Origin of the sequence: Devosia sp. Root436 (genome assembly GCF_001426345.1) — a bacterium.
Taxonomy (GTDB): domain Bacteria; phylum Pseudomonadota; class Alphaproteobacteria; order Rhizobiales; family Devosiaceae; genus Devosia.
In genome coordinates this window covers 223628-264612 of the sequence record NZ_LMEM01000014.1, presented here as the reverse complement: position 1 = coordinate 264612, position 40985 = coordinate 223628, and the positions used below count along the sequence as shown (strand labels likewise).

Here is a 40985-nt window from a genome sequence, read left to right as displayed (position 1 = left end):
AAACACGGTCCTGCAAAGAGACAAGCCATGGACCGCATCACTTAATGGTTGCTCATGGTGAGGCGGGAGCGCAGCGACCCTCGAACCACGAGGGCGTGCCCCTATTTCCCCACCCCAGCCACATCCTCCAGCAGCCGCACGAACGCCATTCCCGCCACCTCAAGCGCACCGGAATTGTCGACCCGCACCGTGCTCACCGGCAGCCCATCGCCCACCTGGCGATCCAGTCGCTGCCGGATGGATTCCTCGGTTTCCCGCCCGCGATTGGCCAGCCGTTCCGCGATCACCTCGCGGTCGGCTGTCACCGCGACCACCAGCGCATCGGGGTAGCGCGCCATCAGCGCCGGGATCATGCCGCGCGACAGGTTCGCCACCACGGCGCGCCCGGCCCGGAGATCGTCTTCGAGACTCACCGGCAGGCCATAGCGCAAGCCATGCGCGTCCCAGCTCAGGGCGAATTTTCCTGCCGCCTCGGCTTCGGCGAAGGCTGTTTCATCCAGGCTGTCGTGGTCCTCGCTGCCGCCATCGGCGGGCCGGGTCACCACGCGGCGCACGAAGGTCACGCGCCCGCCGGCTTCCAGCCGGGCGCGGGCAAAGCCGATCAGGCTGTCCTTGCCAACTCCGCTCGGGCCCACGACGGCGACGAAGGTGCCGCTCATATCACCCGCCGGCCCTGCCGCCACACCGTCAGTACGATGGGAATGCCGTCCTCGACGCGCACATGCACGAAGTCGGCGCGCTTGCCCACGGCGATCTCGCCGCGATCATGGAAGCCGGCCGCCTCGGCGGGACGCTTGGTCACCAGTTGGATGGCCTTGGATAAACTTATCCCCTCCACATTATCGGCGAGCGAAAATGCCGATTGCAGCATCGAGAAGGGGATGTAGTCCGAGGACAGGATATCGAGCAGGTCGGCCTCGGCCAGCGCCCGCGCCGACACATTGCCGGAATGCGAACTGCCGCGCACCACATTGGGCCCGCCCATGAGAATGGCCAGGCCCGCCTGACGCGAGGCTTTGGCGGCTTCGAGCGTGGTGGGGAATTCGGCGATATGCAGCCCCAGTTCCACCGCCTCTTCCACATGGTCGCGGGTGGCATCGTCATGGCTGGCCAGCACGATGCCCTGGTCGTGGCACATCTGCGAAATGGCGCGGCGATGCTTGCCGGAATGGGCCATCGACTGCGCGTTGCGCCGGGCCGTGAAGGCGTCCAGCTCGGCGTCGGTCATCTTGGTCTTGCCCTGGTAATAGACCTTGTAGGCGTCGAGGCTGGCAAACTGGCGCTGGCCCGGCGCGTGATCCATCAGCGAGGCCAGCCGTACCAGCGGATCGTCCTTGATGGCGAGGAAGCTATCGAGGCAATCGGGCGCCGAAACCTCGCAGCGCAGGTGGATATGATGCTCGGCCCGCAGCCGTCCGGCAGCCATGCCGGCGCCGATCGCCCCGGCCAGGATCCTCATTTCAGCGGCGCTGACATCGGTATCCTCGTCGAGCCCGATGCGGATGGCGTCGAGCACCGTGGTTATCCCCGAGGCCGCGATCTGTGCATCATGCGCCTGCACCGCCGCCACCGGGTTCCAGCGCACCCGCGGACGTGGCGCGTAATGGGTTTCGAGATGGTCGGTATGGAGCTCCACCAGCCCCGGAATCAGGTAGTCGCCATCGAGATCGATCCCGCTGCGGCTCGGCGCGCCGATATCGGTGATGATGCCGCCATCGACCCGCACCGAGCCGTCCAGAACCTCGTTGGCCAGCACGATCCGGGCATTGGTAAGCACCAGCTCTCCGAGGGCGACAGTGTTCATTTCAGGCCGATCCTGCATGGGTGAGACCGATGCTCCGCTAGTCCAGTTCTATGACGATTCAACGACATGGCGACAGCTATCTCAGGCGTTTTCCGGTGGCGCGGCTGAACGGGTGCAGCGCCGCGACGGGAAGGCTGAAATCCAGCCGGCCGGTTTCGGACAGCACCGAGCGGCCCTGGGCGACGATGACCATGGCCTGGTCCAGCCCGGCCACCCGCACATAAAGGTGGCTTTCCCCGCCCACCGGCTCGATCAGTTCCACGACGCCGCTGATGGAAATATCCCCGCCCCCGGCCGGCCCCATCATAATGGCGTCCGGGCGGATGCCGACAATGTCGGTTCCGACCGGCAGCGACGGGGGAAAGGCCGCGCCGGTCAAGGCGCGCAGCGTCTCGATATCGATCAGGTTCATCGGCGGCGAACCGATGAAGCCGGCGACGAACAACGAGGCCGGGCGGTCATAGAGTTCGGTCGGCTTGCCGACCTGCTCGATATGGCCGCCATTCATCACCACCAGCCGGTCGGCCAGCGTCATGGCTTCGAGCTGGTCGTGAGTCACATAGACGCTGGTGGTGCCCAGCGCGCGCTGCAGGCGGCGGATTTCGATGCGCATCTGGCCACGCAGCTTGGCGTCGAGATTGCTCAGCGGCTCATCGAACAGGAACGCCTTGGGCTGGCGCACGATGGCCCGGCCCATCGCCACGCGCTGGCGCTGCCCGCCCGAAAGCTGGCGCGGCTTGCGGTCGAGGAATGGCGCGATTTCCAGCGTCCGCGCCGCGGCTTCGACGCGGGCATCGATCTCGGCTCGTGGCGTACCGCGGTTCCTGAGGCCGTATTCGAGGTTCCCGCGCACCGTCATATGCGGATAGAGCGCGTAGTTCTGGAATACCATGGCGACGTCGCGCTCGGCCGGCTCGCGCCGGTTCACCACCGCCCCGCCGATGGAAATCGTGCCGTCCGTGATGGTTTCGAGCCCGGCGATCATGCGCAGCAGCGTAGACTTGCCGCAGCCCGAGGGCCCGACCAGCACCACCATCTCGCCATCGGCTATGGCCAGGTCGAGTCCGTGGATCACCTCTATACCGCCGGGATAGGTCTTCTTGACGCCGGACAGTTCGATGGCGGCCATGTTATTTCTCCGTTTCGACCAGGCCCTTGACGAACAGGCGCTGCATGAAGACGACGATGAGGACGGGGGGCAGCATGGCCAGCACCACGGCGGCCATGACCAGGTTCCATTGCGGATCGGCATCGGCAACGGCGGCCATGCGCTTGATGCCCATGACGACCGTGTAGAACTTGGTGTCGGTGGTCACCAGCAGCGGCCAGAGATACTGCATCCAGCCATAGATAAAGAGGATGACGAAGAGCGCGGCCATGTTGGTCCGGCTCAGCGGCAAGAGGATATCTCGGAAGAATTTCATCGGCCCGGCCCCATCGACGCGCGCCGCTTCCATCAGCTCATCCGGCACGGTGAGGAAGAACTGGCGGAACAGGAAGGTCGCCGTCGCCGAGGCGATGAGCGGGATAGTTAGGCCCGCATAGGAATTGAGCAGGCCGAGATCGGCGACCACCTTGAAGGTCGGGATGATGCGCACTTCGACCGGCAGCATCAGGGTGATGAAGATCGTCCAGAAGGCCAGCGTGCGCAGCGGGAAGCGGAAGTAGACGATGGCATAGGCCGAGATGATGGAGATGGCGATCTTGGCCACGGCGATGGCGATGGCCATGACCAGCGAATTGGCCAGCATCAGCGTCAGCGGCGGCGCGCCCGAGGTGGACATGCCCTGGCTCAGCATCTGCCCGTAATTGTCGAGCAGATGCGGGCCGGGCAGCAGCGGCACCACGCCGCGCAGGAACGCGCCCTCGTCATGGGTCGAGGCGATGACGGCCAGGTAGACCGGGAAGGCGATGACGATCACGCCGACGACCAGCACGAGGTGGGTCAGGACATTCAGCCAGGGGCGGTTTTCGACCATGGTGCCGCTCCTAATACTGCACGCGCCGCTCGACGAAGCGGAACTGCACGACGATCAGGATGATGACGATGAGCATGAGCAGCACCGATTGGGCTGCGGACGAGCCGATGTTGAGGCCGAGGAAACCGTCGGCATAGACTTTGTAGACCAGGATATTGGTCGACTGCGCCGGGCCGCCCGAGGTGGTGGCGTCGATGACGCCGAAGGTGTCGAACATGGCGTAGTTGATGTTGACGATCAGCAGGAAGAATGTGGTCGGTGACAGCAGCGGCACGACGATGGTCCAGAAGCGCTTGAACGGCCCTGCCCCATCGATGGCGGCCGCTTCCGACAGCGAGGCGGGCACCGATTGGAGCCCGGCGACGAAGAACAGGAAATTGTAGGAAATCTGCTTCCAGCTGGCGGCCAGCACGATGAGGATCATGGCCTGGTCGGCATTGACGCGGTGGTTCCAGGTCACGCCCAGCTGGCCCAGCAGGTAGCTGAGGATGCCGATGGAGGGGTTGAACATGAACCACCAGAGAATGCCGGCCACCACGGGCGCCACGGCATAGGGCCAGACCAGCAAAGTCGTATACACCCGGCCCGAGCGCAGCAGGCGGTTGACCGCTACGGCGAGGATCAGCGACACGCCCATGGCGATGGCAGTCACCAGCACGGCAAAGATCAGCGTGCGCCAGAGCGAATTGAGATAGAGCGGGTCGGCCAGCAGCTTGGCGTAATTGCCGAACCAGATGAACGTGGTCTTGAAGCCGAACGGGTCTTCGCGCTCGAACGAGGATTTGACGGCCTGCAAGGCCGGCCAGATGAAAAAGACCAGCGTGATGGCCAGTTGCGGGGCCAGCAAGCCATAGGGCAGCCAACGGTTCGGAAAGATCGTGCGCTTGGTCTGCATGGTTTCCTCAATCGCGGCTGCTGTTCCAGGGGTACCACTGGGCGTGGGCTCCCTCTCCCCTGAGGGGAGAGGGTGGGGTGAGGGGTTCAGTGCTAATGAACACAGCATTGGTCTAGGCGGCGCTGAACCCCTCACCCGACCCTTCGGGTCGACCTCTCCCCTCAGGGGAGAGGTGACTTCCGCAGAGGGTTCCGGAATACTCGTCCGAGCCCCATTGTTTGCTACTGATTGGCGGCTTCGAATTCGCGCAGGATTTCGTTGCCGCGGGCAACGGCTGCGTCGAGGCCTTCCTGGCCGGTCTTGGCGCCGGCCAGCACGGCTTCGAATTCCTGGTCGATGGCGTCGCGCGCCTGGGTCAGGTTGCCGAAGCGGATGCCCTTGGAATTGTCCGAAGGCGTGCCGCGGGTGATCTGGCCGATGGCGATGTCCGAACCCGGATTGGCCGCGTAATAGCCCTGGCTCTGGCCCAGTTCGTAGGCGGCATTGGTGATCGGCAGGTAGCCGGTGAACTGGTGCCAGTCGGCCTGCACTTCAGGCTGGCTGAGATAGGTAAAGAACGCAGCGGCGCCGGCATATTCTTCCGGCGACTTGCCGTTGAGCACCCACAGGGTCGCGCCGCCGATGATCGAGTTCTTCGGCTCGGCGATCACGTCGTCATAATAGGGCAGCGGGGCAAAGCCGACTTCAAAGCCAGTGGAGTTGGCGATGACACCGGCACGCGAGGCCGACGAGTTCATGTAGATGGCGCATTCGCCGGTATAGAACAGCGGCGCTGCATCGGCCCCACCGGCCGGGCCGCCATAGCGGAACAGGCCTTCCTTGCTCCATTTGGCCAGGTTGTCCCAATGACGGGCCTGGGTTTCGCCGTTGAAGGTGAATTCGGTGGCCAGGCCACCGAAGCCGTTCTGCAGCGTGCCATAGGGCAGGTCGTGGATGGCCGAGAGGTTTTCGGTCTGGATCCAGCTTACCCAGCCGCTGGTGAAGCCGCAGGTTGCAGCGCCGGACTCGACGATCTTCCTGGAGAATTCCTCGACTTCGGCCCACGTCTTGGGGGCGACATCGCGGTCAAGGCCGGCTTTTTCGAACACGTCCTTGTTGTAGTACATGATCGGGGTCGACGAATTGAACGGCATGGACAGGATGTTGCCGTCGGTGTCCGAATAATAGCCGGTCACCGGGGCGAGAAAGCCGGCCGGATCCCAGGGCTGATTGTTGTCGGCCATGAGCTGGTAGACTGGGTAGACGGCGCCCTTGGCGGCCATCATGGTGCCGGTGCCCACTTCGAAGACCTGCACGATGGCGGGCTGCTCGTTGGCGCGGAATGCGGCGATGGCGGCGGTCAGGGTCTCGGCATAGGAGCCCTTGAACACCGGCGTCACGACATAGTCGGATTGGCTGGCATTGAAGCCGGCGGCGATTTCTTCGAGCTTGGTGCCCAATTCGCCGCCCATGGCATGCCACCAGGTGACTTCGGTCTGGGCCAGCGCGATGCTGGACGAAAGGGCTAGTGTCAGGGCGGCAAGGCCGGCTGCGAATGAATGGCGAACCATCGGGTCTCTCCTGGCTGTCGGAATATCAGCAGGAGCGTCCTGCCGGCCCGTCTGATCGCGAGCCCGGCGTGCCTAACAATGGCGATTGACAGTTGGGTGACGCGGACAAGACGGTTCGGTGACAGTGCACAGCAGCGGCGGGCTACCGCCGTTCCTACCCCGCCAGATAGCCGAACTGCGCCTTGTGCAGCACGGCATAGGCGCCGTCGCGGGCCAGCAGCGCTTCGTGGCTGCCTTCCTCGGCGATGCCCGTCTCGCGGCAGCCGCGAGCAGAGCGTCGTCTTGCCTGCCCCCGAGGGTCCGACAATGGCCAGCGTTTCGGCTGCCGCCATACATTCGAGGGCTTCGAGCGGCGACATGCGGGTGGAGCTCAGCGTACCGGCATAGGAGGCCATCAACGCTGCGCGGACCGCGGCAAAGGTGACGCTGCGATCACTGGAGCGATATTGGCTCAGTAAGTCGTCCTGCCGCCTGACAGGTCGAACACGCTGGCCGTGGTGAAACTGTTCTCCCTGCTCACCAGCCAGGCCACCATCGCCGCCGCCTCGTCGACTTCGAGGAAGCGCCCACGTGGAATACGCACCAGCATATAGTCGATGAATTCGGGGGTCAGCGTATCGAGAATGCGCGTCTTGGCCGTGGCTGGCGTAATGGCATTGACCGCGATATCGAACTTGGCCAATTCCTTGCCCAGCGACTTGGTCAGCCCGATGACGCCGGCCTTGGCCGCCGAATAGGCAGACAGGTTCGGATTGCCCTCCTTGCCGGCCACCGACGAGATATTGACGATGCGCCCGTAATTGGCCGCCTTCATCGAGGGGATCACCACCTTGTTGACGTAGAAGGTGCCGTTGAGATTGATCTCGACCACCCGCCGCCACTCGTCCGGGTCATAGTCTTCCAGCGTTGCATTCTGCCCGGCCACGCCGGCCGAATTGACCAGGATCGAGACCGGCCCCAGCTCGGCCTCTACCTCGGCATGAACCCGCTGCAGGCCCGCGAGGTCGGTGATGTCAACCAGCTTGCTCGATGCCGCGGGTCCCAGATTGTCCAGCGCCAGCGCCAACGCTTCGGCATTGCTGTCCCATAGGCTCACCCGTGCGCCGGAAGCGATCAGCCGCCGGGCAATGGCAAAGCCGATGCCCTGCGCTCCGCCGGTGATCACGGCAATCTCGTTGCTGAGGTCGATATGGTTCATCACCTGGCACTCTTTCGGGCTCGTTCCGCCGACCATACCGACGTCGTCCACGGCTTGTCCATTTGGCCGGCTAAGTCGTGGATTTCGGCGGCGACTGATCGTGCAGCTTGCGGATATGGCGGGCCATGAGCCAGACGGCCCCGACAACGAACGGGGCCGACAGCGACAGCGCCATGGCCTTGTCCCAGTGCAATTCGCCCAGGGGACCGGCCATCACATAGCTGAGAATCCCGAGCATGTAGTAGCTGATAGCGATCACCGAGAGGCCTTCGACCGTGCGCTGCAGCAGAAACTGGCTGCGGGCGGTCCTGGCGATATTGTCGAGCAGCGCCGCATTCTGCAGCTGCGTATCGACGCCGATGCGCACATTGAGCAATTCGATGGCCCGTTCGATCTTGGTCGAGGACTTTGCGAGGCGCTTCTCCACCGCGGCGCAGGTCGCCAGCCCCGGATCGACGCGATTGCCGAGAAAGTGGGTGAGCGTCGAGCCGCGCGTCGTCGATCTTTCACGCAGCCCCGCCAGCCGGACACCCAGAATATCGCCATAGGCCCGGCCCGCCGCGAAGCGATAGTCGAGGCGCTCGGAAAGCTGACCGTTGCGCACCGACAGGTCCTGCAGAGCGTTGAGGCTGGCCTGCCGGCTTTCCGGCGTGGCGGCGTCTGACAAAGCGGCCATCAGGTCGGTCAGCTCAAGCTCGATCGCCCGAAGATCGGGTGCTGCGCTGCGGGCAAGCGGCAGGCCCAGCAGCGCCATGGTGCGGTAGGTGTCGATTTCGAGCAGCCGCCGGGCAATGATCGAGCGTCGCAGGGGCGTGAGACCGCCCGCGGCCAGCTCGAACCGCGTGAAACTGTCGGCGTCGGGCACGAAATCCGTCGCGACCTGGCCGCGCCCGTTTTCGATGTCGGCGAGGCACAGGCTGGGCAGCTCAAAGCCGGGGAGCAGCCGGTCCGGCACGGTTTCATCGGCGATAACGTCGATCCGCGTCGCGCCGATGAGCAGGCCTTCGCCGATCGCCTCCAGGCCGAGCTCCGTGGGAAAACTCTCCGCGTCATCGAGCGGCCCGCGCCAGGTTACCGTGACGAATTCGGTATGGAACTCCCACGTCACCTGCCGACGCCCGGGGGCGAAACTATAGAGGCGGCTGGCCGGCATCGGCATTTTGTAGCCGCGTGCCTGGCAGAACAGCACGAAGCGGTCGAAGGCTTCCGACATGGCGCCGGGCCGGGAAGGCATGACGAAAACCAGCCGGCGCAGCCGACAGCTTGCTTCGATGAGCTCGACCGGGCGCGCATGGACTTCGTCCATCAATGCCTGTCGGTCTGGGTGTTCGGCAATCATGTTTCACCAGGTCCGTGTGGCGGTATCAGGTCCATGCAACGCCCGGTTCGGCAATTGGACCTTTGGCGCTGGCGCAAAGCGTCAGTCCGCCAGAATGGGTTTGCTGGGCAGGTTGACCGGCGGCATGTCGGAAAAGGTCAGGCTGTTCATGGCCGTGGTGTCGTCGAAGCGCCCGCCCTGCCCGGTCGAGGAGCCGATATCGGACCCTTGCGAGAAATCGCCGGTATCGGTGCCTTCGCGCGGCGCGTCCTGACGCTCGCCACCAGTCGACTCAGTGGCGGCGAACTGCCCCATGATGTTGCTGCCGCCATTGAGCTCGCTCTGGGCCTCGGCGACCTGGACGGACAGATCGACCTCGTAGGGCACCTCATAGGCGCGGGGCGGCGATACGATGACCTGGTTGTCGTCTATTTCCTCGATCCACAGATAGATATGCCCCGGCGTGCCGCGCAGCATGTCCGGCTCGATGATCCGCGTGGCCACCAGGTTGAACCGTTCCGGCAGGCTGCCCGGCGCGGCCCAGCCCAACAGGCCCGAGATCGAAAAATAGCTGCCGACGCAGGCCGCGACGGTGAGCAGTATGGCGGCCAGCTTCACCCACCAGCGCCAGAGCGAGACAAAGTTCAGGCTCAGCAGGAGCACCCCGAGAACCGCATAGGACAGCACCGTCAAGCCGATGGAGGCCTCGATCATTTGCGCACCGCCTGGATCAGCGAGAGCTGCCGCGTGTTGACATCAGAGACATTGCCTGCGGCATCGAGCGTGAAGCGCACCGCTGTTTGCTCATCGCCCTTTTTCTTCAGTATGACGGTGTCGTAGTAGACCACGCTGAGCGTCGGGTTGATCTTCTCGACCTTGACCGTCACCGGAACCGGCCCCGCGCTCGGATTGAGGTAGTGGTAGAGATTGACCACATATTCACCCGGCACGATGCCGCGAACCGTGACCGTCTCCTGATTGAGCGGAAACTGGATTGTCTGCCCGTTGACGGTGACCTCGTCGAGATAGTTGCCGCGGTCGTCGCGGTCGAGCGTGACGAGGCCCTTCTGCATGGAGTGGTACCAGACCACGTTGCCGCTGGGCTCCTGAACGTAGGTGTCGATATCGTCCTCGTTGTTGTCCGGCCAGGTGACGGTGATGATCATCTCCGCCTTGGTGTCGATGACCCCGGTTTTCGCCTCCGGGCGGATCAGCGCGAAGGCGATGAACAGCATCACCGCAAAGCCAAGCAGGGCGTTGAACAGGATGTCGGTGAACGGCACGAATGTACCGTCGTCGCTGGCGCCGGAGAACAGACTAGGCTCTTGCATCCGGCCCCGACTCCAGCGCCGAAACGACATATATTTCGGTGGTTTCGACGATGGTGTCGAACAGATCGGCGATGGCCGCGTCGAGCATGTAATATTCCAGCTTGAGCAGCAGCGCCCCGGCAATCCCGGCGACGGTCACGTTGAGCGCGATGGCCATGCCGCTGGTCATGCCGCCCAGGGCGCCGCGCAGGGTATCGGCTTCGAAGGAGGTCAGCGCCGAGATCGGGATGAGCATGAGAATGAAGCCGATGGCCGTTCCCAGCAGCGCCAACCGCAACAGGGCTTCGGAGACGAACAGGCCCAGCCTTTCCCTGCTGCGGAGACGATCGGCCAGCAGGCGCAGCAACAGGCTCTGGTCCACCGGTCCTCCGGCCTGCAACTGCGCTTTGCGGACCAGTCCCTCGATATGCCGCCCAAGCACGCCCGAGGGCAAAGCCGTTCCGGCCGCCGTCACCACGCCTTGCGGGCCGATGGAGAGGCGGGTTCCCCGCTCGGCGTCGAGGATGGCGCGGGCCTGCCTGGCGGCAACGAGCTCGCGTGAGATGACGATGGTCTGGTAGAAGCAATGCAGTGTCGTGCCGACCAGGATGGCGAAGATGATCAGCGACACTCTGGTATGGTCGGTTTCGATCACCAAATCGAGCAGGCCCATTCGCCACAATATGACCAGCCCGGTCACAGCGATGACATTGACCAATACTAGGCGCAATAGCGGTCCATAGTCGGCGCGCGCCTCCGGCGGCCCGATGAGGACGCCCCCGTCACTTGTCATATTTCCTCCGCACAGTTGACCCATTCGGGCTTACCCAAAGCCCGCGCGCCCACCTGCCTGCAAGTTGCAGCGGAGCCGTCAGACTTTCGCACTAGAGCGTGATCTGACAGTGGATTTCCTGATGAGATACATTATCTTAGCCATCAGGAGGCCACCCTGCAGGATATCACCCTCAAGCAGCTCGAAATTTTCAACGCCGTTGTTATCGCCGGTTCGATAACCAAGGCGTCGCGGCGGATCGATCTGTCACAACCCTCCATTTCCCAACAGCTTGCCAAGTTGGAAGAACGCCTGGGCTGCCAGCTCATCGTTCGCAACCGTACAGGCGCCGTGGTGCTGACGCCGGCCGGCGATTATTGGTTCGCCGCCAGCACGGAAATGCTGGGCCGGCTCAAGACGGTGTTTTCCGAGCACGACCAGCGCTTTGTCCGCAACAACCTGACAGTTCGCATGGGCCTGACGCCCACCATGCGGGGGCGGTTCGTCTCCGAGGCGGCAAAGATTGCCTCGAGCCAGGAAGGCTTCGTGAAGTTCGAGGTCAAATACGCCATCACCTCGTCCGAGCTTGTGGAAATGCTGCGCCTCCACCAGCTCAATTGCGCCATCGTGTCGGACGAGGCGGTCGTGCATGATCGTAATGCCTTCGCAATCACGCCACTGTTTGAAGATCACATTGCCTGGGTCGTGCCCGCCAGTGTGCAACCATCCGAAATTCGGGCGGCGCTGAGCGCCAACAAATCCGTGCAGCTGGCCGCCCCATTGCAGCATTTTGTCGATATGGACCCCCAGATCAGCCTGCGCGACCGGTCGCTGGAATGGTACAGGCACAGCCTACCCAATGCGGCTGCGACCTATTCGGCCAGCACCTATCCCCTGGCAGTCGACATTGTCGCTGCTGGCCTGGCGACTGCGCACTGCCCGATATCGTTGCTGCCGAATCTCCCCCATTCGATCCGACAGAAAATCCACCTCCTGCGGATCAAGGACATGACGCGGCAGGTGGTGCTGGCAATGCCGAAGCACCTGCTGTCACTGCGCTCCTATGCGCAGACCTATAATGGGATCGTCGATTTCTGCCGCAACGAATATGCCGCGGAAATGACCCCGAACGACCAGGAATTCATGCAGGTCGCATAGCCTCAAGGCAGGGCTCTTCGGTTCTACCAATACTTTAGATAGGCAAAATCCGGCGCGTGAGAGTGTCAACCTACCCATCCCACTAAGATGCACCAAAGCGTTGGGGGGAGAGGTAAAATCATGATCCGCAATAAACTTTTGATCGGCGTCGCTGCCGCCACACTCATGTCGGCCATGCCGGTTTTCGCCGACGATGCCACGCCGGAGCGTCTATCGGCTGCCGGCACCGAAGCCGAGGCCGGAAACTGGCTGATGGTCCACCGGACCTATGACGCCAACCGCTTTTCACCGCTCGATGACATCACCACCGAGAACGTCTCCGGGCTGAAGCTCGCCTATGCCGTCCCCCTGGGCGGCACCGAGCCCGCCGGCTTCGGCGTAGGCGGCTTCGAAGCCACGCCCCTTGCCAAGGATGGCTTCCTCTACATCGTCGACCCCTGGGGCACCCCGTACAAGATCGACGTATCCAGCGGTAAGCGCGGCGACGTCGTCTGGATCGGCGAGACCGGCGTCGACAAGGACCCCAACCGCCCGATCCTGTTGGCCAGCCGCGGCCTGGCGCTATGGAACAATCTCGTGGTCGTGGCGCTCAACGACGGCCGCGTAATGGCCTTCGATGACGAGACCGGCGATGTGGTCTGGGACCAACAGATCGCGACCGAGCCGGGCGAAGGCTTTACCAATGCCCCGCTCGCTCTCAAGGACAAGATCCTGGTCGGCCAGAGCTATGGCGACTGGGCAACGCGCGGCTGGATTGCAGCACTCGATGCGGCCACCGGCGAAGAAGTCTGGCGTTTCTATACGGTTCCGGAGCCGGGCCAGCCGGGCAGCGAGACCTGGCTATGCGACGAAACCGGCAATCCCGATTGCTGGAAGACCGGCGGCGCCGCTGCCTGGGTCACCGGTTCCTACGACGAAGCCACCAACACGACATATTGGGGCACGGGCAATCCGGTGCCGATGTATGATCCGGAATACCGCCCCGGCGACAACCTCTATTCCAACTCCTCGGTGGCGCTCGACGCCGACACGGGCGAGCTGAAATGGCACTTCCAGTACACGCCTGGCGACTACATGGACTATGACGAGGTGGGCGTGCAGTTGCTGCTCGACACCGAAGTCGATGGTGAGGCCCGCAAGGTTCTGGCTCACTTCGGACGAAACGGCATTTTCTACACGCTCGACCGGTCCAACGGGTCGTTCATCAATGCCAGCCCCTATGTGAACAAGCTCAACTGGACCGCTGGCATTGACCCCAAGACCGGCAAGCCGATGGAATATGACAGCAGCAAGTCGCTGCAGGAATACGCCGCCGGTGCCTCCCGTCGTGGCGGCGAAAGCGTCGAGACCTGCCCGAACATCCAGGGCGGCGTGAACTTCTGGCCGACCGCCTACGATCCGACCACGGGCATGGCCTATGGCGCCGGTATCGAAGGCTGTTCCGACCTGACGGTCGACGCCGTTGCTCCCGAAGACGTGGTGGCCGGCGCGAGCTTCTCGGGCGGTTCTTCGGCCGCTTCGGGCCTGCAAACCGGTTCCATCTTCTCCTACAACGTCGCCACCGGCGAACAGACCGCCAAGGTCGAACGTCCGTATCCGAACTATGCCGGCGTCATGCTGACCCCCGGCCTGCTGTGGACCGGCGAGCTCGATGGAACGTTCGGCGCCTATGACAGCAAGACGCTGGAGCAGAAGTGGAGCATGAACCTGGGCACGCCGTTCCAGGCGCCGCCGATTGCCTTCAGCGTCGGCGACAAGGAATATATCGCCATCGCTGGCGGTGGCATCTCGATCGCCGCCTTCGGCTATCCCGAGCTTGAGAGCAAGGCGGCCGCCAACATGCTGTACGTCTTCGAACTCTAGTCACACCGCAATTTGGACGCTGCCGGGTCGTACGCGACCCGGCAGCAATTTTGATGAATGGATATCCGATGTCTTTGTTCTCCCGAATTCTGACAGCCGCAGCGGCGCTCGCCATCGTGGCCCCGCTGGCGCTCACCGCCATGCCAAGCAATGCCCAATCCGATACCCCGGCGGGCGACTTCATGGGCTACCCGGTTACCGAGTATATGGATGTGAGCCTGCTCGAGGGGGCCGATATCGAAAAAGGGCACGACGTCTACAATCGCGTCGGCATCTGCCTCAGTTGCCATGGCTGGAATGGCGACGGCATGGGCAAGAACCCGCGCTCGGAGGGCGACGCCGCCAAGCTACGCGAAAGCCTGCTCGACACCCAGGGCTTCATCGATATCATTTCCTGCGGCATCCCCGGCACGCCGATGCCCTATCACAACAACCAGGCCTATAAGGATGGCGATGTCTGCTATGGCATGACCGCCGCCGATTTCGATGCCGCCGACATGCCGCGCAAGGGCAAGTCGATCCGGCCGGCCGACATCATCAACCTCGTGGCCTATCTCCAGACCCACGTTCAGGGCGCAGGCGAGACGACCCTGGCGCAGTGCCAGGACTATTACGGCGACAGCGCCAGCAAGGTCTGCGCCGGTCTGGAGTAGATCCAGTGCCGCGTTTGAGGCCTTTGACGATTGCCTTGTGCATGGGGCTGGCCGGAATGGCCAGCCCTGCAAATGCGCAGTTCGATCCCGCGCTGGTTCCGGTGTACTCGATCTGGAACGTCACGCTGGGCCGGCCCGTCTCCCAGATTCCGGCAATGGAAGTGGTCGAGATTTCCTGCGGCACCAATGGCGGACCGCCCTCGGTCAAGCTGGCCGCAGGATTTTCCGACTTTGCCCGGTGCCCGGCAGAACCATCGGGCCTGCACGAAGTCTATTTCGAAAACGACGACGAGATCGACTATCTCGCACGCGCCCAGGAGGCGGAATACAAGGTGCTGCAGGGCGGCACCTCGATCTATGCCCATCCGGTCATGGTGTCAGTACTCGTCGACGACGACGCCATCGTGCGCGGCATTCGCATCGTGACCGACGAGAGGGCCAGCACCCGCGAGCGGCGCGTTGCGGTGACGCTGGCGCGCAACCTCAAGGGACGCTACGGCAGTTGGAAGCAGACATGCGACGACCTGCCGCCGCGCGCTGGCGAAAACCCTGTCGGCAACCAGTTCATCCATGAAATCTGCACGGCGGAAAGCCCTGACGGGACCGAACGCATGCGGCTCGAATCGAGCTTCCTGCGCAAGAAGGGGCAGGACGCTTTCAATACCGACACCCAGCAGCTCAACGTTGGGTATTTTCAAAGCCAGACGCGGCTGGAGGTTGTTCAGACACCCTACGAGCCGAGCCTGCCGCCGAGTTGAACTAGTTCTGCTGATGCCCGTCCTGCATGAAATTGTGCAGCATCTTGGTCTGGGCGAAGGCGCTGTCGGATATGCGTGCGCGGGTAAAGCGCGACCCGGCGACAGTGGCGCCCACGAAGCTGACGCCATCCATGTCCGCCCCGTAAAAATCGGTCAGCGTAATCACCGCATCGTCGAAGATGGCCCGCGCCATCTTGGCATTGGAGAAGCTACCATTGTCGATCCGGACCGCGGTAAAGTTCGACCGGCCAATGCTGGAATCGTTGAGATTGGTGCGCAGCATCGATGCCCCGCTGAGGTCCGCATTGTTGAGGCGTACCTCCTTCATCACGGCGCCGTCGAGATTGGCGCCCACCAGGGTCGCGCCGGTCATGCGCGCATGCTGCATCCGGGTATTGGACAGGTCCGCGTCGGTGAAGTCGGCACCGGACAGCTGCGCCTCATAGAAATAGGCACCCGTGGCCGTGGCGCCCACGAAGCTGGCGCCGCCGAGGTTGGCCAGGTTGAAGTTGGTGCCGGTGACATCGGCATCATCGAAAATGGCGCCGCTGAGCACAGCCCGGTGAAATGTCGCGCCGCTCAGATTGGCGCCGCTGAAATCAACACCGCTGAGATCCGCCGATTTGAAACGGGCATCGCTGAGATCACAGCCAACGCATTCCTTCCGTGCACCGCTCAGCAGGTCTTCCACCGGGCCCGCCATTGCCGGCGCAGCGCTCCAGACCATGGCTGTCAATGCCGCAAACGCAATCATCTTCATCGGTTGCCTGCTTCCTGTTGTGCGGCATCCTAGCCGAGGGTGCCGCACATGTGTAACGAACAAGAATATTGGAGAATTCGATGAGACCAGTCCTGGCCGCCCTGTTGGCCTCCCTCGCGCTCGGCTGCGTCCCCGCAATGGCTGCGGAGGGCGATACGGTCACCGGACCGGGGCGGACCATCGACGCCGATATCATCATGGTCGACAACCAGCGCGTCATCCTCTGGGGCGTGGATGCACCCGAGCGCGATCAGATCTGCACCGTCGGCAGCCAGAAATGGGCCTGCTGGGATGCGGCCAAGCAGGCGCTTGACGGGATTCTGGCGCGGGGAGACGCAACATGCGTCCTGACGGGCGTTGCCGACCCCTTCGGTCGCAGTCACGGAACCTGCACCATCGATGGAATGGACGTGGGCGAAGCCTTTGTCGGCACCGGCATGGCGCGGGCCTATCTCGACCAGACCGACGCCTATCTGGCGGCCGAGGAGGCAGCCAAGGCAGCCGGACTGGGCGTGTGGCAGGCGGGCGCCAAGGTCGACGATCCCTGGGCCTGGCGTAAGCGCAATCCCGGCGGTTTTCGCTAGAGCCGGCGGTGCGGTTCCGTCATCGGGCGGCTGCCGCCCGTCAGGGCGACATAGGCTTCGGCCAGGGTTCGGGTCCCGGCCGCGGCGATGACGTCGGCCGGCGTGCCGGCAAGGACCACGCGTCCCTTGTCGATCAGCACGATCCAGTCGGCCGCCTCCACCTCGTCGACCAGATGGGTCGACCACAGGATCGAGGTGCCATGCGCATCCCGTTCGCGCCGCAAATGCTCGACCAGCGCGAGGCGAGCGGTAGTGTCCAACCCTACGCTCGGCTCGTCCATCAGCAGCAATTTCGGCTGATTGATCAGGGCCCGCGCGATTTCCACCCGCCGCTGATTGCCGCCCGAGAGCGTGCGAACCAGCCGATCGAGCAGATCGCCGATATCGAGAAAGCGCGCCACCGCGTCGATCCGCTCGGCGAGGAGCTTGCCGGACAGGCCGAAGAGTTGCCCGTGAAATCTCAGATTGGCGCGCGTGCTCATATCGAGATCGACCGACCTGGCCTGAAACACCACGCCGAGCTGCCGCAGAATATCGGAGCTCGCATCGCCATAGCTTTTCCCCAGCACCGAGACCGACCCGCCATCGGGCGCAAACAGTCCCGCCGCAACCTGGAACAGCGTCGACTTGCCGGCACCATTGGGGCCCAGCAGGCCGACAATGGCGCCCTCCCCGACCGAGAAGCTGACCGCGTCGAGGGCTTTCAGCGCGCCATAGGATTTGCTGACGGCGTCGAACGAAATGACGGGGGTGGTTGCCTGCATTCTAGTCTCCGTCGCTTTCCAGGGCGCCGTCCAGCATGGCCCGGTAGCGTTCAAGGGTCGCCTGGTCGCGTTCCGCGCCGGCAATGGGCAGCGACATATCGGCCACTATGCACGCCGGGCGATGGCCGAGCAGGACGGCCCGATCCGCCAGCGCCGCGGCATCCTCGGTGAGATGGGAAACGAAAACCACGGTGGGCCGGCTTTCCGCTACCAGCCGCGCGAAGAGTGCGTGAATTTCACCCACCAGCGTCCGGTCGAGCGATACGAAAGGTTCGTCGAGCAGCAAAAGCCGCGCATTGACCACCAGCGCCCGCGCCAGCGCAACGCGACGCTGCATGCCGCCCGACAACTGGTAGGGGTAAAGCGCGCCGGCGCCGGCCAGCCCCACCCGCCCCAGAACCTCCATCGCTTGTTCGTGGGTGCAATCGGGATCGGCGGCGCGAATGTTGTCGATGGCCGTCAACCAGGGCAGCAGGCGGGGGTCCTGGAAGACAAAACCGGGCGTGGGCGCGGCCCTGGCGGCCTGGCCACCGATCTCGACGCTGCCGGAAAAATCGGTATCGATGCCGGCAATCATGCGCAGTAATGTCGATTTGCCGATGCCCGAAGGGCCGACAAGCGCCACCACGCTCGACGGCGCAATGTCCAGTCGCAGTCCGGCAAAAAGCGCGTCCGGCGCGCCCGGAAAACGCTTTTCGGCGATGTCGATCTTCAATTCCGGACCGGTCGCCATCTCAATATCCGTCGCTCGAGCGGCCGCATGATGCCGTATTCAAAGGCCAGGACAACCAGGATGAAGGCGGTCGTATAGGCCAGGATGCCCGAAATGTTGAAAAACTGGAACATGATGCTGATGCGGTAGCCGATGCCGCCATCGCTGCCCAGCACCTCGAAAACCAGCACGATCTTCCAGATGAGGGAGAGCCCGGTGCGCGCCGCCGCCAGCACGAACGGGGTCAGTTGCGGGATGAAGATCAGCCGCAATCGCCGCAGCGCCGACATGCGGAAAACGGTCCCCAGCTCGTCCAGATCGTCGGAGAAGCTGCGGACGCCCTCGCGTACCGTCGCGATGACCAGCGGCACCTTGTTCAGGATGACGGCAAGAATGAGCGACAACTCGTTCAGCCCCAGCCAGATATAGAGCACGATGGCGATGACGATGGCCGGCAGGTTCAGCCCCACCAGCAGCCAGCCCGAGAACAGCCGATCGACCCAGCGGACCCGGCCGAAGGCGATGCCGATCGCCGTGCCCAATGCCATGGCAATGACAAAGGACATGGCTGCGCGCCACAGCGTTTTGCCCAGGTCGCCCAGGAGGCGCCCCTCGGTCGCGGCGTCCCACATCACCTGCGCCACCATGATCGGCGACGGGAACAGGCGATTGACGATGATCATGGACAGCACCTGCCAGATGGTCAGCAGCAAAGGCAGGGACAACACTTCCAGCGCGCCGGCACGAGGCCGCCACGCGCTTGAAATGCGATGTTCTGAACCGTCGTTCGAGGCTATTTGCGGTATCCCCGCCAGAAGGTGCCCGGATCCAGCTTGGAGTCTTCGCCAACCAGTTCGGAACCACCATATTCGGCCATCAGGGCGAATGCCTCCTTGGCCGCGCCCATCTTGGTGGGATTGTAGCCCGTGACGATGCCGGCGCGATAGTCGTCGCGCAATTGGGCAAACAGCGCGTCGTCGCCCTCGGCCCCCATCAGGCTTTGGAGCGGGGGCCAGGCGCTGTCGTCATTGAGCAGCAGGTCCTTGGCCTCGAACGAGGCATCAAGGAAGGCCACGATGGCTGCCTTCTTGTTCTTGGCGGTTTCGTCGGTGAAGGTCCAGCCCAGCAATGGCGGCTGCTCGGAGACGCCCAGCGCCGACAGCATGTCGGCCACCGACAGCAGTTCGATGGCGCCGGCCACCTTTGCCCGCGCATTCCACTGCCAGAAGTTCAGCGCCGCATCGGTGCCGCCATTGGCCAGCAATTCGTTGACCAGCGGGGGGGCGCCATAATTGGCTGAAACGTCGTCCACCAGCTTGGCGCCGGTGACGCTGTTATAATAGGCCTGAAGGGTTACCCAGCTCTTGTCCACCGGGCCGCCCGCCACCGCGATTCGCTTGCCCTTGAGGTCTTCGACCTTGGTAATGCCGCTGTCGGGGGCGACCATCAGGCCACCCACGGCAAGCGAGTGCGGCACCATGGTCACCTTGTTGCCCTGGCTGCGCTGAATGGTCACCCAAACGAAGTCGGACAGGATGACATCCACTTCGCCCGCCTGCAGGGCGATCTGCCCGGCGCGGCTGTCGGCCAAAGGCCGTATTTCCAGCTCCAACCCATGCTTGCTGGCCAGCCCATTGGCCACGATGGTTTCGATTTCCCACTGCACGGTGCCCGATTCCTGCACACCGACGACAAGCGTATTGGCCCCGCCATGCTGGGCCCAGGCCGGCGCCGCCACAAGTGTCGCCAAAGCCGCGAGCCACAATTTTGCAAAAAGGCGCATTTGGCCTCCCCTCCATTCGATTGAACCGTACCGCTATCACCCAAGCTCATCGGCGAACGCAATGTAAGATATTGAGGCTCAACGATTGCGGGGCGCCAAACCAGCCAACACAGTACCGCAGTTTATTTGAGCGTAAACCGGAACGCCGGTACAGGAGATTGCATGTTGGGTCTGAAGCGCATTTGGGCGGGGGCAATGATTTTGGCGGCGCTGGCCACGCCGGCCATGGCGGAGGGCAATCTGGCAGCGAATGCAACGCGCCTGCCCGACCTTACGATCGACAGTGCCAATCTGACATTCTCGGAAACCAGCTTCGAACTCGAAACCGGCAAATACTACCGTTTGCGCATCGTGCATGATGGCGGCGAGGAACTCGCCGTGGTCGCGCCCGAGCTGTTCCGCAACTCCTGGATCAACCAGGTGATCGTTAATGACCTCGAAATTACGCCCTATGGCCTCTACAGCGTCGAGTTCGACGACGAGGGCACGATCGACATCTGGTTCGTGCCTATTCGTCCCGGCGAATACAAGTTCTGGGCCGATGGCTATGAAACCCGTGGCCTGGCCGGCACGTTTATCGTGAAATGACCATGAAACGGATATTCGCAGGCGCCTTGGCGCTGGCCTCCCTATGCCTGTCCGTTACGGTAGCCGCGGCTGCCGGGACGGGCCTGATCTTCGTGTCCAATGAAAAGAGCCACGAGGTCGTGGTGCTCGATGCCGACTACAGCATCGTCAAGCGGATCGAGACGTCGCGCCGGCCGCGCGACATGCACTTCAATGCAGACAAGACCCTGCTCTATGTCGCCTGTGGCGATGACGACGTCATCGACGTGATCGATGTGGCGACATTGGAAGTGGTGGACAGCATCCCCACCGGGCCAAGCCCGGAAGTGTTCGCCTTTTCACCGGACGAAACGCAGATCTTCGTCTCCAACGAAGAAGACTCCCGCCTCGAAGTGATCGACATGGCGAGCCGTCTATCGGTGATGGATATCCCCACCGGGGCAGAGCCGGAGGGTGTTTTGGTGATGCCCGATGGCAAGACGGCCTATGTCACTTCCGAGGTGGCCGACATGGTCCATGTGGTGGATGTGGCAAGCGGAGCCGTGACCAAGAATATCCTGGTCGGCACCCGCCCGAGGCGATTTATGCTGACTCCCGATGGCAGCGAGCTCTGGGTCAGTTGCGAACTGTCGAGCGAAATATACGTGATCGACACGGCGACCAACGAAATCAAGCGCGACAGCCTCATCTTCGTGCCGCCTGGCTTCCGCGAGGAAGATGTCACCCCGGTCGGCATGGCGATCACCAAGGATGGCAGCAAGGTGCTGCTGAGCCTGGGGCGCGCCAATCACATCGCGATCATCGATGCCGCCACCCACGAGGTGCTGAAATATGTACTCGTCGGCAAGCGCGCCTGGTCGGTCGATCTCTCAAGCGACGAGACGCGGGCCTATGTGGCCAATGGCCTGTCTGACGACATCACGGTGGTCGATATGGCCAGCATGTCGGCCATCCAGTCCATTCCTGTCGGGCGCGTGCCGCATTCGGTGGTGATCGATGACTAGGTTCCTGGGTACAGCGGCACTGACCCTGGGATTGCTGACCGGCACCGCCGCGGCGGCCGAGGTGACCATCGGCTATCTCGGCCTCACCGACGACGCCCGCTATCATCCCGATATCGTCTATACGCGCATCGAGATTGCGCCGGGGGGCAATCCCATCGACGGCGCAATCATGGGCGTGGACGATCTGGCGGTCGTCTCCGACGCAGTGGGGCAGACCGTCTCGCTCGATCACGTCGAGGCTGCCGATGCGCCTGGGCTGATCGCCACGCTCAATGACATGGTGGCCAAGGGCGAGCATTTCGTCATCCTCGACCTGCCGGCGGACCTCGTGGACCAGGTGGCGGCGGCCGCGACCGAGCTGCCGGTCACCCTGGTCAATGCAACGGCGCCGCAGGACTATCTGCGGACCCGCTGCTATCCAAACCTGCTGCACACCGCCGCCTCGGACCGCATGAATGCGGATGCCCTGGTGCAACTGCTGCGCACGCGAAACTGGACCCGCATCCTCATGCTGGTGGGCCCGCACGAGCGCGACGCCGAAATAGCGGCGTCCTTTCGCGCTTCTGCCGAACGGCTGCGGCTCGACATCGTCGACGAGCGTCAGTTCACCCTCTCCACCGACCCCGCCAACCGCGAGGCCAATAACACGCAGCTGATTACCGGCGGCGCCGACTATGACATCATCTACATCGCCGACAGCGAAGGCGAATATGCCCGCTACCTGCCCTATGACACCCAGCTGCCACGTCCGGTGGTGGGATCGACCGGGCTGGTCGCCAGCGAGTGGCAATGGTCGTGGGACCGGGACGGCTCGACCCAGGTCACGGTGCGCTTCGAGGAATTGACCGATGGGCGCCGCATGACGGGGCAGGACTGGTCGACCTGGATGGCGGCCAAGTCCATCGTCACCGCCTATGCCAAGGCGCGTTCGGACGACCCGGCCGACATTGCCGCCTATCTGCGCGGCAGCCGCCTGCGCATGGATGGCGCCAAGGGCGTCCAGCTCAATTTCCGCGAGTGGGACGGGCAAATGCGCATGCCCATCGTGCTGGCCACCCATAACGCCGTCATTGCCGAGGCGCCTCTCGAAGGGTTCCTGCATCAGACGACGACCCTCGACACGCTGGGCACCGACCAGCCCGAACATCAATGCCAATAACGCTCGCCCATATGTGGCTGGGGCTTTACGCCATCGCCTGGCGCGAGGTGGCAAAGTTCATGCGCCAGACCGAGCGACTGCTTTCCGCGCTGGTGCGGCCTGCACTCTGGCTGGTGGTCTTTGCGACCGGGCTGCACGATCTGCTGGGGGTGTCGATCGTCGAGCCCTACCGGACCTATACGCCGTATCAGGAGTATATCCTTCCGGGCCTCGCGGGCATTGTGGTGCTGTTCCAGTGCATGCAGTCGGCACTGTCCATGGTCTATGACCGGGAAGCCGGCGTCATGCGGGTCATGCTGGTGTCACCGCTCCCGCGGGGCTTCCTGCTGTTCGCCAAGATCATGGGCGCCACCATCCTGTCGGTGCTGCAGGTCTATGCCTTCCTGATCCTCGCGCGCCTGTTCGGCTATCATTTTCCGCCCTGGGGCGAACTTGCCGTGCTGCCGGCCGTCGTCCTGTCTGGCCTCATGCTCGGCGCCATCGGACTGCTGGTGTCGGTCTATACGCCCAAGATCGAGAATTTCGCGGGTATGATGAACTTCGTGGTGTTTCCGATGTTCTTCCTGTCCTCGGCCCTCTATCCGCTATGGAAACTGCGCGAGGCGGGGGCGGAGCCTATCTACTACCTGTCGCTGGCCAACCCCTTCACCCATGCCGTCGAGTTGATGCGCTATGCCGCCTATGGGCAGGTCAACTGGGTGTCTCTTGCCGTGGTCGTTGGTTTTGCAACCGTTGCATTCCTGCTGGCAGCCCATGGCTACAACCCCCAGGCCGGCGCCATCCGCCACGTCAAGCGTGACTAAAGCGCGTCGCGATCCTTTAGATACGCTCGGCTCCAGGCAAAACAAAACCGGCAGTGCCAGGCACTGCCGGTTCAAACCCGAGCGGCGAGCGCTACTGGATCTGGCTGTAGAATTCTTCGAATTTGTCGGCCACCTTGGGCGGCACCCGCGCGGCCTTGAGAGCGTCAAGATTGGCTGGGGCCTCGCCCACCACGATCATGCCCACCATGCCCATGGCGAAATGCGGCAGGCACTTATAGGCGTAGGCGCCCTCGACATCGAAGGTCACGCTGAACTCTTCGTTGATCTTGCCCTTGAAAGGCTCGGCCCCTTCGGGGATCATGTCCTTGATGGTTTCGGCATTGTGTCCCTTGTCGACGGGAACAAACTTCACGGTATCGCCGGGCGCGATCTGCAGAAACGCCGGTTCGAAAACCATGTTCCCCGCTTCGCCCTTGTTGAGCATATGAACTTCGAACTCAGCGGCGCCAACCGAAAAGCTGACAAGACTGAAAGCCGCGACAGCCGCCACGGTAAAGATGGACTTCAACATACGTCTCCTTGCTACGTGATCAGCCGATCGGGATTTTCACACAGCGGTTTACAGGTCGGGTCGCATTCGGCGCGCCCGCGTGCCACCAAACTACAAGCGGCACGGGGAAAGAGGGCTTATTTAGCTTATTGGCAAACCCAAGACTGTGTCAAAACGCACAGGGAAACCGGCAGTTCCATGAGATCGCGCAAGGGGATGGACTGAATTGAGGCGGCGCAGGCTTGTTCTGATCCTTGCAAATACGGTGTGGCTGCTGGCCGTGCTTGGCCTGGCGGGCTGGGCGCTGTCGAGTGACGCAAGGCGTACCGCTCGCGTGAATGGATTATGGGCAGAAATGTCCAGCATTCAGGATGTCGATGCCGCCATTGCCGACTATGCCGCCCAGCTTGCCCGGTTTTTTCTGCTGGGCCGGGATCAGCAGGCCGATCTGCGCAGCGCCAGATTGTCGGTCGAGCGGGCCTTTGTCGGCTTCGCCCAGGCGGCCCGGACCCAGGTCGCGATAGCGGCGGACGGGGATGAAACCCAGGATGGCTTGCGCGACGTCGAGAACGCCCGCCGCATGCTCGAGCTTTACCATGCCATCGACCAGGCCGCCGCACGCGCCATCGTGCTCGATCGGGACCAGCAGGCGGCACAGGCCATGGCGGTCTATGAGGGCGAGGTAAACTTTCGCCTCACCACCGAGTTTGCCGCCCTGCTCGACGACGCCCGCAGTGGCGGCCAGGCGCGGATCGACGCCGCCGGACGGACCGCTGCCATGGCCCGCCAGCAGTCGTTGATCGCCTGGAGCCTTGTCGCTGCAAGCGGCGCGATCCTGCTCGCGCTCACCGCTCTTGTGCTGTGGCGAAGGCCCTCGCCCGCCGCCGACACCCTGGCACAGGCCTATGAAGCCCGGGCCGAGGAGCTGCGGGACAGCAATCGGCGCTTGCGCGAAACCGACGCCAGGCGGGGGCAATTCCTCGCCGATGTCAGCCACGAGCTGCGCACGCCCCTGACCATCCTGCGCGGCGAGGCCGATGTGGCGCTGCTGCCCAAAGCGGGACCGGACGAGCAGCGCCGGTCGCTCGAACGCATCCAGGACCAGGCTGCCGAGCTTGGGCAACTCTTGGATGACCTGATCGCCTTTGCGCGTTTCGAGGGCGAAGCGCTCCCCCTGCGCCTGGCATCGGTCCTGCTCGGGGATCTGCTGGCCGCCGCCGTGGACGATGCCGAGGCGCTTGCCGAGCCACGCGAGGTGGTGCTCGAACTTTCCATGCCCGACAAAGGGGTCTGGGTTTCGGCGGAGGCGCGGCGGCTGAAACAGGCGCTGATCATCGGCATCGACAATGCCATCAACCATTCGCCGCCGGGCAGCACGGTGAAAGCGTCGCTCTCGGCCTCCGAAGCGGGCGCGGAAATCAGGATATCGGACCAGGGTTCCGGCCTGTCCGAAGAGGACGAGGCGCATGTGTTCGACAGGTTCTACCGTGGCAGCGGCAGCACCGGCGCCGGGCTGGGCATCGGTCTTGCCATCGCCAAGGGCATTGTCGATCAACATTCCGGAACAATCACATTGACCAATGACGATAGAGGCGGGGCCACATTGACCATCGTGTTGCCACTCCATGCCGGGCCATTGCCGTGAAGATACTTGTGATCGAAGACGACCGGCGCATTGCCGCCTTCCTCGAGCGCGGCCTGTCGGCCGAGGGTTACCATGTCAGCGTGGAGCGCGACGGGCGGGACGGGCTCGAGCGCGTTCGTGCCGACCAGTTCGATCTGGTTATCCTCGACCGCATGCTGCCTTATGTGGATGGTCTCGAAGTGTGCCGGGTGATCCGCGAGGAGCAGGTGCCGGTCACGGTCCTGATGCTCACCGCCAAGGACAGCTTGCAGGACAAGATCGAAGGCCTCAAGGGCGGTGCGGACGATTACCTGACCAAGCCATTCGCCTTCGACGAGCTGCTGGCGCGCATCGTCGCCCTGCGCCGCCGCAATCTCGGCCACGATCACGCCCGGCAGATCCGTGTCGGCGATCTGGTGCTCGATACCGCCGCCCATCGCGTCACCAAGGCGGGCGAGCCGCTGCACTTGACCCTCCGCGAATTCGAGCTGCTGGCCTATCTCATGGCCAATGCCGACAAGGTGGTGAGCCGCCAGCGGCTGCTGAACAGTGTCTGGGACTATGGCTACGATCCCGGCACCAAGATCGTCGATGTCTATATTCGCTACCTGCGCAGGAAGATCGACCTGCTGGACCAGCCATCGCTGATCCAGACCGTGCGGGGCGTTGGCTACATGATGTCCTCGCGGCCGGACGAGACTCTCTCTCCAAATTCTAACCAGAGCCTCAATAGGCCCTAACCTGACGCAGGTAGCATCGCACCCCATCGGCAGGCCGGTTGCCTGCGGCGATGGAGTGACGCTATGGACGAATGGCCCCCAGTTCGCTGCCCCCGCTTCGATGGCGAGCGCATGGAAAGCTATCGCCGGCGTTATGAAAGGGTCTCGGAGATCGTGACCAAGTTCCGCCGCGGCCTCTATCCCGCCGAGGTCGCCGACGAAATGGAAGCCCTCCTCGATCGCCTTCGCTCTCCCGAACTGGCAGAAGAACAGGTCTAGACATCCGGATTCCGGCCGTCAGCTTCTGACCTGAGCCCAGCCGCCGCTCCGCTCGCTCTCCAGGATCGCGTCGAGTACGCACATGGACCGGATTGCGTCTTCAACGCCGTAGGGCAAGTCTTGCTGCCCCAGCACCGCCAAAGCGAACGCTTCCGCCATGTCCGAATACTGATCGCTGGGCGGGATAATTTCGCGGCGCGACAGATGCCCATCGACACTGTGGCCGGGGTCGATGAGGATAGAAGTGGCGTCACCCTGCCGCGGCGTGAACGGAACGCAGATTTCCGCACGCGCCCTGGTGCCGAGTATGTGTATCGACTGGGTGCGGCTCAGCTGGGTGGACACCATGAAGACCATCTGCCGGCCGCCGCCGAAATCGGCGATGACGCTGGCCTGCCTGTCGGTGCCGAAGGCAGGATCGCGATCGACAAGCGCCACGACACGCAACGGTTCGGCCTCGAAGAAGAAACGGCCGCTGGTGACGGCGTAGCCGCCGATATCCAGCAGTCCCCCGCCGCCGGTCTCGCCTCGGTTGCGGATATTGGCGGGATTGACGTTGTGGTAGTTGAAGGTCGCGTTGAGCCCGCGAACCGTGCCCAGTTCGCCCGAGCGCACGATCTCCCGCATGCGCAGCCACTGGCCATGAAAGCGCACCATGAAGCCTTCCATGATCAACCGGTCCGTCCTGGCGCCCCGCAGCTTTCTGGCCTCTTCCGCATTGACGGCGATAGGTTTCTCGCACAGCACATGCTTGCCGGCGGCATTGGCGGCCAGGGTCAGCTCGACATGCAGGTGGTTGGGCAGCGGGTTGTAGACGGCGTCGATTTCCGGATCGGCCAGCAGGTCCTCATAGGATCCGTAGGCCCTGTCTATCCCCAGCGCCTGGGCGGCGGTGCGCGATGTGTCCAGCGTGCGCGAGGCAATGGCGACGACTTCCGAATGGGGAGATTTCTGGATAGCGGGAATGACCTTGGTCAATCCGATATTGGCAGTCGACAGAATCCCCCACCGCACCTTGCCGGACATGTGTCTCTCCGTCCGCTCAGGGCGCCAGCGTCTTGATCAACGCGGAATGGTCCTGGTCACCCAGCCCTTCGGCCAGTGCCTTGTTCATCAACTGCTGCAGGCTGGCCGAATGCGGCAGATAGAGGTCGAGCGCCTTGGCAGCCTCCATGGCGAGGCCGATATCCTTGCGATGCAGGCGAATGCGGAAGCCGGGATCGAAAGTCTGCTTGACCATGCGGTCACCATGCACTTCGAGAATGCGCGACGCGGCAAAGCCCCCCATCAGCGCTTCACGCACCTTGGCGGGATCGGCGCCGGCCGCCTTGGCCAGCAGCAGGCCCTCGGCCACCGCCTCGATAGTGAGACCGACGATGACCTGGTTGACCACCTTGGCCGTCTGCCCTGCCCCGACTCCGCCGATGCGGGTGATGTTCTTGCCCATCAGGTCCAGGAGCGGGCGCGCGCGGTCGAAATCGGCTTCCGATGCGCCGACCATGATGGTGAGCGATGCCGCCTTGGCGCCGACCTCTCCGCCGGAGACCGGGGCATCGACATAGCCGGCGCCCAGCCCGGCGATGCGGGCCGCAAAATCCTTGGTAGACACGGGGGAAATCGAACTCATGTCGATCACCAGCTTGCCGTCCGAGAGACCCTCGGCAACGCCCTCGGCGCCAAACAGCACCGCTTCCACATCCGGCGTATCGGGCACCATGAGGATGATGACATCGGCCGCCGCGGCGACCGCGCGGGCGCTGTCGTGAGCCTTGCCGCCTGCCTCGACGAGATGCCGGGACACGTCCTTGACCCGATGCAGATGGACCTCATGCCCGGCAGCAATCAGATGCCCCGCCATGGGCCGCCCCATGACGCCCAGGCCGATGAAACCGATCTTCATGCGTGTATGCTCCAATCCTTGAACCAGCCCAGCCCGGCGCTGGTGCCGGCCAGCGGCTTATATTCGGCGCCGACCCAGCCGGTGTAACCAGCCGCGTCCAGCGTCTTGAAGATATTGGCGTAATTGATCTCGCCGGTGCCCGGCTCGTTGCGGCCGGGATTGTCGGCGATCTGCACATGGGCGATGCGCGATTGCAGCCGCCTGAAGGTCGCCAGCAGTTCACCCTGCACCACCTGCATGTGGTAGAAATCGTATTGCAGGTAGAGATTGTCGTGGCCGACGGCGGCGGCGATACGTTCGTAGTCGTCGGTGGAATTGACGAGGAAGCCCGGAATATCGCGGGTATTGATCGGCTCCAGCAGCAGCTTGATGCCGGCCGCCGCCAGGCGCGGCGCGGCGTAGCGCAGATTGTCGATCAGCACCGCCTCCAATGCCGCGCGATCGTGTCCCGTCGGGGCGATGCCGGCGAGGCAATTGACCTGCCCGCAATCGGTGGCGGTCGCATAGGCGATGGCCGTGTCTATGCCCTGGCGAAACGCCTCGACCCGATTGGGATGACAACCGATGCCGCGCTCGCCCGCCGCCCAGTCGCCCGCCGGCAGGTTGAACAGCGCCTGGGTCAGCCCGTTATCGGCCAGGATGGTCTTGAGATGGGCCGGGGTCTGGTCATAGGCGCCGACATATTCCACCGCCGCGAACCCGTCCGCCGCCGCTGCCGCGAAACGGTCGAGAAACGGCAGGTCGGGATAGAGCATGGAAATATTGGCGGAAAAGCGCGGCATGGTCAGGCTCCCTTGAGCGGGCCGGGATAGCGGGTAAAGTCACCGCCCCGGCAGGCCTTGAGATAGTTGAGCGCATGGACCTGGCCGACCATTTCCAACTCCTCGCGATAGACCGGATCGTGCCAGCCCTCGATATCGATGGAGCCCGACCAGCCGGCCAGCCGCAATTCGGAGATGACGTCCGTCCAGTTGGTGTCGCCGAAGCCGGGCGTGCGCATCCACACGGCTTTTTCCTTGCCACCATAGCCCTGCGACCTGATCACGTCCCAGCGAATGGTCGCGTCCTTGCCATGCACGTGGAAGAATTTATGCGCCCATTTGCGGATTTGTGGGATGGGATCGATGAGATAGACCATCTGGTGGCATGGCTCCCATTCGAGCCCCAGATTGTCCTCCGGCACCGCGTTGAACATCAGTTCCCAGGCGTCGGGATTGTGGGCGATGTTCCAGTCGCCGCTTTCCCAGTTGCCGCGCATGGCGCAGTTCTCGAAGGCGATCTTGACGCCCTTGTCGGCGGCGCGCCTGGACAGCTCGGACCAGACCTTCTTGAATTGCGGCAGGCTTTCCTCGATGGGCCGGTTGCGGATGCGGCCGGTAAAGCCGGCGACGCAGGTGGCGCCGAAATGGTGGGCATTGTCGATCAGGGCTTCCCAGCCGCGCAGGGTGTCGATGTCCTTGGGCTGTTCTTCTAGGGGATTGCCGAACATGCCCAGCGTCGAGATGGTGACGTCGCGGTCTCCGATCACGTCCTTGAGGCGCTTGGCCAGTTCGGGCAGGTCCTTGTTCACGGTCTGCCAGAAATAGGGCTCGATGCTTTCGAAGCCATGCGGCAGGATCTTTTCGAGATACCCCACCGGATCGGGCTCGTGCCCGCGGATCATGGTGCCGATGCGAATGGCTTTGGGGTCTATGGCCATGAAATATCTCCTAGATGACGATTTCGACGCGCCCGCCCTGCCCGACGCTGTCGATGGCGCCGAGAACCATGGCGAGGCTCTTGATGTTTTCGTGTCCGACGGTTTCGGGCAGCGGCCCGCCGCGCGTGGCGGCGATGAAGTCGGTGATGACGCCCAGATGCCCGCCGATGCGGTCGGCGGGATCGAGCGCGGGAATGGCGACAGGCTCGATGGCGGGGAGTAATTGGCCGCCGCCCGGAACACTGCGCTCGGCACGAATGTCGTCGGCGCCGTCCCAGACTACGCTGCCCGTCGTGCCGACGATGCGCCAGGCGCTCTCCCAGCTCGTGCGCAGGCCGGGCGCACACCATGAGCCGCGATAGGTGAAGACGGCGCCGCCGGCGAAACGGAAGCTGGCAAGCGCCGAGGAACCCTCCCGGTACCAACTGCCGGCCGGGTTCCACTCCTCGGCATAGACCGAGGCCGCCGCGTCATCGGCGACGAAGCGCGCCGCGTCGAAAGTGTGGATGGCCATATCGAGCAACAGCACGTGCGCCATCTGCTCGCGGAAGCCGCCGAAATGGGGATCGAGGAAGAAATCGCAGTGAATGGCGGTGAGCTCGCCGATGGCGCCGGAGGCGACCAGCCGCCGGATGCGCCGGAGCTGGGCCAGATAGCGCCGGTTCTGCACGACGACATGGAGACGGCCGGCCGCCCTGGCGCGCGCGACCAGGTCGCGGGCCTGTTCCATGGTTTCGGCCATGGGCTTTTCCGACAGCACATGCGCGCCGGCCGAGAGGGCCGTCGAGACGATCTCGTGCCTTGCAGCCGGAATGGCGACGTCGAGCACGATGTCCGGCGTCAGCCGCGACAGCATCGCCTTGAGATCGGTGCCGATTTCGGGCGCGATGCCCTGCTCTTCGGCGCGCTTTTCGGCATTGGCCGGGTTGATATCGACGATGCCGACAATGTCGACGCCGCCAATGGTCTTGATGGCTTCGAGCCATTTGCGGCTCATGGCGCCGGCACCGGCGAGTACGGCTTTCTGATGGATGGTCATGGTCTCAGGCGCTGGGTTGCAGATCGGGGTTGAAACGGGTGCGGTGCAGCATGCGCTTGTGGCGCGGATCGGGATTGGGCACGGCCGAAATGAGGGCGCGGGTATAGTCGGCCTCGGGTGCGGTGCAGATTTTTTCGGCCGATCCCACCTCCACCACCTTGCCGCGATGCATCACCGCCACGCGGTCGCAGAAATACCGGACCACCGAAATGTCGTGCGAGATGAAGATGAAGGACAGGTCGAGCCGCTGCTGGATATCCAGCAGCAGGTCGAGAATCTGGCTGCGGATCGACACGTCGAGCGCCGAAGTCGCCTCGTCGGCGATGATCACCCTGGGATCGAGCGCCAGAGCGCGGGCAATGCCGATGCGCTGGCGCTGGCCACCGGAAAAGGCATGCGGATAGCGCTCCATCACCGCCGGATCGAGCCCGACCAGTCCCAGCAGCTCGGCCACCTTCTCCTCGATCTGCCTGGCCGTATGGCCACCGGCGACGACCAGCGGATCGCCGATGATCTGGCCGATGGTCATGCGCGGATTGAGCGAGGCGAAAGGGTCCTGGAAGATCAACCGAACATCGGCATGGAATTTCCGCAAGCCGGACTTGGAGAGAGCCGTGACATCGACATCCCGCCCCTGGCGATCCCTGTAGAGCACCTGGCCCGAACTCGGCTCGACCGTACGCAGGATCAGCCGGCCCAGCGTGGTCTTGCCCGATCCGCTTTCCCCGACAATGCCGAGATTTTCGCCGGCATTGAGGGTGAGGCTGACACCGTCCACCGCCTTGACGGCGAATTTGCTGGTGCCGAGGAACCCGCTGGCGCCCCCATAGACCTTGGTGAGGTTGTGCATCGTGAGGATCGGGCCCGGTTCGCCCCCTTGCCCGGCGCGAACTTCGGCCGCCTGTTCCAGCTTGAGAGTCGAGGCCAGCAGGCGCTTGGTATAGGGGTGCCTGGGGGCGTGAAAAATGTCGTCGACCGAACCCTGCTCGACGATCTTGCCGAAGCGCATGACGGCGACATCGTCGGCCACTTCAGCAACGACGCCCATATCGTGGGTGATGAGCAGCATGGCCATGCCGCGCTCGACCTGCAGGCGCTTGATGAGATCGAGGATTTCGGCCTGGGTGGTCACGTCGAGCGCGGTGGTGGGCTCGTCGGCGATCAGCACGTCGGGATTGCAGGCCAAAGCCATGGCGATCATGGCGCGCTGGCGCATGCCGCCGGAAAATTCGAATGTGTAGCGGTCCGCCATTTCGGCTGGATTGGGGATTTCCACCTGCCCCAATAGCGCGATAGTCGCGGTGCGGGCGGCGCGCTTGTCGAGCCCCGCATGCAGGCGCAGCATTTCGTCGATCTGGCTGCCAATGGTGTGGACCGGCGATAGCGACGCCATCGGCTCCTGGAAGATGAGGCCGATGTGGGCGCCGCGCACGGCACGCACAGCCTTGCTGTCGGCCGCCAGCGGGGCGAGATCGAGCTCGACACCATCCTTGCGCAGCAGGATGCGGCCGCCGGCCATGCGGCCGGGTCTGTCGACAATGCGCAGCAGCGCTCGGGCGGTTACCGACTTGCCGGAGCCGCTTTCGCCAACCAGCGCCAGGGTGCGGCCGCGATGGAGGTCGAAGCTGACATTGCGCACGGCATGCAGGATATGGGTGCGCAGGTGGAAATCGAGCGACAGGTCTTCCACGCTCAGGACGGGACTATCCATGTTCGCCTCCTCAGCTTTCATAGGGATCGGCGGCATCGCGCAGGCCATCGCCGAAGAAGTTGAAGGAGAGCACCGCGATGACCACCGCCAGACTCGGCCAGATCAGCAGCCAAGGCGCGGTGGAAATGGAGCGGATATTCTGGGCATCCTGCAGCAGCACGCCCCAGCTCACCACCGGCGCCTTGAGGCCGACGCCGAGGAAGGACAGCGAGGTTTCCGCGATGATCATGGAGGGCACGGCCAGGGTCACCACCGCCAGGATATGGCTGGTAAGCGAGGGCAGGATATGCCGGAAGATCACCCGCCGCTCGCTCGAGCCATCGAGCTTGGCCGCGGTGACGAAATCCTCGTTGCGCAGGGCGAAGAAGCGGCCCCGAACTTCACGGGCGAGCCCGGTCCAGCCCAGCAGCGACACGATGACGGTGATGACGAAATAGACCTGCACCGGCGACCAGGTCAGCGGAATGGCCGCGGCCAGCCCGAGCCAGAGCGGGATGGTGGGCATGGCGCTCACCACCTCGATGATGCGCTGCACTACCGTATCCACCCAGCCGCCGAAATAGCCCGAAATACTGCCGAGCACGACGCCAAGCATGAGCGACAGGCAGACGCCGATCAGCCCGATCGACATGGAAATGCGGGTGCCGTAGATCAGCCGGCTCAGCAGGTCCCGCCCCAGGCGGTCGGCGCCAAGCAGATACATGGGCTGGGTTGGGTCGAGCGGCCCGACCAGGTGGCGGTTGCTCTCGAAAAGCCCCCAGAACTTGTAAGCCGGACCTTCGACGAAAAAGCCTATCGGCACGATGATCGAGTCATCGACCACGAAGGTTCGGCGCAAGGCTTCCTGGTCGATCTCGACCTTGTAGCCCTTGATATGGGGCTGGAACGCGCCGTCGGGCGTGAACAGGCCGATGCTCTGCGGCGGCGCATAGGTGAACTGGGCCCGGCTGGTATCGGGCAGGCCCGGCGCCAGGAACTCGGCGAGGGCGCCGATGAGATAGAGTGCCAGGATCAGCCCACCGCAGAATACGGCCAGCTTCTGGGCCAGAAACTTGCGGGCGATGAGCGTCCATTGGCCGGCTGCGGCATCCGATGTCGGGGCGAGGCCAGGCTTGAGGCCGCTGATGGCGGGGCCGTCTTCAAGCGCGGCATCGTCGAGGCTGGGGGTCATGGTCATGGCCGATACCTCAATTGTAGCGGATGCGCGGATCGAGCAGCGCAAGCAGGATGTCGGAGACCAGCATGCCCACCAGGGTCAGCACGCTGAGCAGCAGGATGAAGCTGCCAGCCAGGTACATGTCCTGGGCCACCAGCGCCCGCAGCAGCAGCGGGCCGGCCGTGGGCAGGTTGAGCACGATGGCGGTGATGGTGACGCCGGACACCAGTTCGGGCAGCACCCAGCCGATGGCGGAAACGAAGGGATTGAGCGCGATGCGCACCGGGTATTTCACGATCACCTTGTATTCGGGCAGGCCCTTGGCCCGCGCCGTGGTCACATAGGGCTTGGACAATTCATCGGTGAGATTGGCGCGCAGGATGCGGATCATCGCGGCGGTGCCGGAGGTGCCGATGACGATGATGGGAATCCACAGATGCATCATCAGGTCCCAGAGCTTGGCCCAGCTCCAGGGCGCATCGACATATTCGGGCGAGTAGAGGCCGCCAACCGACTGGCCGAACACGCGGAACGAGACATACATCAGCGTCAGCGCGAAGATGAAATTGGGCACGGCCAGGCCGATGAAGCCGAGGAACGTGAAGACATAGTCGCCCACCGAATGGCGCCGCACGGCCGAATAGATGCCGATGGGCAGCGAGACCGCCCAGACGAACAGCAAAGCGGCAAAGGAGAGCGCCAGCGTCGTGCCCATGCGCGACCAGATCACCTCGGCGACCGGCTGGTTCCATTCGAAGGAAAAGCCGAAATCGCCGCGGAACAGAATGCCGGCCATCCACTTGCCGTATTGCAGCCAGATGGGCTGGTCGAGCCCGTATTGCGAGCGCAGGCGCTCGACGGTGGCGGCATCGATCGGCGCGCCGCCATCGGCCAAAGTCGACATCAGCGAGGTCAGGTAATCACCCGGCGGCAGTTGGATGATGGCGAACGAGATGATCGACATGCCGAACAGCGTCGGGATCATGTAGACCAGCCGCTTCAGGATATAGTTCAGCATTGCCATTCCTCCAGGCTTGGCACAGTCAGGTCCAGCTCAACTGGACCACTTCCATGGTTTCCAGCCCCGGCACATCCACCACGGCGCGGCCATCCACAAGTTCGAAAGGAACATCGCGCCCGGCCACCAGCAGCCTCGCCTTGCCGACCTGACGCCCCCCTGGCACCTCAATCGTGACTTTTAGCGGACCAACCGGCCAGGTTTCGCGCAGCGGGCCCTTCATCATCATCGGATTGGTGAGGTTGAGCAGGCACAGGGCCCTGCCCTCTTCACCCTCATGCAGGGCGACATCGAAGACGCCACGTCCCTCGATCTCGATTTGCGGCGCCTTGCCCAAGGCCCATTTGACGGCATTGGCGATCAGCCGGCCCTGGTCGGGCGCCAGATAGGTCCAGAACACCTCGCCGATATTCCACGGCACATAGACGACGCGCCCGCCCGCCGCGGTGGTGCGCGCCACCACGCCCGCGCCCTGCGGCGGCAGGCGCGGATAGACTTCCTCCATCGGCAGGTCGGGGAAATCAGGGACGGTGAGGAACGGCAGATCGACATCGCCGGTGGCTTCGACGGCGATGAGCTTGGTGCCCCCGATGATGCGCTGCGCCGTGCCGAAACCCTCATTGATCGGGTGCAGGCCGTTGAGCGCGACATAGCTGTTGCGCACCCCGCTGCGCGGCGGACTGGTCATGGTGACGCCGAACACGTCGGCGAGACCGAAATCGGCGCGGGCCGCGCCCTTTTCGTCGTAGAGCGAAGTTTCATGCGCTGCGACGACACTGCCGCCGGCGGCCACATAGTCGCGAATGGCCTGGCACTGCGCGTCGGAGAGATAGGTGGCATTGGCCAGGATCACCAGTTTGAAACGTCCCAGCGCTTCGGCAGTCATCACCTGGTCGGACAGAAATTCGAAGGGCAGGCGCGCCTCGACCAGTGCCTGGTAGACGCCAAGGTCGTTGAGCTCGGCCAGGTGCCGCTTCTCCGGTGCCCAATGGCGCAGGGTGGTGGCCGGGTCGATGACGGCAATCTCGGCCGTCGGCTGCATCGTGCCGAGCACCGGTTCGAGATCGGCATGCAGGCTAAAGGAATCCACCACCGGCTCGACCCAGCGGTCGTCGGGAATGCAGGCATTGAACTTGGTGAACCAGGGGAACAGCCCCTGGGTGATGCCGGCATGCACCCATTGCTCGATCTCGGGACCGGTCTGCACCGAATCCTTCCAGCGCGGCTCCTCTTCGGGGCCGATGGAGGTGATGAGGCCGACCGGACGGTCGCGGAAGGTGGCGCGGATGCGCTTGCCGTTGCGGCCGGCCGACCAGCCCAGTTCCACATTGCGCCGGCCTTGGTGATCGACGAACAGGATGGGGCAATGCTTCTGGATAACCGACAGGTCGAATTCCATGAGCGAGGAGCCGCTCATATTGGGAATGAAGCTGGCATGGGGGCGCACGGCTTTGACGGCATCGTCCCAATGGGCCACGAGGCGGGTGAGCACGGTGCGGCGCCAGGCCGCCCAGGCTTGCCATACGGGGTCGTCCGCATTGCTGCCTTCTGGCAATTCATAGCCGCTGGCGCTGCGGAAATTGCCCTCGCAGGCCTTGCAATAGCAGACGCCATGGCCCTGCCAGCGGTTTCCGAACAGGGCGTCGATGTCGTATTTTTCGGCGATCTCGACGATCACCTGGGTCATGAAGTCGAAATTATAGCTCGAATATGCGCAGGTGACGTAGATGCCCGGCAAAGCCCAGTGTTCGCGCGGCTTGCGATCCTTGGTCAGCGACACCCATTCGGGATGCGCCTTGGCGGCGTCGGCATGGATGGCGTGCGGATCGACGCGGGCCATGACATGCATGTCGAGCTTGCGCGCTTCCTCGACCAGCGTGCCGAACGGGTCGGTATCGCCGAGATATTTCGAGACATAGTGCAGCGGGATTTCGCTCGGATAGTAGGCGATATAGCCACCGGCCGAGAGGCAGAGGGCGTTGGAGCGCGTGCGCTTGAACACATCGACCCAGAAGGCCGGATCGTAGCGCTGCGGATCGTCTTCGACGAAGGTGAGCTGGGTCCAGCGTGTCGCAGTCTTGTACCAGTCTTGTGTCCGCAATTCGGCTGCTGGTCGGTCTTCGAGCTTGAGCATCGGGGCGTCCGGGTCTTGGCGTGAGAAAATCACGCCGGCGACGACTGGCGTCGCCGGCGCGCAGTGCTGACGTTGGGAGGGGTCAGCTGATGAAATACTGTTCCGGGTTGGTCGGCGCCGGCGTCGGATAGCCCCAGGAATTGGGCATGGACTTGGCCATGTTATGGATGTGGTTGGCGACGATGCCATAGCCGTTGAGCGGCAGGGTCACGCCGAAAACGTAGAACTGATCGGCGGCGATCTGCAGGATCTGCGCCATCAGTTCCTGCTGACGGGCCTGGTCCCCGGTCTGACGCAGTTCGTCATAGAGCGCGAACTGCTGCTGGGTGGCTTCTGGCGGCTCGACCGCGTCGGGCGAGGTGGGATCATTGTACCAGATCTGCCAGCCCTTGGCGTACATGGCCTCGGTGGTGTTGGGGAAGAAGTAGCGCGGATCCAGAATGGCCGCGATGCCGCCATTGCCGCCGAACTTGTGCACCGTGGCGTCGTATTCCCCGCCCTGGCGCACCCGCACTTCCCATAGCGAACGGTCCATGGTGCGCATCTGTGTGTCGATGCCCGCGGCACGCAGCATGGGCAGCACGAGCTGGAAGGAATCCACGAACGTCGTGCGCACCTGGTCGATCTCGAAGATGATGGTGAGGCGCTTGCCATCCTCCATCAGCCGGTAGCCCTCGCCATCCTTGTTGGGCAGGATGGTGTCGAGCAGCTCATTGGCCTTGGCCAGGTCGAACTCGGTGTATTGAGTGGCCAATTGCTCGTTATAGAGCGGGTCCTCGGGGCGAATGGCCGGCTGGGCCGGCGCGCCCTGGCCGATGAACACCGTATCGATCACCGCCTGCCGGTCGATGGCGTGGGACAGGGCGATGCGGAAATCCTTGTTCTGGAACAAAGCCCGCTTGACCGGATCGACATGGGTCAGGTTGAGCTGGAACACCATCTCGTTGGGTTCGGTGGAGGTGGTTGTATAGAAATCGTAGCCGCCGGCCTGCTTGCCATCGAACAGCACCGCGCGGTTGGCCGGCGTGCAGATCCACTGGTCGATCACGTCGATCTCACCCTGCAGGGCCTTCAGCAGCAGCACCTCGTTATCGGCCGCCACGGCATAGGTGAGCCGGTCGATATAGGGGAGCTGGTTGCCCGCTGTATCGACCTTGAAATAGTAGGGATTGCGTTCGGCAATCGAATATTCCGCCGATTCCCCGATGGGCTGGGTGATCATCCAGCCGTAAAGGGTCGGCATGTCCTTGTTCTTGAAGATTTCGCCGTCCACGGCGATGCCGCTCTTGATCTGGAACAGTTGCACCCAGCCGGTCAGGCCCTGGTCGGTCGCCAGCTTGTCGGCATCGGGATTGTACTTGATGTGGAACTGTTCGAGGTAATGGCGCGGCGCCCGCGTCGAGCGGTCGTCATTGGCCCAGGCCAGGCGCAGCGGCAAGAGGCCATTGGATTCGGGGAAGACGATGCGGAACGTGGTCTCATCCACCTTCTCGAACTTGGCGGTGCCGCCATCGAGCGTACGCAAAGGCGTCGGCGGGCTGACCGTCAGCTCCTCGTTGAGCAGCACATCCTCATAGAAGAACATGATGTCGTCGGTGGTGAAGGGCTGGCCGTCGGACCATTTGTGGCCCTCGCGCAGCTTGAACGTATAGACGGACGCATCCTCATTGGCCTCGAAGCTCTCGGCGACATTGGGGATGACGCCGGTCCAGTCGGGCGTGTAGCGCACCAGCGGCTCGTAGCCCTGGTAGCGATGCATCATGTTGAGCGAGCCGCCACCCACCAGGGCCGTGCGCAGATCGCCGCCATAGGTGCCGACGCTCTCGAGCGGCTGGACCACCATGGGATTGACCGGCAGACGCTCGGCGACCGGCGGCAGGGTACCGGCCGCCACTGCTTCGGCCAAAGCCGGAGCCTCCTTGAGCTGGGATTGGGCGAAAGCCGGAATGGCCGGCAGGATCATGGCCGCACCGGTGGCGGCCAGAAATGCTCTGCGACTGATAAGGGTCATGAATTCCTCCTGCACCCGGGCACCTAACGCAGCGCTCTTCGGGCTAACGCAAGCCTTTCAAGCGACGATTGTTAGGTCAACATATTTTACAAAAACGTTTACGGTGTGGATTTCTAATAGCTAACATATTGATTATTCGATACTTAATCGAATTTCACTACAAAACATTGCGCAAACCAATTGATGTGATAGAACCTAACAAAATCATGGTGGACCGATGAAAAAAGTCACGCTGCAGGACATTGCGGACAATCTGGGCGTCTCCAAGTTCGCCGTATCCCGGGCGCTCGCCGGCAAGGGTGGCGTCAGCGCCGAGACGCGCGACAGGATCAACGGCAAGGCGGTGGAACTGGGTTATCTGCGCGCCGTGGACGGCGCCGCCAAGCGACCCGCCATCCACATCGTCTTCAATGACCACGATCCGGTAAACAGCGAATTGTGGATGCAGATGCAGAACGGCATCCAGACCGAAGCGTCCCGATCGGGCTACGAGGTGCAGATCCACTGGACGCGGCAGGCCGAGCAGGTCGGCAATATCGTCAGGGTCAGTTCCGGCATCGTGCTGGTCGGCCAGCATGAGCCCGAGACGCTTGATACCGTAAGGCGCTCCGGCAAGCCGGTGGTTCGCCTGGGCTGGGTGTTGCCGCTGGAGCCGGTCGACCAGGTTGCCGGCGCCGATCACGAGGCCGGCAATGCCATCGGCCAGTATCTGCTGTCCAAGGGGCATCGCCGCATTGGCTTCGTGCACGGCGCGCGGGTGCTGCGCGGCCGCATGGAGCGCCTGTTCGGACTGCGGGAGGCGCTGCTGCCGCAGGACGATGCCAGCGTCTGCGAAATACAGTACGAAGACGAGGGCTTTACCGGCGCCTTCCTCGCGCTCAAGGCGGAGGGCGAGATGCCCACTGCCCTGTTCTGCGCCCATGATGGCCTGGGCGTGCACGTTATCTCCGAACTGCACCGGATGGGTTACCGGGTTCCCGAGGATATCTCGGTGGTCGGCTACGGAGACTTCGCCGCCGCCCGGCAAATCTCGCCCATGCTCACCACCGTTCGGCTTCCCGGCGCCGATATGGGCGTCGCCGCGTTTCGTTTGCTGGTCGAGCGGATCAACAGCGGCAAGCACCAATTGCCGCCACAGCGCGTCATGCTGGTGCCCGAACTGGTGGAACGCGCCTCGGTGGCGATCCGTCCAGCGGGCACGCAGCGTTAGCAGTGATTGGCTGGGGTGCCAGGATTCGAACCTGGGAATGGCGGTACCAAAAACCGCTGCCTTACCACTTGGCGACACCCCAACGTGGCGCGGTTCCTACACGGTTTGCCCGGGCTTCGCAACACGGCCACAACACCGGTAAAAACCCTGCTCTAAGCGCTTGAACGGGACGGCAACCGCAGCTATAACCCGGCCCATCGCGACAGGCAGCGCGCGCCCTAAAACCGGCCCGCTGCCAGCAAATCCCGTGTCGCCTTCCTGACGGAGTATAGCGCAGCCTGGTAGCGCACCTGCTTCGGGAGCAGGGGGTCGAGTGTTCGAATCACTCTACTCCGACCAATCAACCCCGGCGTCTGCGGACGTCGGGGTTTTTTATGCCGGCAGAGTCAGAACTGGAGAGGCCGGACGCCAACCGCGCGAACCCGTAGCTAAAGCAAAGCCTGCTCGTTGCGGCCCATGAAGCGGAAGGCGATGTAGACGGCGCAGCCGCTCAGCACCAGCAGCACTGTCGACAGGGCCGCGGCGGTGCCGAAATCGCCATCGAGAATGAGCAGGTAGATGCGTACCGGCATGGTCATTG

At 63.5% G+C, this 40985-nt stretch carries 42 protein-coding genes and 2 tRNA genes (1 of these 44 cut by a window edge); 14 read left to right on the top strand and 30 right to left on the bottom strand.

Going from position 1 to position 40985, the window contains the following annotated elements:
- Positions 1-101: 101 nt before the first annotated feature.
- The 12 genes from phnN to ASD04_RS17455 form a co-directional block, all read right to left on the bottom strand.
- Positions 102-659, bottom strand: coding sequence for a phosphonate metabolism protein/1,5-bisphosphokinase (PRPP-forming) PhnN (gene phnN / locus ASD04_RS17505; RefSeq protein WP_056259803.1), 558 nt, complete (start codon positions 657-659; stop codon positions 102-104).
- Entirely contained in the window at positions 656-1804 is a 1149-nt protein-coding gene (locus tag ASD04_RS17500) for an alpha-D-ribose 1-methylphosphonate 5-triphosphate diphosphatase (RefSeq protein ID WP_056259801.1), read from the bottom strand. Before ASD04_RS17500 ends, phnN begins: the two co-directional genes overlap by 4 nt.
- A 76-nt stretch (positions 1805-1880) precedes the next feature.
- Complete coding sequence (gene ugpC / locus ASD04_RS17495; RefSeq protein ID WP_056259799.1) at positions 1881-2933, bottom strand: sn-glycerol-3-phosphate ABC transporter ATP-binding protein UgpC; 1053 nt, start codon at positions 2931-2933, stop codon at positions 1881-1883.
- A 1-nt stretch (position 2934) separates the two neighbouring features.
- Positions 2935-3783: a sn-glycerol-3-phosphate ABC transporter permease UgpE gene (gene ugpE, locus ASD04_RS17490; protein WP_056259797.1), complete on the bottom strand. Its 849-nt coding sequence runs from the start codon at positions 3781-3783 to the stop codon at positions 2935-2937.
- 10 nt (positions 3784-3793) lie between these two features.
- Positions 3794-4678 (bottom strand): sn-glycerol-3-phosphate ABC transporter permease UgpA, encoded by an 885-nt coding sequence (ugpA, locus tag ASD04_RS17485; protein WP_056259795.1) that lies wholly within the window; start codon positions 4676-4678, stop codon positions 3794-3796.
- 221 nt (positions 4679-4899) lie between these two features.
- On the bottom strand, positions 4900-6228 hold the full coding sequence (gene ugpB, locus ASD04_RS17480) for a sn-glycerol-3-phosphate ABC transporter substrate-binding protein UgpB (RefSeq protein ID WP_056259793.1): 1329 nt from the start codon (positions 6226-6228) through the stop codon (positions 4900-4902).
- 154 nt (positions 6229-6382) lie between these two features.
- Positions 6383-6535 carry a hypothetical protein gene (locus ASD04_RS19545; protein ID WP_156461315.1) on the bottom strand — a complete coding sequence of 51 codons (153 nt, stop codon included), beginning with the start codon at positions 6533-6535 and terminating at the stop codon, positions 6383-6385.
- A gap of 144 nt (positions 6536-6679) precedes the next feature.
- Entirely contained in the window at positions 6680-7426 is a 747-nt protein-coding gene (locus ASD04_RS17475; protein ID WP_056259791.1) for an SDR family NAD(P)-dependent oxidoreductase, read from the bottom strand.
- Between the two features lie 70 nt (positions 7427-7496).
- Positions 7497-8765: a DUF3422 domain-containing protein gene (locus ASD04_RS17470; protein WP_082531322.1), complete on the bottom strand. Its 1269-nt coding sequence runs from the start codon at positions 8763-8765 to the stop codon at positions 7497-7499.
- An 81-nt stretch (positions 8766-8846) separates the two neighbouring features.
- Positions 8847-9458 carry a hypothetical protein gene (locus ASD04_RS17465; protein WP_056259786.1) on the bottom strand — a complete coding sequence of 204 codons (612 nt, stop codon included), beginning with the start codon at positions 9456-9458 and terminating at the stop codon, positions 8847-8849.
- Positions 9455-10075, bottom strand: coding sequence for a hypothetical protein (locus tag ASD04_RS17460; protein ID WP_056259785.1), 621 nt, complete (start codon positions 10073-10075; stop codon positions 9455-9457). Before ASD04_RS17460 ends, ASD04_RS17465 begins: the two co-directional genes overlap by 4 nt.
- Positions 10062-10847: a hypothetical protein gene (locus ASD04_RS17455; RefSeq protein ID WP_056259783.1), complete on the bottom strand. Its 786-nt coding sequence runs from the start codon at positions 10845-10847 to the stop codon at positions 10062-10064. The genes ASD04_RS17460 and ASD04_RS17455 overlap by 14 nt, the downstream gene beginning before the upstream one ends.
- 126 nt (positions 10848-10973) lie before the next feature.
- On the opposite strand from ASD04_RS17455, the gene ASD04_RS17450 reads away from it, so the two are divergent.
- The 4 genes from ASD04_RS17450 to ASD04_RS17435 all read left to right on the top strand — a co-directional run bounded on the left by ASD04_RS17450 (position 10974) and on the right by ASD04_RS17435 (position 15258).
- Positions 10974-11984 carry a LysR family transcriptional regulator gene (locus tag ASD04_RS17450; RefSeq protein WP_348271027.1) on the top strand — a complete coding sequence of 337 codons (1011 nt, stop codon included), beginning with the start codon at positions 10974-10976 and terminating at the stop codon, positions 11982-11984.
- A 120-nt stretch (positions 11985-12104) separates the two neighbouring features.
- Positions 12105-13847, top strand: coding sequence for a PQQ-binding-like beta-propeller repeat protein (locus ASD04_RS17445; protein WP_056259779.1), 1743 nt, complete (start codon positions 12105-12107; stop codon positions 13845-13847).
- Positions 13848-13915: 68 nt separating this feature from the next.
- Positions 13916-14500, top strand: a complete 585-nt coding sequence (locus ASD04_RS17440; RefSeq protein ID WP_156461314.1) for a c-type cytochrome — start codon at positions 13916-13918, stop codon at positions 14498-14500.
- Positions 14501-14556: 56 nt separating this feature from the next.
- Positions 14557-15258 carry a hypothetical protein gene (locus ASD04_RS17435; RefSeq protein WP_156461313.1) on the top strand — a complete coding sequence of 234 codons (702 nt, stop codon included), beginning with the start codon at positions 14557-14559 and terminating at the stop codon, positions 15256-15258.
- Between the two features lies 1 nt (position 15259).
- Here the strand turns inward: ASD04_RS17435 and ASD04_RS17430 are convergent, their stop codons facing one another.
- Positions 15260-16018, bottom strand: a complete 759-nt coding sequence (locus tag ASD04_RS17430) for a pentapeptide repeat-containing protein (RefSeq protein WP_056259773.1) — start codon at positions 16016-16018, stop codon at positions 15260-15262.
- 80 nt (positions 16019-16098) lie between these two features.
- On the opposite strand from ASD04_RS17430, the gene ASD04_RS17425 reads away from it, so the two are divergent.
- Positions 16099-16602 (top strand): thermonuclease family protein, encoded by a 504-nt coding sequence (locus ASD04_RS17425; protein WP_056259772.1) that lies wholly within the window; start codon positions 16099-16101, stop codon positions 16600-16602.
- Here the strand turns inward: ASD04_RS17425 and ASD04_RS17420 are convergent.
- The 4 genes from ASD04_RS17420 to ASD04_RS17405 form a co-directional block, all read right to left on the bottom strand.
- Positions 16599-17366 carry an ATP-binding cassette domain-containing protein gene (locus ASD04_RS17420; RefSeq protein ID WP_056259769.1) on the bottom strand — a complete coding sequence of 256 codons (768 nt, stop codon included), beginning with the start codon at positions 17364-17366 and terminating at the stop codon, positions 16599-16601. The two genes, ASD04_RS17425 and ASD04_RS17420, sit on opposite strands and share 4 nt — an antisense overlap.
- 1 nt (position 17367) lies before the next feature.
- Positions 17368-18099 (bottom strand): ABC transporter ATP-binding protein, encoded by a 732-nt coding sequence (locus ASD04_RS17415; RefSeq protein WP_056259767.1) that lies wholly within the window; start codon positions 18097-18099, stop codon positions 17368-17370.
- A complete protein-coding gene (locus ASD04_RS17410; RefSeq protein WP_200940290.1) occupies positions 18078-18803 on the bottom strand; it encodes an ABC transporter permease subunit in 726 nt (241 codons plus the stop codon). The genes ASD04_RS17415 and ASD04_RS17410 overlap by 22 nt, the downstream gene beginning before the upstream one ends.
- Positions 18804-18871: 68 nt before the next feature.
- Positions 18872-19861, bottom strand: a complete 990-nt coding sequence (locus tag ASD04_RS17405; RefSeq protein WP_056259763.1) for an ABC transporter substrate-binding protein — start codon at positions 19859-19861, stop codon at positions 18872-18874.
- Between the two features lie 162 nt (positions 19862-20023).
- Between ASD04_RS17405 and ASD04_RS17400 the strand changes: the two genes are divergently transcribed.
- From ASD04_RS17400 to ASD04_RS17385, 4 genes are read left to right on the top strand one after another with little or no spacing between them, the layout of a single operon-like run.
- Entirely contained in the window at positions 20024-20449 is a 426-nt protein-coding gene (locus ASD04_RS17400; RefSeq protein ID WP_200940289.1) for a hypothetical protein, read from the top strand.
- Positions 20450-20451: 2 nt separating this feature from the next.
- The gene (locus ASD04_RS17395; protein ID WP_056259761.1) at positions 20452-21432 is read left to right on the top strand and encodes a PQQ-dependent catabolism-associated beta-propeller protein; all 981 of its coding nucleotides are present in this window, start codon (positions 20452-20454) and stop codon (positions 21430-21432) included.
- Positions 21425-22591 (top strand): amino acid ABC transporter substrate-binding protein, encoded by a 1167-nt coding sequence (locus ASD04_RS17390; RefSeq protein WP_156461312.1) that lies wholly within the window; start codon positions 21425-21427, stop codon positions 22589-22591. The genes ASD04_RS17395 and ASD04_RS17390 overlap by 8 nt, the downstream gene beginning before the upstream one ends.
- Positions 22582-23394 (top strand): ABC transporter permease, encoded by an 813-nt coding sequence (locus tag ASD04_RS17385; RefSeq protein WP_200940287.1) that lies wholly within the window; start codon positions 22582-22584, stop codon positions 23392-23394. Before ASD04_RS17390 ends, ASD04_RS17385 begins: the two co-directional genes overlap by 10 nt.
- 91 nt (positions 23395-23485) lie before the next feature.
- Here the strand turns inward: ASD04_RS17385 and ASD04_RS17380 are convergent, their stop codons facing one another.
- On the bottom strand, positions 23486-23926 hold the full coding sequence (locus ASD04_RS17380; protein WP_056259756.1) for a pseudoazurin: 441 nt from the start codon (positions 23924-23926) through the stop codon (positions 23486-23488).
- A gap of 334 nt (positions 23927-24260) precedes the next feature.
- Here ASD04_RS17380 and ASD04_RS17375 point away from each other — a divergent pair, with 334 nt between their 5' ends.
- The 3 genes from ASD04_RS17375 to ASD04_RS17365 all read left to right on the top strand — a co-directional run bounded on the left by ASD04_RS17375 (position 24261) and on the right by ASD04_RS17365 (position 26527).
- Positions 24261-25550 carry a HAMP domain-containing sensor histidine kinase gene (locus ASD04_RS17375; protein ID WP_056259754.1) on the top strand — a complete coding sequence of 430 codons (1290 nt, stop codon included), beginning with the start codon at positions 24261-24263 and terminating at the stop codon, positions 25548-25550.
- The gene (locus ASD04_RS17370; protein ID WP_056259752.1) at positions 25547-26269 is read left to right on the top strand and encodes a response regulator transcription factor; all 723 of its coding nucleotides are present in this window, start codon (positions 25547-25549) and stop codon (positions 26267-26269) included. Before ASD04_RS17375 ends, ASD04_RS17370 begins: the two co-directional genes overlap by 4 nt.
- A gap of 63 nt (positions 26270-26332) precedes the next feature.
- Positions 26333-26527 carry a hypothetical protein gene (locus tag ASD04_RS17365; protein WP_056259751.1) on the top strand — a complete coding sequence of 65 codons (195 nt, stop codon included), beginning with the start codon at positions 26333-26335 and terminating at the stop codon, positions 26525-26527.
- 18 nt (positions 26528-26545) lie between these two features.
- On the opposite strand, the gene ASD04_RS17360 is transcribed toward ASD04_RS17365, so the two are convergent.
- From ASD04_RS17360 to ASD04_RS17315, 10 genes are all read right to left on the bottom strand, one after another.
- A complete protein-coding gene (locus tag ASD04_RS17360; protein WP_056259749.1) occupies positions 26546-27553 on the bottom strand; it encodes a Gfo/Idh/MocA family oxidoreductase in 1008 nt (335 codons plus the stop codon).
- A gap of 16 nt (positions 27554-27569) precedes the next feature.
- Complete coding sequence (locus tag ASD04_RS17355) at positions 27570-28427, bottom strand: 2-hydroxy-3-oxopropionate reductase (RefSeq protein ID WP_056259747.1); 858 nt, start codon at positions 28425-28427, stop codon at positions 27570-27572.
- Positions 28424-29209, bottom strand: a complete 786-nt coding sequence (otnI, locus tag ASD04_RS17350; RefSeq protein WP_056259745.1) for a 2-oxo-tetronate isomerase — start codon at positions 29207-29209, stop codon at positions 28424-28426. Before otnI ends, ASD04_RS17355 begins: the two co-directional genes overlap by 4 nt.
- A gap of 2 nt (positions 29210-29211) precedes the next feature.
- On the bottom strand, positions 29212-30126 hold the full coding sequence (locus tag ASD04_RS17345) for a sugar phosphate isomerase/epimerase (RefSeq protein WP_056259743.1): 915 nt from the start codon (positions 30124-30126) through the stop codon (positions 29212-29214).
- A 10-nt stretch (positions 30127-30136) separates the two neighbouring features.
- Entirely contained in the window at positions 30137-31165 is a 1029-nt protein-coding gene (locus ASD04_RS17340; protein WP_056259741.1) for a Gfo/Idh/MocA family oxidoreductase, read from the bottom strand.
- A gap of 4 nt (positions 31166-31169) precedes the next feature.
- Positions 31170-32876, bottom strand: a complete 1707-nt coding sequence (locus tag ASD04_RS17335) for an ABC transporter ATP-binding protein (protein ID WP_056259740.1) — start codon at positions 32874-32876, stop codon at positions 31170-31172.
- Positions 32877-32886: 10 nt separating this feature from the next.
- Entirely contained in the window at positions 32887-34053 is a 1167-nt protein-coding gene (locus tag ASD04_RS17330; protein ID WP_056259737.1) for an ABC transporter permease, read from the bottom strand.
- Positions 34054-34063: 10 nt separating this feature from the next.
- A complete protein-coding gene (locus ASD04_RS17325) occupies positions 34064-35050 on the bottom strand; it encodes an ABC transporter permease (RefSeq protein ID WP_056259735.1) in 987 nt (328 codons plus the stop codon).
- A gap of 25 nt (positions 35051-35075) precedes the next feature.
- Entirely contained in the window at positions 35076-37184 is a 2109-nt protein-coding gene (locus ASD04_RS17320; protein ID WP_056259733.1) for a family 10 glycosylhydrolase, read from the bottom strand.
- Between the two features lie 82 nt (positions 37185-37266).
- Complete coding sequence (locus tag ASD04_RS17315; RefSeq protein WP_056259731.1) at positions 37267-39195, bottom strand: ABC transporter substrate-binding protein; 1929 nt, start codon at positions 39193-39195, stop codon at positions 37267-37269.
- 217 nt (positions 39196-39412) lie between these two features.
- Between ASD04_RS17315 and ASD04_RS17310 the strand changes: the two genes are divergently transcribed.
- On the top strand, positions 39413-40405 hold the full coding sequence (locus ASD04_RS17310; protein ID WP_056259727.1) for a LacI family DNA-binding transcriptional regulator: 993 nt from the start codon (positions 39413-39415) through the stop codon (positions 40403-40405).
- A gap of 7 nt (positions 40406-40412) precedes the next feature.
- On the opposite strand, the gene ASD04_RS17305 is transcribed toward ASD04_RS17310, so the two are convergent.
- Positions 40413-40487: transfer RNA gene (locus ASD04_RS17305), tRNA-Gln, on the bottom strand.
- A 180-nt stretch (positions 40488-40667) separates the two neighbouring features.
- Here ASD04_RS17305 and ASD04_RS17300 point away from each other — a divergent pair.
- A tRNA-Pro gene (locus ASD04_RS17300) sits at positions 40668-40744 on the top strand.
- Between the two features lie 89 nt (positions 40745-40833).
- Here the strand turns inward: ASD04_RS17300 and ASD04_RS17295 are convergent.
- A protein-coding gene (locus tag ASD04_RS17295) for an iron ABC transporter permease (RefSeq protein ID WP_156461311.1) crosses the window boundary here: on the bottom strand, positions 40834-40985 show its 3' end. It continues 1489 nt past the right edge of the window; the window shows 152 of its 1641 coding nt (coding positions 1490-1641); the start codon falls outside the window, past its right edge; its stop codon occupies positions 40834-40836.

Coding starts and splice junctions, on each gene's coding strand:
- phnN (WP_056259803.1), bottom strand. CDS start 659: ATGAGCGGCACCTTCGTCGCCGTCGTGGGCCCGAGCGGAGTTGGCAAG.
- ASD04_RS17500 (WP_056259801.1), bottom strand. CDS start 1,804: ATGAACACTGTCGCCCTCGGAGAGCTGGTGCTTACCAATGCCCGGATC.
- ugpC (WP_056259799.1), bottom strand. CDS start 2,933: ATGGCCGCCATCGAACTGTCCGGCGTCAAGAAGACCTATCCCGGCGGT.
- ugpE (WP_056259797.1), bottom strand. CDS start 3,783: ATGGTCGAAAACCGCCCCTGGCTGAATGTCCTGACCCACCTCGTGCTG.
- ugpA (WP_056259795.1), bottom strand. CDS start 4,678: ATGCAGACCAAGCGCACGATCTTTCCGAACCGTTGGCTGCCCTATGGC.
- ugpB (WP_056259793.1), bottom strand. CDS start 6,228: ATGGTTCGCCATTCATTCGCAGCCGGCCTTGCCGCCCTGACACTAGCC.
- ASD04_RS17475 (WP_056259791.1), bottom strand. CDS start 7,426: ATGAACCATATCGACCTCAGCAACGAGATTGCCGTGATCACCGGCGGA.
- ASD04_RS17470 (WP_082531322.1), bottom strand. CDS start 8,765: ATGATTGCCGAACACCCAGACCGACAGGCATTGATGGACGAAGTCCAT.
- ASD04_RS17465 (WP_056259786.1), bottom strand. CDS start 9,458: ATGATCGAGGCCTCCATCGGCTTGACGGTGCTGTCCTATGCGGTTCTC.
- ASD04_RS17460 (WP_056259785.1), bottom strand. CDS start 10,075: ATGCAAGAGCCTAGTCTGTTCTCCGGCGCCAGCGACGACGGTACATTC.
- ASD04_RS17455 (WP_056259783.1), bottom strand. CDS start 10,847: ATGACAAGTGACGGGGGCGTCCTCATCGGGCCGCCGGAGGCGCGCGCC.
- ASD04_RS17445 (WP_056259779.1), top strand. CDS start 12,105: ATGATCCGCAATAAACTTTTGATCGGCGTCGCTGCCGCCACACTCATG.
- ASD04_RS17440 (WP_156461314.1), top strand. CDS start 13,916: ATGTCTTTGTTCTCCCGAATTCTGACAGCCGCAGCGGCGCTCGCCATC.
- ASD04_RS17435 (WP_156461313.1), top strand. CDS start 14,557: ATGGCCAGCCCTGCAAATGCGCAGTTCGATCCCGCGCTGGTTCCGGTG.
- ASD04_RS17430 (WP_056259773.1), bottom strand. CDS start 16,018: ATGAAGATGATTGCGTTTGCGGCATTGACAGCCATGGTCTGGAGCGCT.
- ASD04_RS17425 (WP_056259772.1), top strand. CDS start 16,099: ATGAGACCAGTCCTGGCCGCCCTGTTGGCCTCCCTCGCGCTCGGCTGC.
- ASD04_RS17420 (WP_056259769.1), bottom strand. CDS start 17,366: ATGCAGGCAACCACCCCCGTCATTTCGTTCGACGCCGTCAGCAAATCC.
- ASD04_RS17415 (WP_056259767.1), bottom strand. CDS start 18,099: ATGGCGACCGGTCCGGAATTGAAGATCGACATCGCCGAAAAGCGTTTT.
- ASD04_RS17405 (WP_056259763.1), bottom strand. CDS start 19,861: ATGCGCCTTTTTGCAAAATTGTGGCTCGCGGCTTTGGCGACACTTGTG.
- ASD04_RS17400 (WP_200940289.1), top strand. CDS start 20,024: ATGTTGGGTCTGAAGCGCATTTGGGCGGGGGCAATGATTTTGGCGGCG.
- ASD04_RS17395 (WP_056259761.1), top strand. CDS start 20,452: ATGAAACGGATATTCGCAGGCGCCTTGGCGCTGGCCTCCCTATGCCTG.
- ASD04_RS17390 (WP_156461312.1), top strand. CDS start 21,425: ATGACTAGGTTCCTGGGTACAGCGGCACTGACCCTGGGATTGCTGACC.
- ASD04_RS17385 (WP_200940287.1), top strand. CDS start 22,582: ATGCCAATAACGCTCGCCCATATGTGGCTGGGGCTTTACGCCATCGCC.
- ASD04_RS17380 (WP_056259756.1), bottom strand. CDS start 23,926: ATGTTGAAGTCCATCTTTACCGTGGCGGCTGTCGCGGCTTTCAGTCTT.
- ASD04_RS17375 (WP_056259754.1), top strand. CDS start 24,261: ATGTCCAGCATTCAGGATGTCGATGCCGCCATTGCCGACTATGCCGCC.
- ASD04_RS17365 (WP_056259751.1), top strand. CDS start 26,333: ATGGACGAATGGCCCCCAGTTCGCTGCCCCCGCTTCGATGGCGAGCGC.
- ASD04_RS17360 (WP_056259749.1), bottom strand. CDS start 27,553: ATGTCCGGCAAGGTGCGGTGGGGGATTCTGTCGACTGCCAATATCGGA.
- ASD04_RS17355 (WP_056259747.1), bottom strand. CDS start 28,427: ATGAAGATCGGTTTCATCGGCCTGGGCGTCATGGGGCGGCCCATGGCG.
- otnI (WP_056259745.1), bottom strand. CDS start 29,209: ATGCCGCGCTTTTCCGCCAATATTTCCATGCTCTATCCCGACCTGCCG.
- ASD04_RS17345 (WP_056259743.1), bottom strand. CDS start 30,126: ATGGCCATAGACCCCAAAGCCATTCGCATCGGCACCATGATCCGCGGG.
- ASD04_RS17340 (WP_056259741.1), bottom strand. CDS start 31,165: ATGACCATCCATCAGAAAGCCGTACTCGCCGGTGCCGGCGCCATGAGC.
- ASD04_RS17335 (WP_056259740.1), bottom strand. CDS start 32,876: ATGGATAGTCCCGTCCTGAGCGTGGAAGACCTGTCGCTCGATTTCCAC.
- ASD04_RS17330 (WP_056259737.1), bottom strand. CDS start 34,053: ATGACCATGACCCCCAGCCTCGACGATGCCGCGCTTGAAGACGGCCCC.
- ASD04_RS17325 (WP_056259735.1), bottom strand. CDS start 35,050: ATGCTGAACTATATCCTGAAGCGGCTGGTCTACATGATCCCGACGCTG.
- ASD04_RS17320 (WP_056259733.1), bottom strand. CDS start 37,184: ATGCTCAAGCTCGAAGACCGACCAGCAGCCGAATTGCGGACACAAGAC.
- ASD04_RS17315 (WP_056259731.1), bottom strand. CDS start 39,195: ATGACCCTTATCAGTCGCAGAGCATTTCTGGCCGCCACCGGTGCGGCC.
- ASD04_RS17310 (WP_056259727.1), top strand. CDS start 39,413: ATGAAAAAAGTCACGCTGCAGGACATTGCGGACAATCTGGGCGTCTCC.